Below are 56,842 nucleotides of genomic sequence, written 5' to 3' on the forward strand. Positions count from 1 at the left end.
TACATGACGGCGAACGACTCGCCTTCTTTATAAGAGGACCGCGGGGGCGGTTCCGGAGCCCCCGTGGGCCGGCCGCCCGGCTCTCCGGAGGGCCCGGTCTGTCCCGGCCGCGCGCTGCCGGTCGCCACGGAGCCGGTGGACCACTTGTCCTGGAGGTGGTCGAGCTCGCCGTTCATGGCGCTGTCGGCCCGTACCCCGGTCCAGTACAGGACGTAGACGACGAACAGGACGATCAGGGCGCCGACGGTGACGCACAGCTCACTGAACGTCCGGACGATCACGCGCGCGTTCACCTTCACGGCCGCTCCCGTCGTCGGCTGGGGGCCTGGACCGCCCGCAGCCGCCTACGGCTACGACGCGGGCTTCGCGTAGTGGAGATCCACTGTGCCCGAGTAGCCGGGAAGAGTCACCGCATCGTGCTGGTCGACTTTCCAGCCGAGCCCGTACGCGTTCACGTACTGCTTGTAGTTCTGGATCGAGGTCGTGGAGTCCAGCGCCTTGCGCAGCGCGTTCCGGTCGCCGACGGCGGTCACCTTGTACGGCGGGGAGTAGACGCGGCCCTGGAGGATGAGGGTGTTGCCCACACAGCGCACGGCGCTGGTGGAGATCAACCGCTGGTCCATGATCCGGATGCCCTTGGCGCCGCCCCGCCACAGGGCGTTGACGACGCCCTGGAGGTCCTGCTGGTGGATGACCAGGTCGTTGGGCTGCGGCTCCGGGACGCCGGGGATACGGGCGGTGGCGCCCTGCGGGGCGTCGGTGAGGGTGACGCTCAGCCCGCTGCCGGTGAGCGGCTTGGTGCCGGCGCTCTTCTCCAGGCCGGCGATGCGCTTGTCCTCGGCCTCGGTGCTGCCGTTGTCCCGCCGGGCCAGCGCGTCGACCTCGGCGCGTACGCCCGCCGCGCTGTCGTCGAGGCTCGCGTTCTTGTGGCTGCGCTCCTGGATGAGGTCGGAGAGCCGGAGCATGGAGTCGTCGGTGCGCAGGTCGGTGCCCTGGGCGGTGTTGAAGCTCATCCAGAAGATGAGGCCGGCCAGCGCGAAGACTCCCGCCGTGAGCAGCCGGACCGGCCGGAAACGCCGGGAGCCGGTGCTGGTGGAGTCGGCAGAATTGCTCAACGTACCCTTATCCTCTCCGACGCCGCGGAAGCACTACGCTAACGGACGGCCGGGGCACGGCAGCGACCCCCGCCGCCACCCGTCCCGACTGACAGTTTTGTATCCCCGCGCGGTCACGCAGCGCATCGACAGGAGAGTTCCTCGTGCCGAAGTCACGTATCCGCAAGAAGGACGACTTCACCCCGCCGCCGGCGGCGAAGCAGCAGAACGTCAAGCTCAACAGCGGGCGCCGATGGGTGGCCCCGCTGATGCTGGCGATGTTCGCCCTCGGGCTGGCATGGATCGTCGTCTTCTATGTGACGCGCGGAGATCTGCCGATCTCGGCCCTGCACAACTGGAACATCGTGATCGGTTTCGGCTTCATCGCCGCGGGGTTCGTGGTCTCCACGCAGTGGAAGTAGCTCGGCCGGGCGGTGCCTCCGAGCCCATGCCGGGCCGGCGCTGAGCCCTTGCCGGGCGGTGCCGCCGGGCGGTGCTGCCGGGCGGCCCTCTGAGTCCCGCCGAGCCTTGCTGGACTCTCTGCCCGGCCCCCGCTGGGCCACTTAGCCGTCGGCTCTGCCCTGAGCCTGTCGCCGAGTTATCCACACCTTCATCCACACTGGGGAAAAACTCAGAAGATCTGTGGATAACTTCCCAGGCGTTGACGCCGGTGTGACTGGTGGACCGCACTCCGTGCCCACGATCACACCGCCGTCTTCCTGGGCAAACACGGATCGGGGCCGACGCGAACAGCAGTTCCCCACAGCATGCACAAGATCCGTGATTCTCTGTGGACAACTCGGGGACAACACGCGGACAACCCGGGGATCAGGCCCCTGACCGGCGACTCTCCAGCACGCTGTCCCCCGCCGGAGGTCAGCCGTTGAGCTGTACGGTCCGCACCCACACCACGGCGACGATCACGAGCAGCGCCGCCACACAGGTGACCCGCTGCACGAGGGCGCGCTTGTCGCGGGGCGCGTGCACCAGGCCGTACGCCACCGCCGCGCCGACCACCAGGCCGCCGAGGTGCGCCTGCCAGGAGATGTTGGACCAGGTGAAGGTGATCAGCAGGTTCAGCACGAGCAGCACGATGACCGGCCGCATGTCGTACCTCAGGCGCCGCAGCACCACCGCCGTACCGCCCAGCAGCCCGAAGATGGCGCCGGACGCGCCGATCACCTGCTCGTTCTGGGCCGCGAGCAGATAGGCCAGCGCGCTGCCGCCCAGCCCCGACAGCAGATACAGCACCAGGAACCGGGCGCGGCCCAGGGCCGCCTCCAGCGGCGGGCCCAGCCACCACAGCGACAGCATGTTGAAGCCGATGTGGAAGATCTGCTGGTGCAGGAACGTCGAGGTCAGCAGCCGGTACCACTCGCCGGTGGCGATGCCGATCCAGCCGGAGCCGCTCGGGTCGAACGCCTTCCCGATCAAGGAGAGGTCGACGACGAGGCCGTCGCCCACGGAGAGCACCGCGATGAACATCGCGACATTGAGCCCCAGCAGGATCTTGGTCACCCGGCGCGGATCGGCGGCCACGGCGCCGCCCGCGACGGTGCGCGGCGCGTTCGCCCGCGGATCCTGCCCGGTGCCCGAGCCGCTGCCGACGCACTCGGGGCACTGGAAGCCGACCGAGGCGCTGACCATGCAGTCGGGGCAGATCGGCCGTTCGCAGCGCACACAGCGCACGCCCGTCTCCCGGTCCGGGTGCCGGTAGCAGCAGACCGCCTGGTCCTCCATCGTCTCCCCTTGCCCTCGCCCCTCGCCTCCGCCGGCCGGCCGGGCCACCGGCGGAATCCAGCGGCTTCCGGCCTCCGCGCACGTACGCAGGCCCCGCCCTCTTTACGGACGGGCGGGGCGCTGGGTTCCCGTACGGATTCGGCTACGGGCTCAGCCCTCGCGGCGCTCGACCACGACGGACTCGATCACGATGTCGCTGACCGGGCGGTCCGTACGCGGGTTGGTGTCCACGGCCGCGATGGCGTCGATGACCTTCTGGCTCGCCGGGTCGACGACCTCACCGAAGATGGTGTGCTTGCCGGTCAGCCACGTGGTCGGGGAGACCGTGAGGAAGAACTGCGAGCCGTTGGTGCCCGGGCCCGCGTTGGCCATGGCCAGCAGGTACGGCTTGTTGAACGAGAGGTCCGGGTGGAACTCGTCCCCGAACTTGTAGCCGGGGCCGCCGGTGCCGTTGCCCAGCGGGTCCCCGCCCTGGATCATGAACCCGCTGATGACACGGTGGAAGATCGTGCCGTCGTACAGCTTGTCCGTGGAGGTCTTGCCGGTCTCCGGGTTGGTCCACTCGCGAGATCCCTCGGCGAGCTCGACGAAGTTCTTGACCGTCTTGGGTGCGTGGTCCGGCAGCAGCCGGATCACGATGTCACCGTTGTTGGTCTTCAGGGTGGCGTAGAGCTGCTCAGCCACGATCTACCTTCCATAGACTTCACTGACGTTCCCCGATCCTCGCACGGACGCGCGCGGACGTCGCCCGACTGCCGCCGGTGGGCTTCTTCGGACAGCTTCACGTCGCTTATCGCTGCTTCTCGGCTCTTCTCGCCACTTCTCGCCACTTATCGCTGCTTCGCACGGCTTCTCACGACTGCTCGCCGCCTCTTCTCATCGCTTCTCGCCACTTCTCGCCGCTTCTCGCCGCTCATCGCTTCTCGCCACTTCTCGCCGCTTCTCGCCGCTGCTTCTCGCCGCTTCTCGTGACGAGTAGTCGCCGAACAGGCGCGCCCGGCCGCCAACCGTGGCATTGTCAGCCGAAGCTCCTTATGCCCCGGATGCCCGCCCGCACATGCCGTCAGGCCGCCGGACAGGCATGATCTTCAATCGCGGGGACAGGCGACAGACACTGCATGCATTGGGGACAAACGCCAAGCCCCCGGACACGCCACCGAGGAGGAGGAACCGTGACCCGCAAGGACAGCGTGCGAGCCGCGACCGGCACGGCCAAGGACAGCGTGCGGCACGCCGCGGAGGCGGTGGCGCCCTACGCCGGAACGGCCAAGGACACCGCCACACACTTTGCGCACGAGGCGCGCGTACGGCTCGCGCCCAAGGTATCGACCGCCGCACACCAGGCCCGCTCCACCGCCGGCGAGCAGTACCGCGCCCACCTCGCCCCCCGGATCGAGCACGCCCGCGAGGCGCTGCCGCCCAAGGTCGACCAGGCGGCTCTGCGGGCCCGCGCCGCCGCCGAGCCCGTACGGGACGAAGCCGTGGCCCGCGGCAGCGCGGCCCTCGCGGCGCTGCGCGGCCAGGTCTCGGCCGCCGAGATCGAAAAGCTCACCAAGAAGCGCACCCGCCGCGCCCGCACCGGAAAGTTCGCGAAGCGCCTCGTGGTGCTCGGGGTGCTGGCGGGCGGCGCCGTAGCCGTCTGGAAGTGGTGGGACAAGCAGGCCAACCCGGACTGGCTCGTGGAGCCCCCGGCCCCCACCGAGGTCTCCGACCGCACCCCGCTCACCGCGGTCGACGGCAGCGCGGGCGCCTCCCTCGACCCCGAGGTCCAGGCCAAGCAGGCCGAGGCGGAGGCCGACTCCAAGGACCGCGACGACAAGCGCTGACGGCCGTACGGGCGCTTACGCGCGTACGTGAGCGCATCCGGACCGCGGACCAGGAAGCCGGCCGACTCGGGCCAGCGCCCGCCGGCCCGTACACACCGCCGAACGCTGTGGGGCGGGACCCGAGGACCACTGAGGTCTTCGGGACCCGCCCCACAGGCGCGTCTCCGCTGCTCCCCCTGCGCGCAGAAACGCTGCGGGTCTGCTTCAACGCTGCGGGTCTGCTTCGCTAGCGCACCGCCGGCCGCTGCCTGTGGTGAAGAGCGACGGCGACGACGGCGCAGGCGAGCGCGATCAGCAGCAGGGCCGCGCTGAACGGGTTGACGTACTCGGGGATGACGACGGAGTAGTCCTGGCCGTTCGATGCCTCGCACACGAGCCGCAGCGGGATGAAGTCCCCTCTGCGTCCGACCAGGCTCGGCACTCCCTCGGGACGCCGCCGCTCACACTCCTCGGCCAGTTCCCGCCCTTCGGGGAAGAGGAGGTGGAGGCATCCCCACAGGTAGAGAGCGAGCGCCGCGGCGACCGCCGACAGGGACGCGTCCCGCCACAGGGCGAACGGGAGGAACCGTCGGCGGTCCTGCCGCGCGAGGCGTGAGCACAGGTACACGACGAGGCTCAGCAGCGCCCCCGACCCGGCCATCAGGATGGGGAGCAGCACTGCGAAGTCGTGCCCCTGCCAGGGGTCGGCTGTCGTGATCATGACCTGCCGGGCTCTCGAACGATGCGGGTGGAGGACAGCGCTTCCGGGTCGTTCGCGCGGATGCGGAGGCGGCTCAGCGCACCGGAGGCAGCCCAGCGTGCCGGATCAGTTGGGGCCGGACCAGTAGGAGTCCTGCCACTGCTTCGCATCAGGGGTGAACTCGACCTCGACCCGGTCGGCCGCGTCGGGCGGCAGCGAGAAGGCGTACTTGCCGACGGCCTCCTTACCGGGCAGCACGTAGCCGTCGAGGACCTTCTGGCGGCCGCTGCCGTCGATCACCAGCTCCGTGGAGGCCCCGTCGGCGTCGTTGACGCTGGGCAGCCCCGACGCGATCGGCAGCCGGTCCTTGCCGGTGTTGACGACGGTGATCGTCACCTCGATCGCCTTGTTCCCCTTCGCGTGGCCGAGCACGAAGTCGTCCGGGGCGTACGGCTTCGGCTTGGCCACCGTGACCTTCAGACCGTTCCCGAACGTATAGGCCTCGCCGAAGGACAGGTGCCTGGCCTTCTCCTCCCGCTCCTTCTTCTCCCGCTCCGCGGCCTCGTCCGCCTTCACCGCGGCGTCCCTCGAGCGACGGTCGTCGACCTCCGCCTTCACCGCCGCCACGGCGAACACCCCGGCCGCGACCGGGATCAGCAGACCGGCCGCGCCCAGGATCACGCCGGTCAGCGCCATTCCCTTGTTGGCCCCCGGCGCCCTGCCCGCGCGGCTCAGTCCGATGGAGCCGAAGATCACGGCCAGGAGCGCCGGAATCCAGGACATCCAGAACAGGATGATGGCCAGGCCGAGGGACACGCCGACGATGCCGAGCACCAGGGCGGCTATGCCCATCGCGTCGGGGGCCGACGGCGCCGGCACCGGGTACGGCGACCAGTGCGAGGTGGTCGGCCCGGGCGGCGGGGGACCCCAGGGGGCCTGGTCGGCGTGTTCCTGACCGGCAGGTTCCTGGCTGGTCTGCTCCTGGCTGGTCTGCTCCTGACCGGCCTGCTCTTGGCCGGCCTGCTCCTGGTTGGGAGTCTCTGGAGCGGCCTGATCTTGGCCGGGAGTCTCCGGGGTGGTCTGCTCCTGGCTGGGAGTCTCCGGGGTGGGAGCCTCCGGGGTGGTCTGCTCCTCGCCGGAGGGCTCCTGGGTTGCCGACCCTTGACCACCAGGTCTCTGGCCGCCGGATCTCTGGTCGCCAGGAGGCGCGGGAAAGGTCACTAAAAGTCCTTCATACAAGGTGAATTGACGGGTCAATGACATTACCAGTCACTTTTACCGTTTCCTGATTGTCGACCCTGGTGCGAGCCCGTCCCGACGAGGCCGGCCGAGGCCCGGCGAGGCTGGTGACGAAGGCCGTCAGGGGCGCTCACCCGCTTGAGGCCCGCGTCAGGGGGTACGCGCAAAACCGACCCCAAGTGACCGAACAGGGGCCCAACTTGCGCTCCGATGTCGTTCGGTGACGCGAACGTACGAGGCGGCCGCGCCTTTCCGGAATTCGACGGATCTCCGCCTCGTCGGCGCTCTACGGTACGGACGCACCGCGCGACCCTCCGCGGTCATCTGAGGAGGAATTCTGTGTCATCGCCCTGCGACCCCAAGCACGCTCCCGCCGGCGATGTGGGCGCGGCGCTCATGATGGTCGACTCCCAGCTCAAGACCGTGCACGGCGGCAAGACCGAGGTCGACCCCGAACAGCGGGCGCTGATGGACCAGTTCACCGCGTCCTTGGGCCCCCGGGAAGCCGATGCCGTGCTGGACGGCACGTGCACGCTCATCTACATGTTCATGAAGTGGCTGCGGATGGCCCACGAGGACCATGACCGGGACGTCATCGAGTACGTGGTGCCCAACCTCGTGGCCACGATGCGCATGATGCCCATCAGCGTCCGTCCCGAGGTCATCCCCACGATGACCGGGCTGGTCGTCGCCGCGGGCACCGGGCTGAGCCCCAATCTGTGGCGCATGCAGTACGGCTACTGGACCGAGGAGGAGATGACTCCGCTGGAAGTCACCGCTTTCCTCCTCGCGGAGCACATCAACCGCATCACCGAGGACCCCGACTTCGCCGTCCGCCTGATCGCGGAAGCGCTGCCGGGGCCGGACGAAGAGCCTCCGGCCCGCCGCGACGACACCGCCTCCTGAACGCCGGGTCCGGCTAGCGGTGTGCGAGGCCGTCGATCATCAGGGCGAGGGTGAAGTCGAACCGGTCGTGGCCCTCGCCCGCGGTCAGCTCGGCGGCGTGGCGGGTGGAGTGCGGGAAGGTCTCGGCGGGCAGGGCGGCGAACCGGCGTAGCAGTTCGTCGCGGTCGCGGACCCAGGCGATGTCGTCGTCGGCGGCGCGGCGGCGCGCGATCGACAGCTCCAGGCAGTAGGCGGCCACGTACAGCGTGAGGGCGTCGATGCCCCAGGCGGCGGCCTGCGGGGCGACGCCGCCGGCGAGCAGGATCGCCAGCATCCCCTCGCTGACGCGCACGGTCTCCAGGTCGGTGGGGGCCATGGCGAGGGCGGCGCGGGAGATTCCGGGGTATTTCAGGTACTGGTCGCGCATCTGGACGCACACGCCGCGGATCTGCTCCCGCCAGGCCGCGGGGTCGGGCTCGGGAAGTACGAGCCCGGCGCACAGCCGCCCGATGAGCAGTTCGTCGAGGTCGGCCTTGTTGACCACGTGGGCGTAGAGCGAGGCGGGGCCGGTGTCGAGCGCGCCGGCCAGCCGGCGCATGGTCAGCGCCTCGTAGCCCTCGGTGGCGACGACGCCCAGCGCGGTGTCGACGACCTGCTCCACGGTGATCGGGACCTTGCGGCGCCGCGGCTGGGAAGCGGTTTCGGCCTCGGGGTTCGGCGGCTGGTGGCGAGCCGCGCGTCGCTCTCTCGGGTTCACCCGTCCATCATAACTTGACACGAACGCTGTTCGTATATAGAACGGCGTTCATGACGAAGAACGCGAATCAAGCCACGGCGGACACGGACGTGACCGTGGTCGGAGCCGGACCGGTGGGCCTCATGCTCGCCGCGGAACTGGCGCTCTCCGGGGCGACGGTGCAGGTACTGGAGCGGCTGGCCGAGCCGGCCGTCGGGATGAAGGCGGGCGGGATCAACGTGCCGACGGCCGAGGCGCTCGACCGCCGCGGCCTGCTGCCCGCAGCCGAGGAGGTGCAGCGGGAGCTGCTGGCGCGGTTGGGGCCGTTCGCCCGCGTGCCCGGCAAGCAGCGGCCCGAGGACGACGGGCCCGACGGCGGCCGTCGGGCCGACCAGCGGCCCGGCGGCGAGCGGCAGCCCGGCGGCGAGCAGCGAGCGGCCGGCGACAAGCGATTCACCGGGCATTTCGCGGGGATCGTCCTCGACGCCGACCTCGTGGACTGGACCGACGCCGACCTCGCCGCGCACACCTCGGTCGACGGTGCGCGGATGGTTCCGCAGCGTGAGCTGGAGGCGCTGCTGGCAGACCATCTCGCGAAGCTCGGCGTGCCGGTGCACCGCGGCGTGGAGGTCACCGCGCTCGAAGACACCGGCGACGGCGTACTCGTCGGCACGACCGGCGTCGGCACGACCAGCGTCGGCACCGGTGCCGACGGCACGGTGCGTACCGGGTGGCTGGTCGGCTGCGACGGCGGGCGCAGCACCGTACGCCGCCTCGCGGGCATCGGCTTCCCCGGCACCGCCCCCGAACTCACCGGCTACATGGCGCTCACCGATATCGCCGACCCTTCGGTGCTCGCGGAAGGGTGGGGATGGTCGCCGCAGGGCGCGTACCGCTACGGCCCCCAGCCCGGGCGAGTGGTCACCGTGGAGTTCGTCGCCCCGCCCGCCGACCGGTCGGCTCCGGTCACCCTGGAGGAACTGCAAGCCAGCCTGCGCCGGGTCTCGGGCACCGACGTCACCCTGACCGCGCTGCGCGGCGAAGCGTCCCGCTGGAGCGACAACGCCCGCCAGGCCGCGGCCTACCGGTCCGGGCGGGTGCTGCTGGCCGGGGACGCCGCGCATGTGCACTCGCCGTTCGGCGGCCAGGGGCTCAACCTCGGGTTCGGCGACGCGATGAACCTCGGCTGGAAGCTCGGCGCCGTCGTCGCCGGATGGGCGCCGGAAGAGCTGCTCGACACGTACGACGCCGAGCGGCGTCCCCTCGGCGCCTGGGTGCTGGACTGGACGCGCGCCCAGATCGGGGTGTTGCGCGGGGACGCCAAGTCGGCCGCGCTGCGGGAGGTCGTCAACGATCTGCTGAACACCCGGGACGGCGCGACCCACGCGGTCAAGAAGATCTCCGGCGTCGCGCAGTGCGTCGACCTGCCCGGCGACCACCCGCTGATCGGCCGCTACGCCCCCGACCTGTGGCTGAGCGACGGCACCCGGCTGGCCGACCACGGCCACGACGGCGGATTCCTGCTGCTCGACCGCGCCCCGGACGGCCCCTTCGCCCGCCTCGCGGCGGCCTGGGGCGGGCGGGTGACCAGCGTGCGCGACGACGGGAATGCGCCGACGGGAGTGCTCGTACGCCCGGACGGGGTGGTCGCCTGGGCCACCGACTCCACCGGCCCCGAAACCGCCTCCGGCCTGGAAGCCGCGCTGAACCGGTGGGCGGGGGCTCCGTCCGCCTGACCTGGACAGGGGCACGCCCCACGGGGCGAATCACGTAGTACTCAGCCGCCCTTGAGTACGTGGTCTCAGGCGCGGCGCCCCGGCTTCCGCCTAGCGTTCCGCGCATGAGCGCCGCCCCTCTGACCAGAACCGCCACCCCGACCGCCACCGCCCCGCCGACGGAACGGGCCGGCACGGTCGCACTGGGCATGAGCCTCCTCGCCTGCGCCCTGTACGGCGTTCTGTGGGCGGCCCCCTGCTCGTGCTCGCGGCCCCCTGCTCGTGCCCATGGTCCCGCTCCTCGGGGTCGGCGCCGTCGTCTCGGGGGTGAGCGGACTGGGCCGCGTGCGACGCGGTGAGGCGACCGGGGCCCGTACGGCCCGCATCGGGATCGCGCTCGGCGCACTGTCGATCATGGCCTTCGTGGGCCTGATCCGCTGGGTCCTGTAGCTGCTGGGCCGGGACGTGCCGTAGGGGCCGGGCCGTCGCGTAGGACACCGGGCCGTCCCGTAAGGCACCGGGCAGCCGTCGTAGGGCACTGGGCGCGCCCTCACCGAAGCCGTGGTCGTGGTCGTGGTCGTGGTCATGGGGTCGTACGCGAGGCGGGACATGACTGGTAGCCCGCCGCCGCGCTACCGGTACGCACCGGATTCCGCGTCCCGGCGGCCATCGGGCGAGGGCGGTTTTTTCGTCGCCGGGAGCAGGTGGGGCCCCATGCGCGGGTCCTCCGCCGCCCCCGTCCGGCGCCGAGGTCCGCGCGTAGTCGGTCGTCCGCCGCACCGTAGCCGCTCGCATTCCGTCGCCCCGATGGGAGCGTGCCCCGGCTCCACCGAGGGTCGAGGCGGAGCCGATGCGGTTCCGTCACGCTCCTGACCGCCCCATCCCCGACCGAAGGGCGGTCTCCATGGCCGGTGCCACCAACGGGATCTCCGGCGCGGCAAGGCGGTCGTGGGTGATCTCCCCCAACGCCGCGCGCCCCCCGACGCTCCGCGCGGCCGTTCGGCCGGGCCTCCCCGACGCGCTCGGCGAGACTCCGGCCTCGCCGACAGGGCTCGCCGGGGCGGGGGGTGCCGGGCCGGACGAGTTCCGCGGCCTGACCGAGAGAGGCGGCCCGCGCGGGGAGCCCAACGGTTCCGTCGACGCGTATCCGGCCCTGCCGGAGAGCCGGATGGCGCGATGACCGCGGAACGCGTCGCGATTCCGACGACCGGGACACGCCAGCAGAAGGGCAGGACCATGCCGGACGCGTCGAACACCCCCCTCGGCCCGCAGGAGGTCTTCGCGACCCTGACGGGCTTCAAGCGGACCGCGCTGCTGCGCACCGCCCTCGAACTGCGGTTGTTCGACGCCATAGAGGCCATAGACGTCACGGACGTCGCGGACGCCACGGACGCCAACGGCGCAGCGGCCGCCCCGACGGCCCGGCAGATCGCCGAACGCCTGGGGAGCGACCCGCGCGCGACCGCCTTACTCCTCGACGCCCTGGCCTCCGGGGGCCTGCTGGCCGCCGACGGCGACGGCTACCGGCTCCTGCCCGGCTCCGCCCCGCTGCTGACCTCCGCCGGCCCCGGTTACGTGGGCGGCATCGCCAGGATCGCGGCGAGCTACGGCGAGTGGGACGTGTTCGGGCGGCTCACGGAGACCGTGCGCGGCGGGGCGCCGATCGCCGGAATCGACGCCGGTGACCCGGACTTCGCCTACTGGACCGACTTCGCGGAGCACACCACCCCGGCCACCGCGAAGGGGGCGGAGATGGTCGCCGACCTCCTCCAGCCGTGGCTCGACGGACCGGACGCCCCCGACGGCCCCGGCAGCCCCCGCGTCCTGGACGTCGGCTGCGGCTCGGGCGCCTTCGGGCTCGCGCTCGCCGCCCGCCATCCACGGGCGCGGGTGACCCTGCAGGACTGGCCCGCCGTGCTCCCGGCCGCCCAACGGAACGCGGAGGTCCGCGGCTTGGCGGACCGGGTCTCGCTGTCGCCCGGCGACGCCTTCGGGCCGGGGCTCCCCGAGGGCCCGTACGACGTCGTCGTCGCCGGCAACCTGCTCTTCCTGTTCGACCCCGAGCGGGCCGCGACGCTGATGCGTCGGCTGACGGCGGTGCTCGCCCCCGGCGGGAGGGTGGTCGTCGCATCGTTCATGACGGGCGACGGCGCCGACGGCTCGGAACACGCCCATCTGCTCAACCTGTTGATGCTCTCCTGGACCCGCGGCGGCGAACTGCTGTCACCGCGGGCGTACCAGGACATGGCCACGGGGGCCGGGCTCGCCGACGCCCGGACGCACCGGCGTGCGGGCGTACCGCTCCAGGCCGTCGTGGCGACGCGGCCCACGAAGGAGGAACGTCCGGCATGAACGGCACACGGTTCACCACGACTCACGAGATCACCGCGGCAGCCGCGCCCGAGCGCCTCTTCGACCTCGTCGCCGACGTACAGGGCGCGCCGCGTCACGCCCCGTCGCAGATGCACGCCGAGATCCTCCGGCACGGACCCGCCGGGGACGTCATCAAGCGGTGGGTCTTCGCCGGGCGCGGCATGCGCGCCTGGACCTTCCGCCGCGCGGTCGACCGGGCCGCCCTGCGCATCGTCTTCACCCACATCGACCCCGCGCCGCCGGTACGGGACCAGCGCGGCACCTGGACCTTTCGGGCCACCGGCGACGGCGGCGCACTGGTCCGTGTCCAGCACCTGATCGAGACGGTCGACGCGGCGGACGAAGTTCCGCTGCGGGCCGGCTTCGACCAGCAGGTGCCGGCCCAACTGGCCGGGTACAAGGCGGCCGGCGAGCTGGGGGCCGCCCTGACCCGGCGGTACGTCACCGGTGAGGAGACCGCCGTGGTGCCGGGGACGGTCGCCGACGTGCGGGCCCGGCTGCTCGGCACCGGTCTGTGGGCCGTGCACCATCCGGAGGCCACGGGCGTGACGGTGACCGACCTCGGCGAGGACGCCGCACTGCTCGAAGTCGCCGGAGCGGCGGCCCGGTACTTCTGGCTGCGGCCGAACGACACGGACATCGTCTACAAGTCCCTCGACCCGCCGGAGGGCCTGCACGCCCAGACCGGCCGCTGGCGGACGACGCAGCTCGCCCCGGACCGGGTCGAGGTCGTCCTGCGCCATACGGTCACCCTGCCGCTGGCCGGCGGCGCCGGGCCCGACCCGCGGGCGCTGCGGGAACCGATACGCGCCGAACTGCGCCAGTTGCTGGCCGCACTCGGCGGGTCGCCTGCCGCCGCCACCGGCGGCGGACGGACGTGAGCGGTCCCCCCTCTTCTCGTTCGCGTCCTCGTGCTCGGCTCCAGGGCCGACCGAGCGTCCCTGGAGCGGCTGCGGCCACAGTCGGGGGCGTGGTCGACACGATGGTTCTCGGCGGCACCGGCTACGTCGGACGGCATGTGTGCGGCGTCCTCGCCGGGCTCGGACACGACGTGCTGGCCGTCGCGCGCAACCCCGCGAAGGCCCCGCCGGGCCTCCCGTTCGCGGCCCTCGACCGACCCGACGCGCTGGAACGGCTCCTGACGGCCGTCCGGCCGCGGGTCGTCGTCAACGCCGCCGGCGGCGTATGGGAGGTCACCGACGAGCAGATGCTGGGCGCGAACGTGTCGTTCGTCGAGCGGCTGCTGACGGCGCTGGCCCGGCTGGAGCACCGCCCGCGCCTGGTGCACCTCGGCTCGGCGCACGAGTACGGCCCCGCGCCGCACGGCGTCAGCACCCACGAGAGCGTGCGCACGAGCCCGCTCACGGCCTACGGTCACGCCAAACTGCGCTCGACGCGCCTGGTCTGCGCCGCGTTCGACGACGGCGCGCTGGACGGCACGGTGCTGCGGCTCTCCAACGTGCTGGGCCCCGGTGCGCCGCGCGGCAGCCTGCTCGGCACGGTCGTACGGCGGCTGCGGGCAGCCGGGGCGACCGGCGATACGGCGCTGCTGCCGCTCGACGCGCCGTACGCGTACCGCGACTTCGTGGACGCCCGCGACGTGGCCTCGGCCGTGGCCCGGGCCATCGCCCGCCCGGCCGGCCGGCCGGTCAACATCGGCGGCGGCACGCCGGTGCCGGTCCGCCGGGTCATGGAACGGCTCATCGAGCTCAGCGGCACCCCCGCCGAGATCGTCGAGCGGACGGGCGGGCCGCGCGCCCGGGACAACGGGGACTGGCAGCGGCTCGACATCACCACCGCCGGGGATGTCCTCGGCTGGGCGCCGCGGTACTCGCTGACGCGGTCCCTCGACTGGGCTTGGTCGGCGGGAGAGACCGACTGAACCCCGAATTGGCTGAACCCCGGATCGACTGAGTCCCGGACCGGCTGCGTCCGCTGACCGGCTGAGCAGCTCCGGGCCGCCTGAATGCCTGACGGCCACAGCCCCGGGCCGTAGCCGCGCCCGGGCCGGTAACCGCGCTACGGACCGACCGCGCCCCGCACCGTACGCACGCCCGTCAGGCCACGGGCGCGAGATGCAACGGCACCCGCCGGGCCCGGCCGAGGCCGTGAGCGTACGGGCGGGGGGCGGCGGACTGTCCGCCGTCCCCCGCCCGCGTCGGCTTTCCCGTCGTCAACTCCGGATCGGCAGTACCCCTATGGCCGCCATCTCGCGCCGGGAACTGGCCGCGAAGATCTCGTGACCGGGGGCGTTCGGATGCGTCGGGTATTTGTCGGGCTTCTCGATGTAGAGGTCCAGGCCGTGCTCGGGGCCCCACACCTTCACCCCGTCCATGAAGTGCACGTTCTCGTCGCCGTGCCGGCGCAGCAGCTCGGCCGTCTTGGCGACTTCCTCGCGGTAATCGGCTGCCGTGGGAGCGCCGTTGGCCGGGAGGGTGTCCCAGAAGGGGGAATACACCGACGAGCCGAGCACGATCGGGGTGTCCGGTCGGCGTTCCCGGATGATCCGTACGAAGCCGATGAGGTTGGCGGGGAAGTCCACGAAACCGTCGCCGTCCATGAAGTGCGACATGCCGACCCGTAGCGAGATCAGGTCCGCCGGCAGGTCCCGGGCGAGCCGGGCGAACATCGGCTGGAGATGGCTGCCGTCCCCGGCGAACGACATCGACTGCAGGTCGAGCCCCTCGGCACGGGCTGCCAGCGCCAACCAGGTGCGGCTCGGCGACGCGGCCCCCCGCCCGTGGTCGATCGAGTCGCCGTAGTGGATCCACCGTGGGCGCCGGGCGGTGTCCGGGGCGAGCGAGGCGCCCTCCGCCACCCGGAACTCCCTGATCCGGAACTGGTGCAGGGTGGGCAGCCACAGCTCGACGAGCTTCTCGCCGGACGGCAGCCCGTCGGCGTACAGGGTGGCGTCGGCCTCGCACTCCAAGTCGACCGTGCGGACCAGAACGTCGTCGCAGACCACATCGAGCAGCGCGGGCTCGTCCGGCGGAGTCGGTTCGCCCGGTACGGCCTTCGCCCCGATCGCCTCGTACCGGCAGGAGATCCACGGGCTGTCGGTGCGCAGGCACACCCGGATGCCGGAGGTGTGCGCGAGCCGGCCCACCTTCCCGCGCGGAAAGTAGAGGTACGCCTCCTCGTAGGGGGCGCGCCACGGCGCCACCCACCCGTCCTTGTGCTGGAGGGACACGGCTCCCCGGTAGGTCAGGGCCGGGTCGGTCGGCTCGATGAGACGGCCCGCCCGTACGGGGGCGGTGTCGTGCGTGGGCATGTCGTTACTCCCTCTCCGTGGCGGCACGGCGGTACGGCGAAACGGCACGACCGGCGGCCGGGCCCGGGGGCTCGCCCCGGACCGGCGCACCGGATGTGCGGTCGGTGCGGTCGTTCGGCGCTTGGGTCAGCGGGTGGTCGTGAATTCGAGGAGCGAGTGGGGCGGGCGCAGCGCCGAGGACGATTCCAGGGCCAGGCCCGCGGTGGCGGCGAGCGCCGTGAGGTCCTCGGCGGAACGCGCCCGGCCGCCCGTGACGACGAGCAGCATCAGGTCCATCCCGGTGGTCGAGGGGCGCATGTCGTCGGGCTCCACGAGCGACTCCATCACCAGTACGCGGCCGGAGGCGCCGGCCGCCTCCGCGCAGCGGGACAGGATGCGGGCCGCGTCCGGATCGGGCCAGTCGTGGAGTACGCCCGACAGCAGGTACACCGTGCCGCCGGTCGGCAGCGCGTCGAAGAAGCTCTGCGCGCGGCTCTCGGCGCGGTCCGCGAGGCCCTCGGCGGCCAGTCTGCGCTCGGCGCCCTCGACCGGGTGCGGCCGGTCGACGACCGTTCCGCGCAACCCCGGGCGCGCCCGCAGGAGTTCGGCGAGCAGGGTGCCGTTGCCGCCGCCGACGTCCACCACGTGCTCGACGGTGCTCCAGTCGTAGCCCTCGATGAGTGCGGGGGCCTTGGCCGCGGCGCCGACGGCCATCTGGTCGTCGAAGGAGTCCGACAGTTCCACGTCCCGGTCCAGGTCGCCCCAGTCCTGGGCGCTGACCGGCTTGCCGATCCGTACCGCGTCGAGCAGGCCGACCAGCGCCAGGTCGGCTCGGCTGGACGCGGTGGTGACGTCCAGCCAGCTGCGCGGATCACCCGGCCCTTGCTCGCGCAACTCCCGCCCTATAGCGGTTAGTTCGAAACATCCGGGGTCCGTGGCACGGAGCACGCCGACGGCCGCGAGATGCCTCAGCACCCGGATCAGCCCGCCGGGGTCCGCCTCCGCTCGCTCGGCGATGGCGTCCACGTGGGTGGCGCCGGCCAGGATGTGGTCGGCTACGCGCAGTGTGGCGGCCACGCGGATCGCCATCGGGGTGGTCAGCTCGGCCATGTCCATCAGCCTGGATGCCCAGGGGGCGTCAGCCATGTCGCTTCCTTTCGGTGGGTGCTTCGGTGCTCGGGGCTCGGCGAGCCGGGGCTCGGTGCGGTTTCAGTGGGGCGGCCGTCGGCCGGGCGCGCCGAACCACCGCCGCAGCGTGGCCGTCAGGTCCTCGGCGACCCAGTCCGGCGCGTCCTCGGGGTCGCAGGCCCAGGCCACGTACCCGTCGGGCCGTACGAGAACGGCGTCGTAGCCGGGGTGGCCGGGGCACCGGCCCGTGTGCACATCGACCCGGTCCGCCCACGGGGCGGCCGCCGCGGCGGGCCGTGCGGGGTCGGGGGCCGCGGGGTCGGTCAGGTCGAGCAGTACGGGGCGGCCGTGGCGCATCAGGTCCGCCAGCCGCCGGGTCCCCTGAGCGGTCTCCAGCCGGAGGCTGGGCGCGAACCGCCCGGTGAGCGGGTCCGGTGCGGCGCCGCCCATGTCGTAGCGGACGTCGGCCGCGGACATCTTCTCGGAGAGGTAGCGGCTCACCTGCTCGAAGCCGATCAGTTCGGTGAACAGGTCGCGCAGCGCGTCGGTACGAGGGCCGGGAGCGAGCAGCGCGACCTGCGCGCGGGTGTGGGTCAGCACGGCGGCGGCCACCGGGTGGCGCTCGCTGTGGTAGGTGTCGAGCAGCCCCACCGGCGCCCAGCCGCGCATTTGCCCGGCCAGCTTCCAGCCGAGGTTCACCGCGTCCTGGAGGCCGATGTTCAGGCCCTGCCCGCCGACGGGGTAGTGGATGTGGGCCGCGTCGCCGGCCAGGAAGATCCGTCCCGCGCGGTACCGGTCGGCGAGCCGGGCGGCGTCCCCGTACCGCTGAGCGGTCTTGAGGTCGCTCATCGGGATCTCGCGGCCGAGGACCGCGGCCGTCCGTTCCCGCAGCTCGGCGAGGGTCACGGGCGCCTCGCGGTCGGGGTCGGGGCCTGCGAAGTCGATGACGACGACGCGGCTGTGGCCGCCCTCCGGGTGCGGGGAGATCACCGTGCAGCCGTGCTGGGTGCGGTGCCAGCCGGTGGGCACGTCCGTCAGGTCGTCGAGGCGCACTTCGGCGGCGAGGGTGGACAGGGAGGCGTCGGAGCCCTCGAAGCCGATGCCGGACTGCCGCCGCACCAGGCTCCGGGCGCCGTCGCAGCCGACCAGGTAGCGGGCCCGCAGCCGGGCGGGAGCCGAGCGGCCGTCGGTCCGTACGGTCACCCCGTCGGGATCCTGTGCCACGGCGGTGATCTCGCTGCCGCGGTACATGGCGACGCCGAGTTCGGCCGCGCGCTCGGAGAGCAGCCGCGTGGTGACGTACTGGGGGACGAAGACGACGGCCGGCACCTCGGGGTCGCCGTCGGGGGCGGCGGGCCGCAGCCCGGTGATGCCCGCGAAGTGGCCTTTGGGCAGCGGCCGTTTGCGGTGACTGTCGTTCCCCCCGCCTGCCCCGCCGTTGAGTTCCCGCTCGGCCGCCCGGAACCGCGGCAGCAGCCCCCGGTGGTCCAGCACGGGGACCGTGCGGCCGTGCAGCGCCTGCGCCCGGTTGTCGTTCGCCGGCTCGGGCAGCCGCTCGATCAGCACGGTGTCGATGCCTTGCAGTCGCAGTTCGCAGGCGAGCATCAGACCGACCGGTCCGGCGCCCGCCACCACCACATCCGTATCCACGTCGACCTCCTGGCCACTCGCTGTCGGGGCGGTCAGGATGGTGGGGCGTGTTCGATGTCGACTGGACTCCGGCTCAAGGACGGGTCCCCAGGCTGCGGGCATGAGACTGGACATAGGTGTGTCGTTGCCGACCGCGGGAGAAGGCATCCCGGACGTGGCCGAGGCCGCCCGCGCGGCGGAGGAGGCCGGATTCGACTCGGTGTGGGTGGGCGACCATCTGACCGACGGCCGGCCCATTGTGGAGAGCACCGTCGCGCTCTCGGCGGCGGCCGCGGTGACCGGGCGGGTGCGGCTCGGCTTCGGTGTGTTGCAGCTCGCGCTGCGGCAGCCGGCCTGGGCCGCGAAGCAGATCGGTTCTCTCCAGTACCTGTCCCGAGGCCGGCTGGTCCTCGGCGTCGGGGTGGGCGGCGCCGCCCCGGAGGAGTGGGCGGCGGCCGGGGTCCCGATGACGGAGCGCGGGGCCAGGACCGACCGGGCGCTGGCCGCTCTGCCCGGCCTGCTGGCGGGGACGGGGGAGCCCCGGCTGGCTCCCGCCGTGGAGATGCCGCCGGTCTGGGTCGGCGGCGGTTCCGAGGCCGCGCTGCGGCGTGCCTGCCGCCACGGGGACGGCTGGCTGGCCGCGGCGGCTCCGCCGCATGAACTGGCCGACACGGCCGGCCGGCTCGGAACGTACGCGCGGGAGGCCGGCCGGCCCGTGCCCCGGACCGGCTGTGTCGTGATCGCGGCGGCAGGCGGTTCGGCCGAGGGCCTCGCCGGATTCCTCACCGCGCGGCTGGGGCTGGACCCCGAGCGCGCGGCCGCGACAGCGGTGGCGGGCGGGCCGGACGAACTCGCCGAGCGGCTCGCCCGCTATCCGGAGGCAGGCGTCGAACAGTTGGTGCTGGTCCCCTTCGGGCCCGACTGGCACGCGCAGTGCGAACTGCTCGCCCAGGCCCGAAGGGCGCTCGTCGGCTGAAGCGGGGACGTCAGATGGGCGGAGGCATCAGCTGGGCCCGGACGACATCGGCTGAACCGACGCCGTCGGCTGGACCGAGGGCGTCGGCTGGACCGGGGCGTCGGCTCAGCGGAGCCGTCAGCTGACCCGAGGGTCGAGCGACGGCTCCTCCGCGGCCTGGGACGGGACGGAGTCCGCGGCGGTGCCGGAAGGCTTCCGGTACCGCTGCTCGCGGATGACGAGCGCCACCAGGCCGGCCACCAGCGAGACGACGCCCGCCACGATGAACACCACATTGGTGGCGTCGATGAAGACGCCGACCGCCGCGCGGTGTTGGTCCCCGGTCAGTTTCGACAGCGCTCCGGTGTCCAGGTTGCCGTTGACGTTGGCAGCCCCGGCGGTGCTGCTGAGGTGGGCGTCGAGGTAGCGCGCCACGATCGTGCTGTAGAGGGCGAACCCGGCCGTGGCGCCGAGCTGCTGGCAGAAGCGCAGCGAACTGGTGGCGACGCCGAGGTCCTCCTTGGCCACCGAACTCTGCATGTACTGGAGACCCAGGCCGAGCGACTGCCCCATGCCGATGCCCAGGATGAAGCAGCCCGCGCCGATCAGCCAGTAGCTGGTGTCGGGGCCGAGCCAGCCGAAGAGGATGAGCACCACGGCCTGGAAGACTCCGGCGGCGACGAGCAGGTACTTGAACTTGCCGAGCAGCGTGACGATGCCCTTGGCCACCGGGATGGAGGCCAGGATGCCGAACGCCATGCACAGCACCAGCAGTCCGGAGCGGCCGGTGCTCAGCCCGCGTCCGATCTGCAGATAGCCGCTGACGTACAGCAGACCGCCGGCCACGCCGACGCCGGCGATCAGCGACATCGGCATCATCGCCCGGAACACCGAGTTGCGCATCAGCGCCAGCGACACCAGCGGTTCGGGAGCGGTGAGGCTGCGCCATACGAAGGCCGCGGCCAGCAGGACCGCGCCGGCCGCCAGCGAGACGATCGTCGTGGAGCCCCACGCGTACCGGGCGCCGCCCCACTCCGCCACGAGCAGCGCGCAGGCGCCGAAGCCGCCGAGGAGGGCGGCTCCCAGGAAGTCCACCTTCCGCCGCACCGGGTTGGTCGGCATCTTCAGCGCGAAGACGATGATGAGGAAGGCGGCGACGAGGAGCGGCAGGTTGAGGAGGAAGACCCAGCGCCAGTTCATGGCGTCGGCGATGAGGCCGCCCAGCGTCGGGCCCAGGGCCAGGCCGAGGCCGAACATCACCGAGGCCCCGATGCCGACCGCGTTCGACGGCTTGATGGGCCCGTCCGGCGCCTCGTCCTCCTGATCGTTGAAGAGGATGCCGGTGACCACCAGCGTGATCGCGGTGAGTCCGCCGGCGCCCAGCCCCTGGACGGTACGGAACACGATCAGCTCGGTCATGTTCTGCGCGAGGCCGCAGAGCAACGAGCCGACCGTGAAGACGCCGAGCCCGAAGATCATCAGCGGCTTGGCCCCGTATTCGTCGGCGAGCTTGCCGTACAGCGGCACGACGATGCAGTCCGCCAGGGCGTAACAGGAGGTCAGCCAGGGGAGTTTGCTGATCCCGTGGACGGGGTCGAGGTCATCCACCATCTTCCACGACACCGCGGAAACGATGTTGATGTCGAGGATCGACAGCAGCAGGACGGTGATGCACGCGGCGGCCACCAGTTTGACCTTGGGCGTGCTCATGAGCAGGACAGGGCCGTCGTACACGGGTGCGTACATGCCCTTGGCGGTATCAGTCATGGTCTTACGCTAGGGCTATTTTTACACCGAGACAAGTTTTACGGCAGACGTAACTGTGCCCTTGGGGAAAATACTTGCTAGGATTCGGGCATGACGGAGCAGCTGGGCCTTCGGGAGCGCAAGAAGCTGAAGACAACGGAGCACATCGCGAACACCGCGCTGGAGCTTTTCTTGGAGCGCGGGTTCGACCAGGTCTCGGTCGCCGATGTCGCGGCCGCCGCCGAGGTGTCCAAGAAGACCGTCTTCAACTACTTCCCCGCCAAGGAAGACCTCGTCCTGTTTCCGATCCGCGACCACAAGGGCGAGCCCGCCAGGGTGGTCCGTACGCGGCAGCAGGGCGACTCTCCCGTGGCCGCCCTGCGCCGTCACTTCCTGACCGGGCTCCAGGAGCGCGACCCGATCACCGGGCTCGCCGACTACGACGAGTTCCTGGCCTTCCAGGGCATGGTCATGTCCACCCCCAGCCTGAAGCTGCGTCTCCTGGAGCAGTGGACCGACAGCGAGGCCGTCCTCGCCGAGGCGCTCGCCGAGAGCCTCGGCGAACCGGCGACCGCCATCGTGCCGAACGCGCTGGCCAGCCAGATCATCTCGGTGCAGCGCACCCTGATCGTCCGCAACGTCGAACGCATGCTGTCCGGCGACGCCCCCGAGGCCATATACGACCAGTGCGCCGCCGAGGCCGAAGCGGCCTTCGACCTGCTGGAGAAGAGCCTCTGGTGACGAGGGGCCGGACAGCGGCCTGAGTCCGGACAGCGACGCGGGAAGCCGACCCGTTACGCGGAACTGGGCTGGCCGGGCGCCCCCTTGCGGGGCCGCCAGGAAGGTGATGGGGAGCCCGTCGCCGGACAACGGCTCCACCGCCGCTCGCCCTCCCCTTGAGCCCGTATCGGTATCAACGGGCTGGTGCCCCTCCCGGCGCCGGTCGTCTCATGGCGTGATGGAGAACAGGGCGCCGCGCGTCCCCGGGGCCCGTCGCCTATCGGCCGCCATAGGCCGTCATCGGTCGGCATCGGTCGGCACCGGTCGGCACCGGGAGTACGGCCCGCGCTTCCCTCCAGGCGCGCCGGCCCTCTTTCCGGCTCGCCGCCGACCGCGACCGGACGCGCCGACGGCCACGGGCCGGCGTCGGCGTCGGCGTCTCCACGCTCCGCACACCGGGCCCACGGGACCGGAGCGCTCCGCTCTTCGTCACCACAGCCAGGGAGTCAGCCTTGCCCATCGGAATCGTCGGTCTCGGCGCCTTCAACCCGCCGCATGTCATCGACAACGCGCAGATCACCACGTGGACCGGAGCCACCGAGGAGTGGATAGCCGAGCGCACGGGCATCCACCACAGGCGCTATGCCGCGCCCGGAGTGACCACCTCCGAACTCGCGGCGCAGGCCGTCCAGAACCTGTTCGCGGGCTCTCCCCGCGCCCTTGAGGAGGTGGCGCTCACCGTCCTGGCCACGTCCACGCCCGACCAGCCGCAGCCCTCCACCGCCGTGCGCATGCACAACCTGCTGCGCGTACGGACCACCACTCCGGCCTTCGACGTCAATGCCGTCTGCGCGGGCTTCGTCTACGCGCTGAGCGTCGCCGACGCGATGCTGCTCCGCGATACGGGCAGCGGAACGGCGCTCGTCGTCGGCGCCGACATGTACTCGACGATCATGGACCGGTCGGACCGCAGGACCGTATCCCTCTTCGGCGACGGGGCCGCCGCCGTGCTGCTCGGCGACGTACCGGACGGCTACGGCATCCACGCGACCAGCCTGCTCGCCGACGGCGGAACCGAGGACCTCGTCGAGGTCGCGGCGGGCGGCACCCGCGAGCGGGCCGACGACGCCGCGCGGGCGGCGGGGCGCCACTACTTCCGGATGCGGGGCCGCCCGGTGCGCGACTTCGCCCTGCACAGCATCCCGAAGGCCATCGACGACGTCCTCGGCGCACACGGCTGCACGGCCGACGACATCGATCGCTTCATCGTCCACCAGGGCAACAGCAGGCTGGTGGAGGCCGTGGCCGCGCGGTTGGGCGTCGACATGGCGCGGGTGCCGCTCACCGCGCCGCACCTCGGAAACACCGGCGCGGCGGCCCTTCCGATGACCCTGTGCCACTCCCACCGCGAGCGCCCGCTGCGCCGCGGCGAGCGGATCGTCTTCGCCGCGGTAGGCGGCGGGATGACCGCGGGAGCCGCGCTGCTCACCTGGTACTGACGCCGACGGGCGCGGCCCCCGGAGACCGCCGGACCCAGGTCCGTACCGCCTCCGGGGACCGCGCCCCGACCCCGGCCCCGTCCCCCGGGCGCCGTGCCCCGCTCCGCCCGCCGGCCCCGGGCCGGGCGGCTAATCCTTGAGGGCGACCGCGATCGTGTCGTTCCCGCGCGCCAGGCGCTCGGCCCGGTCGAACCGGAAACCGGCCTTCTCCGCCCACGTGCGGAACTCCGCCGCCGTGTACTCCGAACCCCCTTCGCTCAGCAGCGCCACGTTCAGGCTGCCGATGAGGCTGCGCAGATCGGGGGCGTCGTCGTCGAGCATCTGGTCGTAGACGACCAGGGCGCCGCCCGCGGGCAGCGTGTGGAAGGCCCGGTCCACCAGCTCCTGGCACTGCTCGGACGACCAGTCGTGCAGCACGTGCCCGAGGACGACGACGTCGGCCGAGGGCATCTCGTCGGCGAAGAAGTCGCCGGGGTGGAAGGTCACCTCGCCCGCGGTGCCCCGCTCGGCCATCAACTCGTCGAACAGCGGCTCCGCCTGGGCCAGGTCCATGACGTGGCCGGTCAGATGCGGGTGCGACAGCACCAGTTCGGCCGCCACATTGCCTCGGGCGCCGCCCACGTCGACGAACGAGCGGTACGGCGACCAGTCGAACCGCGCGGACAACTGCGGAGCCACGACGGCGTTGTTGGCGTCCATGTTGCTGAAGAACCCGCGAGCCGCCGCTGGGTCGGAGTAGAGCCGTTCCATGGCGTCGAGCCCCATCGCCGCCTTGGGCCGGCCGTCGCGCAGCGCCTCGGTGAGCCGGCCCCAAGTGTGGTAGTGCCGCTGCGCCGCGGCCTTCACCCGCCCGCCGAGGAACAGCGGGCCGCCCGGTACGAGCGCCTCCCGTGCCACCTCGCTGTTGGCGTACCGCTGCCCGGCGCGTACGAGCAGCCCGAGCGCGGCGAGCGCGTTGAGGAAGTCCTCGGCCAGCCGCGGGTGCAGTTCGCGCCGCGCGCAGATCTCCGCGGCGCCGAGCGGTCCCTCGGCGAGCAGCTCGAAGACGCCGGTCTCCACCGCGCTGTGCAGGATCCGCGCCTCCGCGTAGGCGGTGTTCAACCGGGTGATCCCGGTGGCATCGGTCACCATGGCTCTTCCTTTCGTCGTCGGCCGATTCGCCGTCGGCCAGTTCGTCGGTGGGCGGTTCGCCGTCGGCCCTTCCCTCGCCGGCCGGGTCGGCGCCGGACACCTGACGCCGCGCAGCCTGGACGCCCCCGGTTGAGCTGTTCTGGAGCGCCGCTGAAGAAAGCGCGGCCGACGCGGACGAGACCGGGAATCGACGAGGGTTCGAGTACGCCGCGCGACTCTCCCGCCAACGGTCCGGTGACGTGAGGAGTCGACGGTGGAGATCAGGAGCGGGGTGTACGTGCGCTCTGTCGGCAGCTGCCTGCCGCCGCGCGCCAGCACCCGACAAGCGGTGGACGAGGGCCTGTACGAGGCCGACGACCTGGAGCAGATGGGGCTGACCGGCACTCTGGTGGCCGGCGACGTCTCCCCGGCGCACATGGCCACCGCCGCCGCGGCGACGGCGCTGGAACGGGCCGGGGTCACCTCGGCGGAGCTGGACTGCGTGATCCACTCCAGCGTCTTCCAGCCCGGCCCCGACGGCTGGTCCCTGCCCGGGTACACACTGCGCGAACTCGGCGGCGGCAAGGCATCCGTGATCGAACTGCGCACCGGCTGCTCGGGCATGCTGAGCGCGATGGAGCTGGCCGTCGGACAGCTGACGGGCGCCCAGGGCCACACCTCGGTCCTGCTCACCGCCGCCGATCACATGGGCGTCTGGCTAAAGCGCTGGCCGTCCGACGTCTACCTCCCCGGCGACGCGGGCAGCGCGCTGCTCCTCAGCTCGGTGGGCGGCTTCGCCAGGGTCCGTTCCATCAACTCCGGCACCGTGCCGCAGTTGGAGCGGATGAACCGGGGCGACGAGCCGCTCCACCCGCCGGGCCCGCGCGGCCTCGTCGATCTGCGGGCCCGGCACGCGTCGGTCACCGAGCACATGGCGGAGCGGGAGGCGGCCAACCTGATGGCCGGCCTCAACACCGAACTGGCCGAACTTTCCATCGCCGAGGCCGGCATCAAGACGTCCGACATCAGCCGGGTCGTCTACCACAATATGGCCGGGTTCATCGTCGAGTTCTTCCTGTCCCAGATCGGGGCCACCCTGGAGCAGTCGGCCTGGGAGTTCGGCCGGACCGTGGGCCATATGGGCTGCAGCGACCAGGCCGTGGCGCTGGAGCACCTGCTCCTGACCGACGGCCTGGCGCCCGGCGACCACGTCATGCTCTGCGGGGCGTCGGCCGGGTTCGCGACGGTCTGCGCCGTACTCGAAATCCTGGACGTGCCCTCCTGGCCCGCCCCCGCCCCCGCCCCCACCCCCGTCGCCGCATGACCATCGCGCGGGGCTTCACCGTCCCGGCCCACGCCCGTACGCACGCAGGGGCCCCGGACCAGGAACTGGCCGCGTGGCTCGCGGCACAGCGGCGCGCCCACCGCTTCGACGTCCGCCGGATCGGCTTCGACGACCTGGCCGGCTGGCACTTCGAGGAGGACGGCGGAGACCTGGCCCACGAGAGCGGACGGTTCTTCCGGGTCGAGGGCCTGCGGGTGACCACCGACCATCCGGCGCACGGCTCCTGGACGCAGCCCATCATCAACCAGCCCGAGATCGGCCTGCTCGGCATCGTCGTCACGTACTTCGACGGGGTGCCGTACTGCCTGCTCCAGGCGAAGATGGAACCGGGCAACGTCAACACGGTCCAGCTGTCACCGACCGCGCAGGCCACCCGCAGCAACTACACGCGGGTGCACGGCGGCCGGGCGACGCCGTATCTGGAGTACTTCACCGGGCCGCGGCGCGGCCGGGTGCTGGTCGACTCCATCCAGTCCGAACAGGGCTCGTGGTTCCTGTGCAAGAGCAACCGGAACATCGTGGTCGAGGTGGCCGAGGACGTACCGCTACTGGACAACTTCCGCTGGGTGTCCATCGACCAGCTGCACGGCCTGCTCCGGCAGGACAACACCGTGAACATGGACACCCGCACCGTACTGTCCTGCCTCCCCTTCGCCCCCGCCGGCCGCGGCCCGCGCGCGGAGGGGGACGGCGGCGACGCCTACCGCCGGGCGCTGCTGAGCTCGCTGACCCGGGACCCGTGGTCGCTCCACACGGCGGACGACATCCTCGGCTGGCTCGCCGAGACCAAGGCCCGAAGGCTGTTCGTACGCCGTCACACGCCCCTGGGCCTGGTCGGGGGCTGGCACCGGTCGGCCGACGCGATCAGCCATGCCGAGGGCCGGTACTTCCAGGTCATCGCCGTGGACGTGACCGCGGGCAGCCGGGAGGTCAGCCACTGGACGCAGCCGATGTTCGCGCCGACGGGCCGGGGCCGGGTGGCCTTCGTCGTACGTCCCGTCAAGGGCGTCCTCCATGTCCTCATGCACGCCCGGCTGTCGGCCGGGTACCGGGACGGGGTGGAACTCGCCCCGACCGTCCAGTGCACGCCCGGCAACCTCGCGGGCCTGCCCGATGCGGCACGGCCGCGCTTCCTGGACTTCGTGCGCGAGGCCGACCCGCGGCGGATCAGATACGACGCCGTGCAGTCGGAGGAGGGAGGCCGTTTCCACCGGGCCGAGACCCGTCACCAGATCATCGACGGCGGCGACGACTTCCCGCTCGACGTACCCGAGGAGTACCGGTGGATGACCGTACGGCAGCTCACGGGGCTGCTGCGGCACAGCAACTACCTGAACATCGAGGCGCGCAGCCTGCTCGCGGCGCTGCACACCACCTGGTGACCGGCACGACCGCGGGCCCCCTGCGGCTGGGGGTGCTGGGCTGCGCCGACATCGCCCGGCGCCGCATGCTGCCGTCGCTGGCGCACCAGCCGCTCGTACGTCTCGTCGCCGTCGCCAGCCGGGACGGCGGCAAGGCGGAGCGGTACGCCGCCGAGTTCGGCTGCGCGGCGGTGACCGGCTACGACGCGCTGCTCGCGCGGGACGACATCGACGCGGTCTACCTGCCGCTGCCGTCCGCTCTGCACGTCGGCTGGTCCGTGCGGGCTCTGGAGGCGGGCAAGCACGTGCTGTGCGAGAAGCCGTTCGCCCCCGACGCGGCACAGGCCCGGACCGCGGTGCGCGTCGCGCGGAAGCGCGGGCTGCTGCTGATGGAGAGCTTCATGTTCCTCCACCACGGGCAGCACGCGGCGGTCCGCCGCCTGGTCGCCGACGGAGCGATCGGCGAGCTCCGCTCGTTCACCGCGGAGTTCGGCGTGCCGCGGCTCGCGTCCGGCGACCTGTGGGACGTCGGCGCCTACCCGGTACGCGCCGCACGCCTGTTCCTCGGCGACGAACTCACCGTGCTGGGCGCCCAGTCGGGCGACACCCATGGCGCGGCGCTGCTGTGCTCCCCGGGGGGCGTCACGGCCCAGCTCGCCTACGGGAGGGGGCACGCCTACCGGAATCACTACGCGCTGTGGGGCAGCGAGGGTCGGATCTCCCTGCACCGGGCCTACAGCACGCCCGACGACTACGTGCCCGTGGTACGCCTCGAACGGGGCGGCGCCCACGAGCCGCTGACCCTGCCCGCCGACCGGCAGTTCACCAACGTGGCCGGGGAGTTCGCGCGGGCGGTCATCGAGAGAGCCGACTTCGAGCCGTACGCCGCCTCGATCCTGCGCCAGGCGGAGCTCGTCGAGGCGATCGGCGCGAGCGCCTCACGCCCGCTCGACCAGACGCACGATGTCGGCCGGACTCGGTAACGCGGCCACCTCGTCCCGCAGCCGGCGGGCCGTGTCGATGTACGAGCGGTCGTCGCGGATGGCGGCGCAGGCGGCGGTCACCGTCTCCACCGACGCCTCGGTCCAGGGCACCTGGACCCCGGCGCCGGCCGCGTGCAGCAGCCGGGCCGAGTCCCACACCTCGGCGATGACCGGGACGCTCACCTGCGCCACCCCCTCGGCGAGGCAGGTCAGCGTGGTGCCGTGCCCGCCATGGTGCACCGCGACGTCGCAGGCGGGCAGGATCGCCGACAACGGGAACCGGCCCGCCGCGAGCACCCCCTCCGGCAGCGGGTCGAGCGTCCGGGCCAGCTCGTCGGAGACGGCGACCACGACCTCGTAACCGAGCTTCGGCAGCTCCCGGCCCAGCGCCTGCAGCAGCGTGAGCCCGCCGGGAATCGTGTTCTCGTTGGGCAGCGGCACCCGCGTGCCGAAGGTCAGGCACAGCCTCGGCCGCTTCCGCTCCTCGAACACCCAGGACGGCACCTGCTCGATGCGGCCGTTGTACGGCACGTACCGCATCCGCGTCGCACCCGGCTTCGACCGCGGCCGCATGCTGGGCGGGCAGACGTCGAGCGACAGCATGGGGTCGGGGAATTCGGTGCGTCCCAGCGCGCACAGCTCCGGCGCCAGCTCCCCGACCGCCGCCCGCGTGATCGTGTCGGGCGCGGCGAGCCTGATGGACTGCTCGATCCACGGCACGCCGCGCGCGGCAGCCACCATCGGCCCGGTGAGGCTGTACGTCTCGGTGAGGACCAGGTCCGGCCGCCACCGGTCGGCGAGGGCCAGCGCCTCGTCCATCATCCGCAGCACCAGCCGACCGTAGCCCCGGCCGATGTGCCGCAGCAGCGGCTCCTCCTCGCGCGGCATCGTCGTACGGTCGCCGTCCCGGTCGAAGGAGAGGACCTCCGGCATCTCGACGCCGGAGCAGACCGGCGCGAACGGCAGCCCCGCGTCGGTCACGGTCGGCCCCATGTTCTCGGAGGCGGCCACCAGCACGTCGTGGCCGGCGGCGCGCAGCGCCCATGACAGCGGTACGAGGGGCATCACGAACCCCTCGGAACAGCCTGCGATGACGAGGATTCTCATGCCGCCAGCCAAACCCGCCCGGCTCGATGGAAGGTCGAGCCGCGGTCCACGCCGCCGGCCGCCGGCGCCGGGCCCGGAACTCGCTCGCACACCGAGCGGCACTGGACCTCGCGTCGAGGGGCCGCGCGGACGCTCGGTGCCCTCAGCCGCATCCGGAGGGAGCACACGATGGAGTACCGAAAGCTCGGCGCCGGCGCCCTGGAGGTCTCGGCCGTCGGGCTCGGCTGCCTGGCCATGACCGGCGCGTACGGGCCGGCCGACGAGGCCGAGTGCGTGGCGCTGATCCGGCGGGGGCTGCGCCGGGGGCTGACCCTGATCGACACCGCCGACTTCTACGGCGCCGGCCGGAACGAGGAACTGGTCGGCCGGGCCGTCGCGGGCCACCGGGACCAGGCGGTCCTGGCGACGCGCGGAGGGCTGCGCGCCGAGCGCCCCGACGGGCCCCCGAAGATCGTCGACGGCCGGCCGCGGTACCTCCGCACCGCGTGCGAGGCGTCGCTGCGACGCCTCGGCGTCGACCACGTCGACCTGTACTACCTGGGCCGCGTCGACCCGAAAGTGCCGGTCGAGGAGAGCGTGGGCGCCCTCGGCGAACTGGTGGCCGAGGGCAAGATCCGGCACATCGGCCTGTCCGAGGCGACCGCGGACGAACTCCGCGGCGGGCACGCCGCCCACCCCGTGACCGCGCTGCAGAGCGAGTACTCGCTGTGGGAGCGGCATGTGGAGGCGGAGATCCTGCCCGCAGCCCGCGAACTGGGCATCGGATTCGTCGCGCACACCCCCCTAGGCAAGGGCCTCCTCACCCGCGCGCTGGCCGAACCGGATCAACTGCGCCCCGGCGACATCCGGCTGAACCACCCGCGCTTCCAGGGTGAGAGCTTCCGGCACAACGTCCAGCTCGCCGCCGAGCTGGACGCGGTGGTCGCCGACACCGGCCTCGGCGCCGCCCAGCTCGCCCTGGGCTGGCTCCTGGCCCGCGGCAACGACATCGTCCCCATCCCGGGTACCCGCAGCGGCGCCCACCTGGCGGCCAACCTGAGCGCGGCGGACGTACGGCTCTCCGCCGAGCTCGTGGAACGGTTGAGCACGCTGGTTCCGCCGGAGCGCGTGACGGGACCGCGGACTCCGGTCCGCCGCTGAGCGCTCCGCCGCGTACCTCCTGTGCGCTCGTACGTCCAAAACGCCGCCCGCACGTCCTCCGTTCCCCCGACACCCCTGGCAGGGCTGACGCATGACCACGATGAAGGCGCTCGTACTGTCCGGCGGGTCCGGCACCCGGCTCCGCCCCATCACGTACACATCGGCCAAGCAGCTGGTGCCGGTGGCCAACAAACCCGTGCTCTTCTACGGTCTGGAGGCGATCGCCGAGGCCGGCATCGTCGAGGTGGGGATCGTGGTGGGGGAGACCGGCGAGGAGATCCGCGCGGCCGTAGACGACGGCTCCCGGTTCGGCCTCAAGGTCACCTACATCCAGCAGCACGCCCCGCTGGGCCTGGCGCACGCGGTGCTCATCGCCCGCGACTTCCTCGGCGACGACGACTTCGTGATGTATCTGGGCGACAACTTCGTCGTCGGCGGCATCGCGCCCCTCGTCGACGGCTTCCGCGCCGAACGCCCGGAAGCCCGCATCCTGCTCACGAAGGTGCCCAACCCCTCCTGCTTCGGTGTCGCGGAACTCGGCGCCGATGGGCAGGTGGTGGCCCTGGAGGAGAAGCCGCAGCGGCCCAAGAGCGATCTGGCACTGGTCGGCGTGTTCCTGTTCACCCCGGCGGTCCACGAGGCGGTACGCGCGATCAGCCCCTCCGACCGGGGTGAGCTGGAGATCAGCGACGCCGTGCAGTGGATGATCGACAGGCGGCGCGATGTGCGCTGCACCATCATCTCCGGCTACTGGAAGGACACCGGCAACGTCACCGACATGCTGGAAGTCAACCGGTCCGTGCTGGAACGCGTCGAAGCGGCGGTGGACGGCACGGTGGACGAGGAGACCGAGATCATCGGGCGGGTACGGATCGAGGCCGGGGCACGGGTGCACGGCTCGCGGATCGTCGGCCCCGCCGTCATCGGCGCCGGCACAGTGATCACGGACGCGTACATCGGGCCCTTCACCGCGGTGGCCGAGGACTGCCGGATCACGGACAGCGAGATCGAGTACTCGATCGTCCTGGCCGGCGCCTCGCTCACCGGGGTGCGCCGCGTGGAGGCGTCCCTCATCGGCCGCCACGTCACGGTCACCCCCGCCCCCCGCAAGCCCGCCGCGCACCGCCTGATACTCGGCGACCACAGCAAGGTGCAGATCTCCTCATGACCACCAAGATCCTGGTGACCGGCGGCGCGGGCTTCATCGGCTCCCACTACGTACGGACCCTGCTGGGCGACGAGGGACCCGGCGACGTGGCGATCACGGTGCTGGACCGGCTCACCTACGCCGGCAACCCCGCCAACCTCGACGAGGTCCGCGGGCGCCCCGGCTTCGCCTTCGTACGCGGAGACATCTGCGACGCCTCCCTGGCGGCCGATCTGATGGCCGAGCACGACCAGGTGGTGCACTTCGCCGCCGAAACGCACGTGGACCGCTCCATCGACGGCGGCGCCCGGTTCGTACGCACCAACGCCGTCGGCACCCACACCCTCGTCGACGCCGCGCACCGGGCCCGTATCCAGACCTTCGTGCACATCTCGACGGACGAGGTCTACGGCTCGATCGACAGCGGCTCCTGGCCGGAGACCCATCCGCTGGCGCCCAACTCGCCGTACTCGGCGGCCAAAGCCGCCGGCGACCTGATCGCGCTCTCCTACCACCGCACCCACGGCCTGGACGTGCGGGTGACGCGCTGCTCCAACAACTACGGCCACCACCACTTCCCGGAGAAGCTGATCCCGCTGTTCATCACCAACCTGCTGGACGGCCGTCAGGTGCCGCTGTACGGCGACGGAAGCCATGTGCGCGACTGGCTGCACATCGACGACCACGTCCGCGGCATAGAACTGGTCCGCACCAAGGGCCGCGCGGGCGAGGTGTACAACATCGGCGGCGGCGCCGAACTGTCCAACAAGGAACTGACCGGCCTGCTCCTGGACGCCTGCGGCGCCACGTGGGACAGCGTCAGGCAGGTCACCGACCGCAAGGGCCACGACCGCCGCTACTCGGTCGACTGCACCAAGATCCGTACCGCGCTCGGCTACGCCCCCGAGGTGGACTTCGCCACCGGGCTCGCCGAGACCGTCCGGTGGTATCGCGACAACCGGACCTGGTGGCAGCCCCTCAGAGAGCGGGCTGCCCGCTGACCGGCGCTCGCTGCGCGCGCCGCGGTCTCAGGAGGTCAGGGCGATCGCTTCCGGAGCGGCCGGGGAGAAGAGGCTCTCCAGGCCGTCGTCGGTGAGCAGTTGCCGCTGCAAGTGCTGGTACGGGGCGGACGGTTCCAGACCGAGCTCGTCCAGCAGGATCCGTCGGAGGTCCCGGTACGCCTCCAGCGCCTCGCCACGCCGGTCGGCCCGCGCCAACGCCTTGATCAGCTCGCCGTGGAACCACTCGTTGAGCGGGTGCATGGACACCAGTTCACGCAGCTCGGGTATGAAGCGGGAGTCACGGCCGAGCTTGCTCTCGGCGAGGATGCGCAGCTTCAGAGCCTCGATCCGCAGCTCCTCCAGATACACGATGTGCGCCTCGATGCACCGCCCGGCCCTGCTGATGTCGGCCAGCGGCGCACCGCGCCAGAGCCGCAGCGCCCCGGCCAGCAGTTCCGACGCCTCCTCGTAGCGCCCCTCGGTCAGCAGGCCGTGTCCGCGCCTGGTGTCCCGCTCGAAGACATGGAGGTCGAGCTGGTCGTCCTGCAGGAGCCGGATTCCGTATCCGGGGGGCCGCGTCAGGATCATCTGGTCGGCGCCCGGCATCTGACCGAGTAACTGGTTGAAGTTCTTGCGCAGTTGATAGATGTATGTCTGCAGGGTGGTGACCGCGCTGCGCGGCGGCTCGTCGCCCCAGATCTCGTCGATCAGGGAATCGCGGTCGACGACCCGGTTGGTTCTGAGCAGCAGCAGGGCCAGCGTCCAGCGCACTTTCTGCGCCGTGGGCGTACAGAGCTGGCCGTCATGTATCACTTCCAGTGGTCCAAGGATGTTGAACCTCATGTGATGCCCCCATGTTTTGGTGTGACGTGGCTTGGCTTTTGCTGTCTCGTGCTCCTGATCGAGTTGCGTGGGACGTGCGAGCTTGTGCGGGGAGGCCGGGCGCGATCGCGGCCCGGTGGAAGAGGGGGTGCGGCGTACGGCCGGCCGGTGCGGGATCATCGGGCCGCGCACGGCTCGGATCGCGGCGATCGCCCGGGCAGAGGCGACGGATCGATCGGGGACCGACCAGCCGACTTGTCTGTCTCGACCTGTCTTTCTTGGACTGCCCGTCCTGGACTGTCCGTCTTCGCCTGTTGCCCGCGCCGGGAGTGCCATACGCGGGCGATGGCCGAGTCCGCGACTGCGGCATGTGCGGTCTGGGCCGCCGGACTCTCGCGGGCCGCGCTCCGCCGCATACGGGCGAACCGGCCCCGGACCCGGTCCGGCTGTCGGCTAGGACATCTTCGGATCGCGGCCCGCGCCGCCGACGCGGTCGCGTTCCCGCGTCCCCGACCTGGAGGTCGGGCTCTGCGATGCGCTGATCACTGCCAAGGCTGTACTGGTTCTGGAGCGGATCTCGCTCATGTATCCCCCGAATTAGTGAGTCCGACTAGATCGTCACTCTCCCTTCGAACCGTTAATGTAAGAATCAAGCAAACGCCAAGAGTAGGTCAAATACCCGTTGGTAATTTGAGATCAGGCTCGACAGTACAGAAAACCCCACGCGGGCCTCGCGCGCCGGAACGAAGCCGATGCTCCGGCAATTCCGGAATTCAAGATTCACATGAGCCGGTCGGCCGACCACAAGTCGCCCACAGCTCTTCCGCTGAGCTTCACCGAACCCGGGCGACGGAATGGGCGCTCGTTAACGAGGCGCCCGCAATTGACGTAGCACCAGCAAATTGCGGCCGTGCCCGAAGGGTGATCGCCACCCGACACGGCCACCGCCAGAAGCCGCCGGCCCGCCCGTAGACCGGCCCGCGCACGACGTACGGCTCCCCAGGGACCACCCCTTTCGCGCCACCGCCCCCAGCCGCTCCCCGCTCGTCCATCCGGCGCACACCCCGTCCGGAATGGCCCGCGGCGAGAACCCGGCGACCAAACCCTCAAGCCCCGGTCGAAATCTGGTCGAACTCCGCTCGCCGCGCCCCCCTCGCCGCAGACACGACCACCCATGGACGACGGCTCGAACCGCTCTCGAACGGCGAGCCTCATCGTCGTCCCGGCAGGCAGAAGGACGCGATGGCGCGGTCGCACCGGGGCGGCCGGTCACCACTGCCTGAATTGACGCAGCGCCCCACGCGAATTCAAAAGAAGCGATTCCGGAACACACCGCTGACAGACGGAGCGCTACCCGGACCGTCACCATGTGCGAGCGAACCCATTACCGCTCCCGATGGCCCGCAATACAATTCCTCCCCGTTCACGAGAGGACACCGGTACAGCGCCCCCGGGGAGAGAGCTCTTGAGAAGAGTCGAAGACCTGTGCCGCACGCACTTCAGGAGCATGCAAATCACCGGTTGAAGCCGTAGTCGACCTGACGTGTGCGCCACCGGAAATTTCTCGCCCATGGAAACCGACGGCCCCGGCCACATCCCCAAGGTCCTCAAGTGAGCCCAGGCGGGGCACTGGGCTGGAGAGCGGGGCGTGACCAACCTTCTCGACCGTCGAGCGTCGGCTACAGCGCACACCCGCCAGCGATGGGACCGCTCAGGCGACCCCAACTTCCCGCTGCCACGAACCTGGTGGCAAACCTGGGATCAGGGGACGCCTCAGGCAGGCGCCGTCGCCCGGGCAAAGGTCATCTGCCGGTCGGCTTCATCGCGGACATGCCGAACCGGCGCACGTCCTACTGGACGCCCTTACCTGAGGTGGCACCCCTGGCCGGCCGCTTCCCGCGGGCGTACCAGGACATGGCCACGGGGGCGGCCGGTCCCGCCGGCAGCGCCGCCAAGCCTCAGTCGCCCGCGATGCGGTGATCCCGTCGCCGGCGCCTGATGGAGGCCGCGTAGGTGATCACCGACAACACGACGATCACGACGGTGGCCCAGAGCAACAGGGTGTCGGTGTCCGTCACCCGGGTCAGCGCGTAGGCGAGGCACGCGAGCACCGCGCAGACCCCCAGGCCCTTGAGGGAGTTCATGGCTCTCCTTGGTTTTTCTCTACAGGTGCTGCCGCGGTCATTTCCACGCGGAGACGCGGGTCACGTACGACTTCACGATGGACGAGACGAGCCAATGCGTCCGCACCACCGTGTAGACCAACTCGGGGATCAGCAGGGCCTCGACGAGCATCGCCTTCCAGCCCAGGTTCCGCACGCGGAGGGCCGGATAGACGACCCAGAAGGCGAGCAGCAGCAGGAGGAAAACCGGGTAGTGGGCGAAGCCGCGCTGTAGGGACCGTACGAGCTGGGTCGAGCCCCACCCCAGGATGTAGGCGGACCCGAAGAGTCCCACGATCATGGTGCTGATCGAGTGCCAGGTGAACTTGGTCCAGCCGCGGCGGCGCAGCGTGTCCACCGTGCCGCGGCTCCACCGCTCACGCTGCTGGATCAGCTCGCGCAGGGTGGGCATGAGGTCGGTGTAGGCGATGCACAGTTGGTTGGCCGTGATCTTCCAGCCGGATTCCTTGAGCGCCAGCGTGGTCTCGTAGTCCTCGACCAGGTTGCGGTGGTCCTCCCAGAAGACCTGCCCCCGCCAGTCGAGGAGCCCTTGGAGCGCCTCGCTCCGATAGAAGGAGCCGGCCCCCGACATGGTGTGCACGTCCTGGCGGTAGCGGGTGTTGGCGGCCCTGCCGTACTCGATGATCTGCATGCCGAGCAGGTACCGCTGCCACGGGTTGCGCCACAGGCCGGTGCGGCCGAGGCAGGCGGCGCTGACGCCGCCCAGCTCCGGGTCGGAGGCGAGGACGTTGCGGGCGCGTTCGATGAACCTCGGGTGCAGTTCGGTGTCGGCGTCCATGACCAGGACGTGCCGCACCTTGCTGGTCAGCCGCCCCCCGACGGACTCCCTGAGCCACTGCAGACCGTAGTTGAGAGCACCGGCTTTTTTGTGCGGGTTGTTCGGCACATTCAGCACCACCGTGTTCGGCGTGGACTCATCGTCCGCGAACTGCCGGGCGAACTCATCGGTGCGGTCGGTCGAGTTATTGACCACCACGACGATCAGGTCGGGGCGTCGGCTCTGGCCGGCCAGGGACTCCAGTGAGGTTAAGACTCCGACTTCCTCGTTACGCGCCGGAACGAGGATGACGGTGTCATAGACGGCCGTATCACCTTGCTCGTCGAACGAGACACGTCCTCTGCGGTGCCGGCTGCCGGCCGCTTCGACACGTTGAACTGGGGCACGGCCCTTACGGCGCCGACTGCCGACCGTTTCGACAGTCTGGACCGGGACACGGCCCTTCCCCTTGCGGCGCCGGCCGCGCGACGAACGCGCGGTTTTTGCCCGTGCGCCGCGCGCAGCTGTGCCCGACAAGGTTCTCCCCCACTCAACTCAAACTCACATGACCCACATCTTGTGCTGATCCTGTGAAAGCACAGCGAGAAGATAACCCAGGTATTTGAACGGCCTACTTTCTCTTTAAGGCAGACCGACTGCACCCCACAGGGGCATACATGGCAAATTGCGACATACCCACCAGAACAAACAGCACAATCCGCACATGTCGGCACAGCGAGAGTATATGAAGATGTGATCAAGGGCACCATGCGCCCCAGTTCCTGACCTGGTTGACGCTGAGATGTACCACCAAGAACACATAAAAGGGGTATACCAGTAGACTCTCAGAAGAATCGGACATAAATATATGCACCCTTGTTGCCTATATGCGCCCGTGGATCGTGGTTACGATGACGCGGAATGTGAGTCAGTCGTGAATGCGATGTGAAGGGCCAGCAGGTGGCACCGCTCCTCGCAGCACATCAAGGAGCTTCAATGGGTCGCCCTCGTCGCAGATCCCGCCGCCATCGGGGGAGCACGATCAAAATAATTCTTGTCATGGCCATAGTCATAGCCGCCGGTGCGGCGGCCTACGTGAAGTGGGGCCCTGGCGGAAACGGCGGATCAAGCGGAAGCGGCGATTCAGGGACCGGTGAACTGACGGTCCGATACCGCACGGACGGACCGACTGTCGTGGCAACGGCCAAGCCCTGGCTGGAAGTCATCAACAAATCCAAGAAGACCGTCCCGCTCAGCGATGTGACCCTTCGCTACTACTTCACCGCGGATGACTCCGCCTATGGCGTCAATTGTGTCCAGACGAGCAAGGGATGCGGCAACGTCACCCAGAAGCTGGGCACGCTGAGCGGTGGCGACTCCACCGCCACCCACTACGTCCAGGTCGGTTTCGGCGCGGGCGCCGGGGACTTGAAGCCCGGGGGGACCAGTGAGGGCATCGGCCTCCAGCTCTACCGCCTGGACCACAAGAAGCTGAACCAGGCGAACGACCGCTCGTTCAACGCCAAGGCGTCCCACTACGCACCGTCGAAGCTCGTCACCGCCTACCTCCGGGGCGCCCTGGCCTGGGGCGACGAACCGGACGGCGCCGCCGGCACGGACAAGACCCCGCCCTCGTCCCCGGCCGCACCGCCGACAGGCGTCATCTTCGACAACTTCCACTACGCCGGCCCCGACGACCCCGCGTTCGCCGCCAACGGCTGGCAGGCCCGCAGCGACAAGGGCGGCCCCGGCATCCACGACACCTGGTCGACCGACGGCGTCACCTTCCCCGCCGAGTCGAACGCCAAGGGCGGTCAGGTGCTCCAGCTCCGGGCCTCCACCGACGGCACGAAGAAGGGCACCAAGCAGTCCGAGATCCAGAGCGTCGAACCCGACTTCTTCACGGGCACCATCGCCGCCCGGGTCTACTTCAGCGACAAGCCCGTAGCGGGCCTGAACGGCGATCACCTCAACGAGTCCTTCTTCACGATCTCCCCCGCGGACAAGTCGAACAAGTACAGCGAGCTCGACTACGAGTACATGCCGCACGGCGGATGGGGAGCGCCCGGACCCCGCCTCGACACCACGAGCTGGCGCAGCGGCGGCGGCAAGCCGGGAGACCGCACCACCCAGACCCAGCCGGAGCACCTCACGGGTTGGCACACCATGATGATCACCGCCAAGAGCGGAACGGTCACCTACTCCGTGGACGGGCGCAAGCTGTTCAGCCACCAGGGCAAGTACTTCCCGCGGGAACGCATGGGCGTCCACTTCAGCTCCTGGTTCATCGACCTGCCGTTCAAGGGCCGGCGAACCTGGGACATGCGCGTCAACTGGCTCTACTACCAAGCCGACCGAACCGTCTCCCTCACCGAGGTCAACAAGGCCGTCGACGGCTTCTACGCCGCGGGCACGAACCATGTGAACACCGTGCGTAAGTCTTGAGCGGGTGTGCTGGGGGGAGGCCTCCAGGCAGCCCTGCCGACCGGGGCAACGGGGCCTTCACGCCGGCCGGTGACAGCCCCTGTGCCAGTCCCGGTCCCGGCCCCGGCCCCGGTGCCGCGTTCAATCGGTCGGACCGAGTCCGCGCGGTGATCGTGTGCGCTTCGCCCGCCTCTCCCTGGAAAGAGTGGGCGGAATGCCTATATCTGCTGCCGGGAAACCGCCATAGCGTCGAATGCATGAACAACACCAAGAATTCCCCCAAGGGGGATGTGAGCCAGGAATCCATCGAGAACCGGGGCAAGTTCGGCGAGGTGAACGTCTTCCTCCCCGGTGCGGGCATCCCCGCCCCGGCACAGAACCTGTCGATCGAGGAGGAGCGGCAGCTGCGCAAGCGTGAACTTGCCGCTTCCTTCCGGCTGTTCGCCAGGTTCGGCTTCTCCGAGGGCGTGGCCGGTCACATGACCGCCCGCGACCCGGAGTGGGAAGACCACTTCTGGGTCAACCCGTTCGCGATGAGCTTCAGCCGGATCAAGGCGTCCGCCCTGATCCTCGTCAACGAGCAGGGCCAGGTCGTCGAGGGCAAGGGCGCGGTCAACCTGGCCGGCTTCTACATCCACTCGGCCGTGCACAAGGCCCGCCCCGACGTCGTCGCGGCCGCGCACACCCACTCGCTGTACGGCAAGACCCTCGCTTCGCTCGGCAAGAAGCTCCTGCCGATCACCCAGGACGCGGCGGCGTTCTACAACGACCACGGCCTGTACGCCGGTTACGGTGGTCCGGCCGGCTACCACGAGGAGGGCCTGCGCATCGCGCAGGCGGTCGGACCGGGCAAGGCCGCCGTGCTCCAGAACCACGGTCTGATCACCGTCGGCCACAGCGTCGGCGAGGCCGCCTGGTGGTTCATCACCATGGAGCGGTCCTGCCAGGCGCAGCTGACGGCGATGGCGGCCGGTCACCCCATCTGCATGGACGAGGAGACCGCCGAGTTCACCGCCAAGGAGGTCGGCGGCCACTACGCGGGCTGGCTGAACTTCCGCCCGCTGTGGGACCAGATCGTGGCCGAGCAGCCCGATCTGTGCGAGTGATCCGATCGCCTAGCCGCGCTCGGAGTGGACCCGCAGCAGCAGTTGCAGGTCCACTGAGCGCGGCGGCTCACGCCAGTCGGCCCCCAGGAGGTCGTCCAGGCCGGCGAGCCGCTGGTAGAGCGTGTTGACGTGGATATGGAGGGCCCGGGCGGCAGGGGTGGCCCGGCAGCCGTGGTCGAGATAGGCCTGAAGGGTTTCGACGAGGGGAAGCCCGCGTTGGCGCTGCTCGCGCAGGACAGGGCCGAGCAGCTGCTCGTACTGGGCCCGCAGCTCCCGGCGTCCGGTGTGGCTGAGCAGCACCCGGTAGAGGCCGAGCCGGTCGGCGGAGGCGGCCTGGCCTCGGCGCCCCAGGGTGAGCAGGGCGCCCAGGGTCAGCTCCGCGTCGTGGTGGCAGCGGGCGAGGTGTTCGGGGCCGGTGGCGGGACCGGAGACGCCGATGGTCGCGGCGGGAGTGCCGCGGCCTTCCCACTGTTCCAGGAGTTCCTCGGGGGTTGTGCCGGGCACCAGCGCGACCAGGCGCGTACCGCACGGTGCGAGGACGGTGCCCGGCGGAAGTCCGCATGCGGCGAACTCCCGCCGTGCCCGCTGGCGATCACCGTCCGGTTCGGCGACCAGTACGCAGTACGAGGCGGACGGGTCCAGACCCGCGTTGCGCATGCGCTGACGCGGGGTGAGGGGGCCGGAGGCGGGCCGCGTCAGCAGATCGAGCAGGAGTACGTCCTGGGGGACCCGGGTCGCGTCGGCCACGGCCGTCTCAGCGGTGACGGCGAGCGCGACGAACGGGGCGGCCCGCTCAAGCAGGGCCTGGTCCCCGCGGACGTCCCGGCTGCCGATGGCCACGAGGGAGCCGCGCACGGAGCCGGCCGCGGAGACGGCCCGGACACACGCGGCCCGTTCGACGAGCTCCGCGTCACCGGAGCCCACGCCGGATTCGACGCCGGAGTCCACGCCCGAATCGACGCCGGAATCGACGCCGGAATCGACGCCGGAATCGACGAACAGCACGTCACCGGAGGCCTCCTGGCCGATCTCCTGCACGAGCGCGTCGAGGCCGCCGCCGCGCAGCAGCACCTGGGTCAGCCGCTCGTGCCGGCGTACGGCCAGCTCCAGCTCGGCGTGGTCGAGCGCGGCGGCCGCGTGTGCCGCGAGGGCCGACAGCAGCCCCACCTCCCGGTCCGTGAACCGGTGCTCCCGCCGCCTGCTGACGAAGAGCGCGCCGAGCATCCGGCCGCGCCGGGCCAGCGGCACGCCGAGCAGGGCGTGGATGTCCTCCTCCATGGCCGCGGTGTCGGCGGCGGGGTGATGGCGGAAACCGTCCTCCGTCGCGTAACTGCGCAGGCCGACAGGGTGCCCCCCGGCGACGACGGTCCCGGTGAACCCGACCGCGGCGGGCAGCCGCAGCCCCTGCAGCCGACCGGTACGCGCGCCCTGGGCGGCCGCCATAACGAACCCGCCGTCGTGCGCGAGCCCCACATACGCCAGGTCGGCGTCCAGCAGCCGCCGCGCCCACCCGGTCACCGCGGGCAGCAGCTCATCCGTGCTCCGCGCGCCCGCGAGCCGCTCGGCGGCGTCGCTCAGCAAGGCCTGCTCAGCCGCCCGCCGACGTCCCTCGTCAAGAAGCACCTTGACCCGCAAGGCGGCCCCCGCCTCCCGTTCCACGTCCTCGGGCGTCGTGCCCGCGCCGAGCAACTCCTCGCGATACCGATCGAGGTCCGTCAACGACGCCCCGGCGAGCAGCAGCTCAACCCATGATCCACCCATGAATGCATGATAGATACAACACGAGATACGTGTGATGGCCCTTCATCGCCTCCGCGTCACACGAAACCGTCGGGCGGTCTCCGCGTCACTGACCCCGTTCTCGATGAACTCGGCCGCAGCCAGGCGCACTTGCTCTCTCCTGGCCCGCTCCTCAGCCGTCAGCCGTCAGCATCGGGATACTGCACACCTCTGGCATAGCGCACACGACCTCAGCCGTCAGCAAAACCAGAACCCCCACCATTGAAGATCTCCATACGCGGCGGTCGGCACCGGCCGGGCATGATGATCCCCGCCGCAGGATCGGCCCCCGCGGCTACGGTTCGTGATCAACAGCCCCCACTCCCCAAGCGGCGGTTTTCTTCAGGTGCTACACCCGCGTAGTCGCGACGGTGAGGCCTGCCAGCTGGGTCAGACGTAGGGAGGTGGACTCATCGGTCGGCGTCATCACGGTCATCCGGTGTCCCGTCGCCGAGACACTGGTGGAGACGAAGTTCAGCTGGAGCTGCCCGACAAGAGGGCTATCGAGGCGTTTTGTCTCATACTGCTGGGGCAGTACGTCGTGACGAGCCCACAGTCGGGCGAACTCCTTTGATCGTTCCCGAAGGTCGTCAACGATTCCGGCAGCGGCAGGGGTGCCGATGTCGGCGCGCAATCTCGCGACCATCCGGGCGGCAACCAGGTCGACGTCGACGTAGCGGCTGCGCCAGTCGGGGTCGGTGAAGAACTGCACCGCGCAGTTGCGTTCGCCGGGCGGGATGAGGTCCATGTCGGTGAACAGAAACCGGTAGGCACGGTTGTATGCCACCACATCGAACAGCGAGGTCTGCAGGCACGCAGGGAACGGGTCGAGCTTGTCCAGGACGGGCTGGAACGCCGCGCTGAGCCTCGGGTCGCATTCGGAGGGCTCGGCTTCCGGCGTACTTGATCCGGCGAGCCGGCGCAGGTGCCGCCTCTCAGTGTCGTCGAGTTGCAGGGCTCGGGCGACCGCCTGCAGGACATGAGTGCTGACGTTGATGGGCCGACCTTGTTCGAGCCAGGTGTACCAGGTGACGCCGACCCCCGCGAGGACGGCGACCTCTTCGCGCCGTAGTCCAGGTGTCCGCCGTCGCCCTGTGGACGGGAGACCTACCTGTTGCGGGGTTACTCGTTCGCGTCGGCTGCGGAGGAAGTCACCGACCTCGCGCCGGATCGCGGCGGGCCTGGTCTCTGTCATCTCTTCATCCTCCCGTGCGAAAACCCGATATCCAGGTGGTGGCAGTACCCCCATAAACGGACTCCTGGTTCCAGGATAAGCGGCGCTTAATGATCGACGGCATGACCACGTCTTCTGCACCACATGACAGTCCCTTCTCCCGTACAGGCGGACCTGGCAGATCGGACGGCCGCGCCGCGCCGCCGCCAGTGCAGGGTCTGCCCGCGCCTCCGACTCCGGGGCTGGGGACGGGTCGGCTGCTGACGACGCTGTCGGCATTGCTGCTGTCGGTGGTCAGTTTCGCGGCGGCGGGTATCGCTGTGCCCGACATCGGTGCTTCTCTGGGGGCCACGGCTGCCGAGCAGTCGTTGGTGGTGTCGGTGTACGCATTGGGGTTCGCCATTCCCATGGTCCTCGGGGGCAGGCTCGGGGACCTGTACGGGCGACGCCGGCTCTTCCTGCTCGGCATGGCCGGGTTCACCTCGTTCTCCCTGGTCGCAACCCTGGCCCCGAACATCACTGTGTTGATCGCCGCGCGGGCCCTCACCGGAATCTCTGCGGCGGCCATGGTTCCCCAGGTGCTGGCGACGATCACGGCGTCTACCCAGGGGTCCGAACGGGCCCGAGCTGTCGCGCTGTTCGGTGCGACCGCGGGCGGGGCCACGGCGATCGGTCAGGTCCTCGGCGGCGTGCTGCTGTCCGTCCCCCTGCTCGGCGCTCCCTGGCGGATGATCTTCGCGATGAGCGTGCTCATGGGCGTGATCGCCTTCGGTGCCGCGCTGCGCTGGCTGCCCGATACCAGTGCGCCCGGCCACCGGTCGCTCGACCTGATCGGGACGACACTGCTCGGGCTCGCCCTGCTGGCACTCATGATCCCGATCTCCCAGGGCGGCGCACTGGGCTGGCCGGTCTGGTGCTGGGCGCTGCTGGGGGCGACGCCGGTACTGTTCGCAGCGTTCTGGCGGCGGCAGGTTCGGCTGCACCGTAGTGACCGCGTTCCGCTCGTTCCGCCGCCCCTGTTCCGGCTCAGTTCCTACCGGATCGGGCTGGTGATGGCGTTGATGCTCCAGTCCGCGTTCGGTGGGTTCACGTTCCTCTACGCGATCTCCACGCAGACGGGGCTCGGATGGTCTCCCATGCATGCGGCCCTCGTGCTGTTGCCGTTCTCCCTGTTCTTCCTCACCGTGTCGATCTGGTCGGGGAAACTTACGCCCCGTTTCGGGTTCCGAAGGCTCCTCGCCGTCGGCGGACTCATCCAGGCCGCACTCCTGAGCATCACAGCCGCCTCCGTGTTCCTCCAGGGGGCCGGCCTGAACTCGTGGACGTTCGCCGCCCTCCTCGTCGGAGTCGGTGTCGGCCAAGCCTTCATGTTCGGTCCGCTCGTCGGAGCGATGATCGCTGAGGTCTCTCCAGCATCTGCGGGAGCAGCATCCGGCGTGCTTCAAACCACACAGCAAGCCGCAATGGGCCTCGGTGTCGCCGTTGCCGGAGGTCTGCTCGGTGCGGCCCTGGCCGGTTCCACAGCCCCGACCGGTCAGGCCTACACGAGCGCCCTGGCGATCTGCATGCTCGTCCAGGCGGCATTCGCCATCATGTTCACCCTGTGCACGCTCGCCCTGCCCCGGCGCTGACAGCGCCGGACCGCGGCGCGGACGCCGGACGCTCATCCGCACCGACTCCGGCGGCGGCACCCACGAGTTCGTCGCCTGGCTCGCCCGGCGCGGGAGGTGGCTGTCGTACTCGGTCGGGATGACCATCACCGACGCCATCCACCAGGCCGTCCTGAAGGTCCCGTCCTCGGCCTGAATCCCGGTGAGCCGGTCCACGTAGACGATGGCGAAGGGCTCGAACATCGTCTCCTGGCGGCGCTGGTCGGCGGCGAAACCACATCCTTTGATCCAGCCTGGGGGCCAGTGTTCACCGTGGCCTTTCACGAGGTCACGGAACCGTTCAGCCGACGTGAGATCGTCGAAGGGCTCTGACTCCCGTCTGCCGATCCGGGCTCCACCTGCGCGCCGGCGGACGACGCAGGTGGACGCCCCGTCCTTGCGTTCCTTGATCTCGATGTAGGCCATGAGAAGGGCCGTATTCGAAGCAATGTGCCCACTTCGTGCCCACCAGGAGCAACAAAATAGCCCTTCTGACCTGCGTTTCCGCATGTCAGAAGGGCCAACCTTCTGTGGAGCCTAGGGGAGTCGAACCCGAAATTGTTACCTTCCTGACCTGCGGAAACGCCGGGGAATCGGACATCCGACCCCGATTCCGCCCTCCTGCATCCCCCTCCATCCGCCTCGATCAGGCTCCTGTGCTGACACGTCAGCACAGCCGTGAGGCTCGTAGCTGAAGGGAATCACAGCTACGAATCAAGCCGATGCGTACCTTGCTGGACAAGGGATTAGTGACTTTGGTTCGCAGCTTGCGCCAGCGAAGTAGCGCGCCAACGTCGTCCACCGCTTCTGTCGACGTCAGCACCGGCCAGAATCCGTCGGGGGCCAATCCGATCGAGGCCCGCTTCGGGTCCCTGCGACAGTTCGCCCTCCCCAACTCCAACCATCCGAACCACACCGCCCAGGCCAGAGCGCTGCGCGCCTACCTGCGCTGGCGAAACCAGCACACCCGCGCCCCGACGTCCTCACCGCCCAACGACGCGAACGCGCCCGCACCCGAAGCGGGAAAGACGTCCGCTGGGGCGGCAGACCTCTCCCCACTGACAGGCGCTCATGGACTACACGAAGTCGCAGCTCGCCTAATCACAGCAGGTCACCATGCCAACTCACGCCCCGCATGACGGCGGCCTCCGTAAGCTCCCCGTAGGCGGTCACTTGCCGCGCAATTTATGGCCACGGGTTTCGGATCTGACAAGATTTTCGTGATGGCTGGTCGGTTTAGTGCTGGGTGACGCGTTGGGCCAGCAACGCGAGCCGGGCTCGGCCGTAGGTCTGCCGCTTCAGCATCTTGAGCCGGTTCACGTTGCCTTCGACCTTCCCCGAGTTCCACTCCAGGCTCAGCCCGGCGCGGACCGCGTCCTGGTCCTGGCGGAGCCCTCGGGCGAGCGTCTCCAGCTCGGGCAGGTCGCTGCCCTCGCACCGGGTCAGCCAGGCGTCCAGGTGGGTAATGCCCCAGCGGTTCTGCATCATCGTAGCGAAGCCGCCGATCAGGCTATGAGCCGTCTCCATCTCGGGCGAGCGGGTGCACACCTCTTTGACCAGCAGGTTGTCCTCCTCGGCGCAGCCGTCAGGGTGGGAGAGCAGCGCCTTGATGACGGCGGTGGCTTTGGGGGCGGCGACCGCGGCGAACGTCATCGGGGGTTCGCGGCGGAGCCGGTGGACAAACCGGCGGACGGTGCGGGAGCTGACGTGCACACCCTGGGCGGCGAGCTCGGCGTGCAGGATGTCGGCGCGGGTGCAGCCCTCGTTGAAGCGCATGACCAGGTATTCGGCGTGGCGGTCCAGGTTCTGCGGGCGCTCGCCACGCGCGGCGGCCAGGAAGTCGTCGATGGTGTCGGCGCGCATGAACTTGCGGACCGTCTTGGGGTCAAGCCGCAGTTCGGCGGCGATCCGGGTGACGCCGGCGCCGCGAGCCATCAGCGCGTGCACGGCCGCGTGGCGTTCCCGGTGCCGCAGCACGATCAGCGTGTCCGGCCGTGCGAGCAGGGCGTCCGGCTCCGGCTCTTCCGGCATCGGGCCGGCATCCGGCAGCGGGGGCGTCCACCTGGACCGGAGCCGGCGGGTGATCGCATCGACCGCGTCGGCGAGGTTCTTCCATAAATGCCAGCGATCTGCGACCTGGACGGCACCCGGGGCGCCTCGGGTGGCGCCGTCGGCGGTAAGCGCCTGCCCGGTCCCGGCAGATGATCTCGGCCCCGGGGTGCGCGGTGAGCCAGGCGGCCAGGGTGTCGCCGGTCCGGTCGGACAGGAGGTCGACGACGTCGCCGCTCTCCATATCGATCAGGATCGTGCCGTAGACGTAGCGTCTCCGCAGGGCGAAGTCGTCCACCCCCAGGACCCGGGGGCCGCACGCGGGTGTGGCGGTCTGCAGCGCCAACAGCAGGTTCACCATGGTGGTGCGGCTGAGCATCGTGCCCAGGACAGCCATCAGTCGGGATCCGGCCCGGCCGGCCAGAGCGAGAGCCACCGCGCGCACGACCTCCAGCAGTCCTGTGGTGAGGCGGCTATAACGCAAGGTCAGACCGTCGATCTGCTCGGCGAAGCTGTGTCGAGAGCAGGCCGCGTTGTCACAGAACAGGCGCCGGGCCGACAGGTCGATGGCCACCGGCTGGCCACTGATCGCCGTATCGGCCGGATGGCGCTGGTAACGGCTGTGCACGCGAGCGGAGGGAGTGTGGCAATCCGGGCACGGGGCTGCGGCATCGTCCCTGGTCCTGGCCTCGATCCTGATCACGCCGTCGACCAGGTCGACGCGCTGCACCTCCACCAAGGCCAAGTGCGGGAGGAGCAAACGGAGAAGTTCAACGTCCATCACCCCATGCTGGACCGGCAGTTCATGGTCATGTCGGTCACGAAAATCTTGTCAGATCCGCACTACGAGGCCGTTGACACCCGCACCGGCCCATGGTCGGTGCGGGGCGTGAGTTGTATCTACCAGTGAGTGTTTTCAGCGTTGCCTCACCCTGGTGAGGCAACGCTGAAAACACTCAGTGTTCCAGTCGACTCTGAACGGCTTGCTCAACTATCTCTGCGGCTTCCAAGGGGTCTTCATGCTCCCAAAAGCGGAGGACCTTCCAGCCATGCCCCTCAAGGGCTGCCGTCGTCTCCCCGTCTCGTGCCTGACTTCCCGCGATCTTCTCTTGCCAGAATTCAGCTCGCTTCGCGGACGGCCGATAGTGCTCCGGGCAACCGTGCCAGTAGCAACCGTCGACAAAGACGGCGACCTTGGCCTTGGTGAACACAACATCAGCGGTTCGCCGCAAGTCAGCGACCGGCCGAACGGAGACCCTGTAGCGCATCCCCTTGCGGTGCAGGGCTGATCGGAGTAGCCGTTCCGGCTTGGTGTCCCGTCCCTTGTTCCCCGCCATGACCGCGCAGGAAGCGGGAGACGAGGCCCACGAGCCGGGAGGCACGGCCTCTGTGGTGACATGACCAGCGGAACGCGCCATCGACCACGCACGCTCCAAGTTCGCGGCGCGCGTGCCCTCGTCAACCTCCCCGACGTACTGTTCCCGAGTCTCGCCCGCTTGCGACCACCTCAGGTAGGCGCGGATGCGTCGGGTGCTGCGGTAGAGACGTAGCGCCACGGAGGCGCCCGCGCAACGACGCGGGGTCGGCGAGGTCAGCAGGCACCCAATCCACTCGGTCGTCAGCGCCGGGCGGCCTGGTACGTCCCACCAGGCGCAGCACCACTCCAGGGTGCTTCAGGAACTCCCTGACGGTCCAGCTTCCCACGAATCCGGTACCCCCCGTCAGCACGACGCGTGCCGGGTTCACGGGCGCTTCCCCCAGCCTGCGGGGGCACCGTCGAAGGTCAGCCCGGCTTGGACGTCGGGTGTGGCGACGGCGGGCAGGACGTAGCGCCACAGGGCTGTGATGCGCCGGGGGAGATCGTCGCGCTCCGAGATGATCTCGGACATCACCTGGGTGCCTGTGTACGCCCCCACCAGCGCCAAGGCGAAGTCCTGCTCGTCGACCTCCGGGCGGAGTTCACCCTTCTCGCGGGCCACGAGGAGCTCCTTCTCAAACAGTTCGGCCCACCACCGGTAGATCGAGCCGTCGTGGCGAGCTGGGCCGCCCGGGTCCACCGCCAGTCGCACTCCCGCACGGAGCATCCTGTTGTGGCGCAACTCGACAGCCAGCATGAACGTCAGGTCCACGAGCTGCTGGAGCCCTTGGGGTTCCTCTGGCAGATCCAGGTCGGATGCCTGCTCCAGCATTACGGCGCGGGCGAGTTCCTCCTTCGACTTGAAATGGAAGTACATCGCACCGTGGGTCAACCCTGCCTCGGCCAGGATCCGAGTGACTCCCGCTCCCGAGTAGCCAGCTTCGTCGAAGACTTTAGCCGCAGCGCAGATCAATGCTCTTCGAGTGCGGAACGCGCGCTCCTGCGTACTCCGAGTCACGACCAAGATCACCAAGCCCTCTCGACAAGAAACAGATCGATCTCTATGTTATTTGAGGAACGGATATCGCTCAACTACCGCAGTGATGTGAGCTCATACAGAGGAGAACGGTTCTCGTGCACGCACGCGACAATCTCAGCAAATGCATCGATACGCCCATCGGTGGCCGGGTGCCGCAACACTACGTACACAAGGCGAACGCGTCGGAGGTCTACCTCAGAAGCTGGAGCGGGGAAGGCGGCGACCGATTCCGAATAGCTGCGGAGTGGCCAGATACGCACCCCTTCTACCAGGTGGGGAGCACTCTCGACCCCCTGCTCCTCTCCGAGACGATCCGTCAGACCTTACCTCTGCTGTGCCACGCCGCCTACGGCGTGCCGCTCGGGCACCAGCTCATTTGGGAACGGTTCTCCTACCAGCTCCTTCACCTTGCCGACACCACGGCGAGCCACCGGCGAGACGTCGAGCTGCAAGTGCAGTGCTACGACATCTCCTACCGCGGCAGCCGCCCTGCTGCGCTGTCGATGTGGACGACCGTCACGTGGGGCGGCGTCCCAGTCGCCCAGGCCAAGACGCGGTTCGCCGTGATGGCCAAGGAGGTGTACCAGCGACTGCGGGGCAGCTACGTGGACTTCCCGCTGGCGATGTCACACGCGGTGCCCATGCCCGGCCCCGTCCTCACGCATCCCGGACGCTTCCACCGCGTGTGGGAGCGGGACGTGCTCCTGACGCCCTCCGCCGCAGGGAGCGCACAGTGGCTGCGCGTCACCACCGACCACCCCATCTTCTTCGATCACCCAATGGACCACGTACCGGGGATGCTCCTGCTGGAAGCCGCTCACCAGGCCGCGATTGGGTCGAGGAGCACCCCGAACCCGGCCGGGACAAGTGCGGCAGGGGCCGAAGTCACCTCGTTGTCATACGCTTTCGAGCGATACGTAGAGCTGGGCCCGCCTTGTGCCCTGTTCACCCGGGAACTGCCCGCAGACGCATCCGGACACCAGCGGCTGGCTGTCAGGGCAGCGCAGAACGACCTGGTGGCACTCACCGCCGAGCTCACCACCACAGCGCCCGCGTCCCGCGCGACACCGTCTGTCGACCGCGCCCCCTGTGGAGCGGCAGGGACGTCACGAGGCGACGCCCTGTCATGACACAACGGTTTGGGGGAACAGGCGAGCCACTGAACCAACACTCATCCGCAGCGCGCCTTTCCGATATCAGCCTGCGCCACCTGAGCGCTTTCCTCGCCGTCGCCGACATGCTGAGCTTCACGGACGCGGCGAATCGGCTCTCCAGCAACCAGCCCGCGCTGACCCGCTCTGTCCAGCGTATCGAAGAGCACATGGGTCTGCGCCTGTTCCACCGCACGACCCGGCAGGTCTCGATCACCCCGGCTGGCGAGAAGCTCCGCGACGAGCTCCAGGTTCTCCTTCCCTTGTTCGAGAAAGCCCTGCGGCCCGAGAGCGTGGTTTCGGAATTGCGCCTCGGGTTCTCTTGGCTGTTGCCCGACAACTGGGTGCACGACGCGATCAACAGATTCGAAGTGGAGACCCGGGTAGGCGTGGAGCTCAAGCGCCGGGACGACGTCGGCGCGGGGATCGCGCAGTCGACGCTGGACGTGGCGATTCTGCGTGGGTACACGCACCGCAGAGGGATGCGTGCGACCAGAGTGGGCAGCGAGCAGTACGTCGCCGTGGTACCCCACCGTCATCCGCTGGCGGCGCGCAGCGGAGTGGACTGGAGCGAACTCGCCGAGCACCCGCTGATCGTCAGCGAGGCGGTGGGACCGGTCACGGAACAGGACTGGGGGGCGGGGCCGCTCCGGATTGCACTGCGGTGCCACAACTTCGACGAGTGCATCGAGTCCGCGGCCGCAGGGAAGGGCCTGGGCGTGGTGCCGGAGCTGGCGCTGCGGCGGACGATCCACCCATCGGTCGATTTCGTTCCGCTCCGGGGCGGGCCCCAGATCCCCATTTCATTGATCCAGCCCGTCCAGGGAAGCCACCCGCTGGTCGGCCGATTCGTTCAGATCGCCCAAGATGTCCTGGCGCCCGGCCACCGCCCGGACTTCACCGCAGGGCGGCTGCGGCACACCGGGACAACTGCCCGCTGAGCCCTGACACCAATCTGTGGGGGCGCCGGCGCTCCGGTCGGAGCCCCCACAGGCGCGTTTCCTGCAGTACCCGCTACGGCAGCCCAGGTCCGGTGGGACGGCTGGCTGTGGTGCCCGGGTCCAGCGCGGCCATGTTCACCGCGTGCTCAGGCCGCTCACCCACCAGCACACGCAGCACTGCCGACACCGCCTCCCGGCCAGCCCGTCCCTGCGCCTCGCGGGTGCTGGCGCCCAGATGGGGGGTCGTAAGCACGTTGGGTAAGTCCAGCAGGGGGTTGCCTACGGCAGGCTCGATCTCGAAGACGTCCAGTGCCGCCCCGGCCAGACGCTCCTCCTTGAGTGCGACGGCCAGGGCGGTCTCGTCGACGATCCCACCACGTGCCGTGTTGACGAGCAACATCGACGGTTTGGCCAGGCGGAGTTCCCTTTCGCCGATAATCCCGGTCGTGACCGAGTTCTTCGGAAGGTGGACGGTGACGACATCACTGCGCCCCATCAGTTCGTCGAGAGCGGTCAATGCCGCGCCCACGGACTGCGCGTGACTCTGCGGCACATAGGGGTCGTACGCAATGACCTCGACCTTGAAGGCCGCCAGCCGCTGGGCCACCAGGGTGCCCACATGGCCGAGCCCAACTATTCCCACGGTGCGCCCCGCCAGTTCGATCCCCTGGTGCCGGGTTCGCTCCCAGCGCCCTGCGCGCAGGGCGGATCCGGCGGGCACCACATGCCTCATCAAGGCCAGGATGAGCCCGATCGTCAGCTCGGCCACGCTGAGAACGTTGGACAAGGGCGCGTTGGCGACGAGGACGCCGTGCCTGGTGGCGGCCACCACGTCAACGTTGTCGAGTCCGACGCCCGCCCGAGCTACGACCCGCAGCCGGGGTGCGGCGGCAAGAGCAGCCTCGTCCACCCGCGTGCCACTACGGATGAGCAGAGCGTCAGCTTCGCGGAGCGCCGCGTGCAGCGCGACCGTGTCGCGGCCGTCGCACATCCTGACCTCGCAAAGGTGCAGGTCTTTCAAGGTTTCGGGATCCAGCGGATCGGCCACGACAACAACGGGCTTGCGCACAGGTTGTTTCCTTTCGTAAGGGCGAGAGGTCGTATGACCGAGGTGGACGGCCTCGGAGATCCGCCGTTCAGGGGCAAGCCCGGCGCGACGGGCGGCGTCACGCGGGGGCGGGAGCAAGCGTGCGAGGCAGAGCCTCGGACTCCCAGATGGCGTCGAGCGCACGGGCGAATCCCACGATCTCGTCGTCGCTGTGATGGGGCGTGGGAGTCACCCGAAGTCGCTCGGATCCCATTGCCACACTTGGGGAGTTGATTGGCTGCACGTAGTAGCCGTGCTGGTCCAGCAGCCTCCGCGCCACGTGCTGGCACTTGACCGCGTCCCCAACCAGGACGGGCACGATGTGGGCCGCCTCCGAGACGACCGGGATGCCGTGGTCACGCAGCATGCCCTGCAACAGGGCCGACTTCTGAGCCAACTGGGTGCGTTCGCGCTCCGAGCGCTTGAGGTGACGCACCGCCGCCAGTGCCCCGGCCGCCACGGCGGGCGGTAGCGATGTGGTGAAGATGAAGGCGGCGGCGAAGCTGCGGATGGCATCCACTACGGGCGCCGGGCCCGCCACGTATCCGCCGGCGGTTCCGAACGCCTTGGCCAAGGTCCCCTGTACGACGTCGAACCGGTCGGCAATGCCGTACTCGGCGGCCTTTCCGGCACCGCGCGGACCGTACATGCCTACAGCGTGCACCTCGTCGAGGTAGGTGAACGCGCCGTACTGCTTGCCGAGTTCGGCTACCCGCCTCAGCGGGGCAACGTCGCTCTCCATGGAGTAGACGCTCTCCAAGGCAATGACTTTGGGGATCGCGGGGTCCGTGCTGGCCAGCAGTTCCTCAAGGTGATCGACGTCGTTGTGCCGGAAGACGTGCTTCTCGGCACCGCTGTGTCGGATGCCGGCGATCATCGAGGCGTGGTTGAGCTCGTCCGAGAACACGACGCAACCCGGCAGCTTGCTGCCGAGGACCGTGAGCGCAGCGTCATTCGCCGCGTAGCCGGAGGGGAAGATCAGCGCCGACTCCATGCCGTGCAGATCGGCAAGTTCACGCTCCAGCTGCACGTGGTAGTGGCTGTTGCCCGAGATGTTGCGGGAACCGCCGCTGCCCGCGCCCGCCTCGTCCACGGCCTTCTTCATCGCCGCGAGCACCTGGGGATGCTGACCCATTCCCAGGTAGTCGTTGCTGCACCAGACGCTGATTCTCCGGCTGTTCCCGGGGCCGAACTTCAGCGCGGTAGGGAACGCCCCCGCCCGCCGTTCAATCTCCAGGAAAGTACGGTAGCTGCCCTGTTGCTTTAGGGCATCTATCTGTGCCGAGAAGAAGTCTACGTAGCTGAACATGAAACCTCCCGTGAACGCATTCCGTCGGTGATCATTTGTTGCGCCGCGGCGAATCTAGAGGGGTTCGACGCCACAGGGAAATACTGAATCTGCGGCCTCATGGGGTATCCACATAACAAGAGGCCACAGAGGTCTCGGCGCCAGTTATTCAAGAACCGCATAGACGATGGGGGTTCCCATTTCTCTTTCGTTCCACGGGCTTCTAAAGTCTCTCGACATGAGTTCCCAGGATCACTTGAAGCCGCGCTCGGCGACCTTGGACGACATCGCGGAGCTCGTACGTCTGCGCACATTGCTGCTCAGCTCGGGGACTGCGGTCTACGCGGCGCGCAACGAGGCGGAGGACGAGGCGTGGAAGCGGGACTATCGCGCATGGCTCGGCCGGGTTCTCACGGAGGCCGCCGACTGGGTGCACGTCGCCGTGATCGGCGAGGCGGGGGGCCTCTGCGCCTGTGCCATCGCCGTGGTGGACCAGCGCGCCCCCACCGTGCACTGCCCCAGTGGGCGCTCGGGCTGGGTGCAGACCGTGGTCGTCGATCCGGCTCTTCGGCAGCAGGGCCTGGGGGGTCTCGTCATGGACCACGTGCTCGGCTGGCTGCGCCGGGTGGGCGCCGACGCGGTAGCCCTCCAGACGACGGCCGTCGGCACTCCGCTCTACCGGAAGCTGGGGTTCCAGCCGTCTGGCGAGGAGCTCCTTTCGCGCCCCCTTGGAGATGACCAGAAATGAGAGTCCTGATCATAGGTCTCGGCTATGCCGGAACCCGATTCCTCAACGCGTTTTCACGTACTGCCGCGGAGTCAGAATTTGCCTACGTTGGCCGCAGCCCGAAGGAGAGCCCGCTCCCTTACTTCGATTCCACGACCCGCGCTCTGGCGGAATTCCAGCCCGATGTGGTGGTCGTGACGGTTCCGGACATCGCGCATGCCGAGGCGATTTCGACTCTGGACGGATACCGGGGATTCGTCCTGGCCGAGAAGCCCCTGGCGCTTCCCGGGGAAGATCTGGGGGAAATCGAATCCCACCTGAGTGGGGCCTCTGAGTTCTGCATGGACCTGGTGGAGCGGTACTCCGACGCCACCCGGGTCCTGCGCGCCCATGTCCTGGAACGGGACCTGCGGCTGGTAAGGGCGCACTTCACCTGGGGCAAGGACCGCATCAACGACCACCGCCCGACCAGCGGCGTGCAAAGCGAGGTTATCCACCCGCTGGACCTGGTCCAGTGGATCGCCGGCCGCGGAAGCGACCTGACGCTGGACTCCGTCCTGGGCACCCGGTCCGACTTCTCCGTGTCGGGGGACGACGTACTCGACAGCGTCGCGCTGTCCGCGTGGCTGGACGGCGGCAGGGTCACTGGTTACAGCAGTTTCGTAAACATCACGCGCTCGCGTGAGATCGACTTCGTCTTCCGTGACCCGGAAGGGGAGTTGTACTACGCCAGCGCCGTGTATGACACACCCGCATGGGACGCCGACCGGCTACGCGTGTGGCGCCGGACGTCCGCTGGTGACGAGGTGGTCCGCGAGGTGGACACCCGACAGGAGCCTGTATCTGACGAGGCGCGCACCATCGTGAAGCTGGGCCGCATGACCGAGGACGTCACGGACTTCGTCCTGCGGGGCCGCCAGCCCTCCTCGCCGTTCCCCGGGCTGGCCGACGCGCTCGCCCTCCAGCGCCTACTGAACACGATGGACGCGCAAGTGCGCTCCACGGCGCCGGTTGCCTACTTCCCGGACGGGCGCTCGGTGCTCCAGGAGGCCGACTTGGAGCGCCTGGGCTGACGGGGCCCTGCCACCCCTCCGTCACCCCTTCCATCACCCTCACCACCCCATGCAGAGAGACACAGGGAGACACCATGTGTGGAATAGCAGGCTGGGTCAGCTTTTCCCAAGACGTACGCCAGGACCAGCGCACCCTTGAGGCCCTCACCCAGACCATGGCCTGCCGCGGCCCCGACGCCGGGGGCATGTGGACGGACCGGCACGCCGCGCTCGGTCACCGCCGACTGTCCATCATCGATCTGGACGGCGGCAAGCAGCCCATGGTCGCCGAGAACGACGGCCGCGAGCTGGCCTGCCTCACGTACAGCGGCGAGGTCTACAACTTCAAGGAGCTGCGCGCGGAACTGACCTCTCGGGGCCACTCATTCCGCACGCGCAGCGACACTGAGGTGGTCGTGCGGGGCTACCTCGAATGGGGCGAGGGCATCGTCGACCGGCTCAACGGCATGTTCGCCTTCGCTCTGTGGGACCTGCGTACGCAGACGCTGCTGCTGGTGCGCGACCGTATGGGCGTCAAGCCGCTCTACTACTTCCCCACCTCCGACGGAGTGCTGTTCGGGTCAGAACCCAAGGCCATCCTCGCCCACCCCTCGGTCCCCCGCCGGGTCGGCCAGGACGGTCTGCGCGAGATCCTGGAGATGGTGAAGACTCCCGAGCAGGGGATCTTCAGCGGCATGTACGAGGTGCGCCCCGGTCAGCTGGTGCGGGTCGACCGGTCGGGCCTGACCAAGCGTACGTACTGGGCGCTTGAGGCCCGCGAGCACACCGACGACCTGGACACGACCGTGGATACCGTCCGCGGCCTGCTGGAGGACATCGTCGAGCGCCAGACCGTCTCGGACGTACCTCTGTGCTCCCTGCTGTCGGGCGGCTTGGACTCCTCCGTGATCACCGCGCTGGCCTCGCGCACTCTCGCGGGGCGGGGCGAGGGGCCGGTGCGCTCCTTTTCGGTCGATTTCGAGGAGCACGGGGCCGAGTTCATCGTCGACCCAGTACGCGGTTCCTCGGACACCCCGTTCGTGCACGACCTGGTGAAGCACGTGGGCGCCGACCACAGCGAGATCATCATGAACAGCAGTGAGCTGGCGGACCCTGCATTGCGGGCCAAGGTCCTCCAGGCGCTCGACCTGCCGCCCGCGTATTGGGGCGACATGTGGCCCTCCCTGTACCGCCTCTTCCAGTCGGTCCGGGAACGTTCCACTGTCGCGCTCTCCGGCGAGTCGGCCGACGAGGTGTTCGGAGGCTACCGGTGGTTCTTCGACAACGAGGCCATCGGGGCAGACACGTTCCCCTGGCTCACCTCAGCGACCGGGAAATACTTCGACGGCAAGTCGCTCTTCGACCCCGGTCTCATCCAGAAACTGGACATGCCGGGCTTCCTTCGAGACAGCTATGCCCAGGCGATCTCGGAGACTCCCGAGTTGGCCGGCGAGGACGCCGTAAACCGCCGTATGCGGCAGATGAGTTACGTGAACCTCACCCGCTTCGTGCAAACCCTTCTCGACCGCAAGGACCGGATGAGCATGGCGGTTGGACTCGAAGTGCGCGTCCCGTTCTGCGATCACCGCCTCGTCGAGTACGTCTTCAACACGCCTTGGGAGATGAAGTCGTTTGACGGACGGGAGAAGAGCCTGCTGCGCGCCGCCACCAAGGATCTCCTGCCTGAGTCGATCGTCCAGCGGGTGAAGAGCCCCTACCCGACCACTCAGGACCCGGCGTACGAACTGGGCCTGCGCGTCTCGCTCCACGAGGTGCTCGCCGACTCGTCGTCCCCGGTGCTCCCTCTGCTAGACAACGCCGCGACCAAGGCCCTGCTGGACCGGCCCGT

Annotated in this window: 51 protein-coding genes and 3 pseudogenes (2 of these 54 running past the window's edge); 29 read left to right on the top strand and 25 right to left on the bottom strand. The window is 70.0% G+C overall.

Features of this window, described 5'->3' with window-relative positions:
• Positions 1-293, bottom strand: the 5' end (the start) of a protein-coding gene (locus AB0I22_RS01275; protein WP_363128702.1) for a class E sortase. It extends 442 nt beyond the left edge of the window; the window shows 293 of its 735 coding nt (coding positions 1-293); its start codon is at positions 291-293; its stop codon lies beyond the left edge, outside the window.
• A 57-nt stretch (positions 294-350) separates the two neighbouring features.
• Complete coding sequence (locus tag AB0I22_RS01280; RefSeq protein ID WP_363128512.1) at positions 351-1,115, bottom strand: DUF881 domain-containing protein; 765 nt, start codon at positions 1,113-1,115, stop codon at positions 351-353.
• A 143-nt stretch (positions 1,116-1,258) separates the two neighbouring features.
• Here AB0I22_RS01280 and crgA point away from each other — a divergent pair, with 143 nt between their 5' ends.
• Positions 1,259-1,516: a cell division protein CrgA gene (gene crgA / locus AB0I22_RS01285; RefSeq protein ID WP_363128513.1), complete on the top strand. Its 258-nt coding sequence runs from the start codon at positions 1,259-1,261 to the stop codon at positions 1,514-1,516.
• 454 nt (positions 1,517-1,970) lie between these two features.
• Here crgA and AB0I22_RS01290 read toward each other — a convergent pair whose 3' ends face one another.
• Complete coding sequence (locus tag AB0I22_RS01290; protein ID WP_363128514.1) at positions 1,971-2,834, bottom strand: rhomboid family intramembrane serine protease; 864 nt, start codon at positions 2,832-2,834, stop codon at positions 1,971-1,973.
• Positions 2,835-2,984: 150 nt separating this feature from the next.
• Positions 2,985-3,518 (bottom strand): peptidylprolyl isomerase, encoded by a 534-nt coding sequence (locus tag AB0I22_RS01295; protein ID WP_363128515.1) that lies wholly within the window; start codon positions 3,516-3,518, stop codon positions 2,985-2,987.
• A 488-nt stretch (positions 3,519-4,006) separates the two neighbouring features.
• On the opposite strand from AB0I22_RS01295, the gene AB0I22_RS01300 reads away from it, so the two are divergent.
• Positions 4,007-4,660, top strand: a complete 654-nt coding sequence (locus AB0I22_RS01300; protein WP_363128516.1) for a DUF5324 family protein — start codon at positions 4,007-4,009, stop codon at positions 4,658-4,660.
• 226 nt (positions 4,661-4,886) lie between these two features.
• Here AB0I22_RS01300 and AB0I22_RS01305 read toward each other — a convergent pair whose 3' ends face one another.
• Both AB0I22_RS01305 and AB0I22_RS01310 read right to left on the bottom strand, forming a co-directional pair.
• A complete protein-coding gene (locus tag AB0I22_RS01305) occupies positions 4,887-5,360 on the bottom strand; it encodes a hypothetical protein (RefSeq protein WP_363128517.1) in 474 nt (157 codons plus the stop codon).
• Positions 5,361-5,465: 105 nt separating this feature from the next.
• The gene (locus AB0I22_RS01310) at positions 5,466-6,560 is read right to left on the bottom strand and encodes a hypothetical protein (protein WP_363128518.1); all 1,095 of its coding nucleotides are present in this window, start codon (positions 6,558-6,560) and stop codon (positions 5,466-5,468) included.
• Between the two features lie 357 nt (positions 6,561-6,917).
• Here AB0I22_RS01310 and AB0I22_RS01315 point away from each other — a divergent pair, with 357 nt between their 5' ends.
• Positions 6,918-7,484: a hypothetical protein gene (locus AB0I22_RS01315; protein WP_363128519.1), complete on the top strand. Its 567-nt coding sequence runs from the start codon at positions 6,918-6,920 to the stop codon at positions 7,482-7,484.
• 13 nt (positions 7,485-7,497) lie between these two features.
• Here the strand turns inward: AB0I22_RS01315 and AB0I22_RS01320 are convergent, their stop codons facing one another.
• Positions 7,498-8,220, bottom strand: coding sequence for a TetR/AcrR family transcriptional regulator (locus AB0I22_RS01320; RefSeq protein ID WP_363128520.1), 723 nt, complete (start codon positions 8,218-8,220; stop codon positions 7,498-7,500).
• 50 nt (positions 8,221-8,270) lie between these two features.
• On the opposite strand from AB0I22_RS01320, the gene AB0I22_RS01325 reads away from it, so the two are divergent.
• The 6 genes from AB0I22_RS01325 (at position 8,271) to AB0I22_RS01350 (ending at position 14,169) form a co-directional block, all read left to right on the top strand.
• Positions 8,271-9,935 (top strand): FAD-dependent oxidoreductase, encoded by a 1,665-nt coding sequence (locus AB0I22_RS01325; RefSeq protein WP_363128521.1) that lies wholly within the window; start codon positions 8,271-8,273, stop codon positions 9,933-9,935.
• Positions 9,936-10,202: 267 nt separating this feature from the next.
• Positions 10,203-10,364 carry a hypothetical protein gene (locus AB0I22_RS01330; protein WP_363128522.1) on the top strand — a complete coding sequence of 54 codons (162 nt, stop codon included), beginning with the start codon at positions 10,203-10,205 and terminating at the stop codon, positions 10,362-10,364.
• Between the two features lie 454 nt (positions 10,365-10,818).
• Positions 10,819-11,094, top strand: coding sequence for a hypothetical protein (locus AB0I22_RS01335; protein ID WP_363128523.1), 276 nt, complete (start codon positions 10,819-10,821; stop codon positions 11,092-11,094).
• A complete protein-coding gene (locus tag AB0I22_RS01340; protein WP_363128524.1) occupies positions 11,091-12,266 on the top strand; it encodes a methyltransferase in 1,176 nt (391 codons plus the stop codon). Before AB0I22_RS01335 ends, AB0I22_RS01340 begins: the two co-directional genes overlap by 4 nt.
• Entirely contained in the window at positions 12,263-13,168 is a 906-nt protein-coding gene (locus AB0I22_RS01345; protein WP_363128525.1) for an SRPBCC family protein, read from the top strand. The genes AB0I22_RS01340 and AB0I22_RS01345 overlap by 4 nt, the downstream gene beginning before the upstream one ends.
• Positions 13,169-13,257: 89 nt before the next feature.
• Positions 13,258-14,169, top strand: a complete 912-nt coding sequence (locus tag AB0I22_RS01350; protein WP_363128526.1) for an NAD(P)-dependent oxidoreductase — start codon at positions 13,258-13,260, stop codon at positions 14,167-14,169.
• A 291-nt stretch (positions 14,170-14,460) separates the two neighbouring features.
• Here AB0I22_RS01350 and AB0I22_RS01355 read toward each other — a convergent pair whose 3' ends face one another.
• The 3 genes from AB0I22_RS01355 to AB0I22_RS01365 all read right to left on the bottom strand — a co-directional run bounded on the left by AB0I22_RS01355 (position 14,461) and on the right by AB0I22_RS01365 (position 18,315).
• Positions 14,461-15,558 carry a GDSL-type esterase/lipase family protein gene (locus AB0I22_RS01355; RefSeq protein ID WP_363128527.1) on the bottom strand — a complete coding sequence of 366 codons (1,098 nt, stop codon included), beginning with the start codon at positions 15,556-15,558 and terminating at the stop codon, positions 14,461-14,463.
• Between the two features lie 126 nt (positions 15,559-15,684).
• The gene (locus AB0I22_RS01360) at positions 15,685-16,683 is read right to left on the bottom strand and encodes a methyltransferase (RefSeq protein ID WP_363128528.1); all 999 of its coding nucleotides are present in this window, start codon (positions 16,681-16,683) and stop codon (positions 15,685-15,687) included.
• Between the two features lie 63 nt (positions 16,684-16,746).
• On the bottom strand, positions 16,747-18,315 hold the full coding sequence (locus tag AB0I22_RS01365; protein ID WP_363128529.1) for an FAD-dependent monooxygenase: 1,569 nt from the start codon (positions 18,313-18,315) through the stop codon (positions 16,747-16,749).
• A gap of 100 nt (positions 18,316-18,415) precedes the next feature.
• Here AB0I22_RS01365 and AB0I22_RS01370 point away from each other — a divergent pair, with 100 nt between their 5' ends.
• The gene (locus AB0I22_RS01370) at positions 18,416-19,270 is read left to right on the top strand and encodes an LLM class flavin-dependent oxidoreductase (RefSeq protein WP_363128530.1); all 855 of its coding nucleotides are present in this window, start codon (positions 18,416-18,418) and stop codon (positions 19,268-19,270) included.
• Positions 19,271-19,387: 117 nt separating this feature from the next.
• On the opposite strand, the gene AB0I22_RS01375 is transcribed toward AB0I22_RS01370, so the two are convergent.
• Positions 19,388-21,016, bottom strand: coding sequence for an MFS transporter (locus AB0I22_RS01375; RefSeq protein WP_363128531.1), 1,629 nt, complete (start codon positions 21,014-21,016; stop codon positions 19,388-19,390).
• Positions 21,017-21,106: 90 nt separating this feature from the next.
• Between AB0I22_RS01375 and AB0I22_RS01380 the strand changes: the two genes are divergently transcribed.
• The gene (locus tag AB0I22_RS01380; RefSeq protein ID WP_363128532.1) at positions 21,107-21,736 is read left to right on the top strand and encodes a TetR family transcriptional regulator; all 630 of its coding nucleotides are present in this window, start codon (positions 21,107-21,109) and stop codon (positions 21,734-21,736) included.
• Between the two features lie 491 nt (positions 21,737-22,227).
• The gene (locus AB0I22_RS01385) at positions 22,228-23,214 is read left to right on the top strand and encodes a ketoacyl-ACP synthase III (protein ID WP_363128533.1); all 987 of its coding nucleotides are present in this window, start codon (positions 22,228-22,230) and stop codon (positions 23,212-23,214) included.
• Between the two features lie 129 nt (positions 23,215-23,343).
• Here AB0I22_RS01385 and AB0I22_RS01390 read toward each other — a convergent pair whose 3' ends face one another.
• Positions 23,344-24,345, bottom strand: a complete 1,002-nt coding sequence (locus AB0I22_RS01390; protein WP_363128534.1) for a methyltransferase — start codon at positions 24,343-24,345, stop codon at positions 23,344-23,346.
• Here AB0I22_RS01390 and AB0I22_RS01395 point away from each other — a divergent pair.
• From AB0I22_RS01395 to AB0I22_RS01410, 4 genes are all read left to right on the top strand, one after another.
• A complete protein-coding gene (locus tag AB0I22_RS01395; RefSeq protein ID WP_363128535.1) occupies positions 24,344-24,478 on the top strand; it encodes a hypothetical protein in 135 nt (44 codons plus the stop codon). The two genes, AB0I22_RS01390 and AB0I22_RS01395, sit on opposite strands and share 2 nt — an antisense overlap.
• Positions 24,479-24,598: 120 nt before the next feature.
• Positions 24,599-25,648 carry a ketoacyl-ACP synthase III family protein gene (locus AB0I22_RS01400; protein WP_363128536.1) on the top strand — a complete coding sequence of 350 codons (1,050 nt, stop codon included), beginning with the start codon at positions 24,599-24,601 and terminating at the stop codon, positions 25,646-25,648.
• Complete coding sequence (locus AB0I22_RS01405; protein WP_363128538.1) at positions 25,645-27,051, top strand: NDP-hexose 2,3-dehydratase family protein; 1,407 nt, start codon at positions 25,645-25,647, stop codon at positions 27,049-27,051. Before AB0I22_RS01400 ends, AB0I22_RS01405 begins: the two co-directional genes overlap by 4 nt.
• Positions 27,048-28,013 carry a Gfo/Idh/MocA family oxidoreductase gene (locus tag AB0I22_RS01410; RefSeq protein WP_363128539.1) on the top strand — a complete coding sequence of 322 codons (966 nt, stop codon included), beginning with the start codon at positions 27,048-27,050 and terminating at the stop codon, positions 28,011-28,013. The genes AB0I22_RS01405 and AB0I22_RS01410 overlap by 4 nt, the downstream gene beginning before the upstream one ends.
• Here the strand turns inward: AB0I22_RS01410 and AB0I22_RS01415 are convergent.
• Positions 27,969-29,120 carry a nucleotide disphospho-sugar-binding domain-containing protein gene (locus AB0I22_RS01415; RefSeq protein WP_363128540.1) on the bottom strand — a complete coding sequence of 384 codons (1,152 nt, stop codon included), beginning with the start codon at positions 29,118-29,120 and terminating at the stop codon, positions 27,969-27,971. The two genes, AB0I22_RS01410 and AB0I22_RS01415, sit on opposite strands and share 45 nt — an antisense overlap.
• A 168-nt stretch (positions 29,121-29,288) precedes the next feature.
• On the opposite strand from AB0I22_RS01415, the gene AB0I22_RS01420 reads away from it, so the two are divergent.
• The 3 genes from AB0I22_RS01420 to rfbB all read left to right on the top strand — a co-directional run bounded on the left by AB0I22_RS01420 (position 29,289) and on the right by rfbB (position 32,408).
• On the top strand, positions 29,289-30,260 hold the full coding sequence (locus AB0I22_RS01420) for an aldo/keto reductase (RefSeq protein ID WP_363128541.1): 972 nt from the start codon (positions 29,289-29,291) through the stop codon (positions 30,258-30,260).
• 100 nt (positions 30,261-30,360) lie between these two features.
• Complete coding sequence (locus AB0I22_RS01425) at positions 30,361-31,428, top strand: glucose-1-phosphate thymidylyltransferase (protein WP_363128703.1); 1,068 nt, start codon at positions 30,361-30,363, stop codon at positions 31,426-31,428.
• Complete coding sequence (rfbB, locus tag AB0I22_RS01430) at positions 31,425-32,408, top strand: dTDP-glucose 4,6-dehydratase (protein WP_363128542.1); 984 nt, start codon at positions 31,425-31,427, stop codon at positions 32,406-32,408. Before AB0I22_RS01425 ends, rfbB begins: the two co-directional genes overlap by 4 nt.
• Positions 32,409-32,435: 27 nt before the next feature.
• On the opposite strand, the gene AB0I22_RS01435 is transcribed toward rfbB, so the two are convergent.
• From AB0I22_RS01435 to AB0I22_RS01445, 3 genes are all read right to left on the bottom strand, one after another.
• On the bottom strand, positions 32,436-33,251 hold the full coding sequence (locus tag AB0I22_RS01435) for an AfsR/SARP family transcriptional regulator (RefSeq protein ID WP_363128543.1): 816 nt from the start codon (positions 33,249-33,251) through the stop codon (positions 32,436-32,438).
• A gap of 1,937 nt (positions 33,252-35,188) precedes the next feature.
• On the bottom strand, positions 35,189-35,374 hold the full coding sequence (locus AB0I22_RS01440) for a hypothetical protein (protein ID WP_363128544.1): 186 nt from the start codon (positions 35,372-35,374) through the stop codon (positions 35,189-35,191).
• Positions 35,375-35,411: 37 nt separating this feature from the next.
• Positions 35,412-36,707 (bottom strand): glycosyltransferase family 2 protein, encoded by a 1,296-nt coding sequence (locus tag AB0I22_RS01445; protein WP_363128545.1) that lies wholly within the window; start codon positions 36,705-36,707, stop codon positions 35,412-35,414.
• 657 nt (positions 36,708-37,364) lie between these two features.
• On the opposite strand from AB0I22_RS01445, the gene AB0I22_RS01450 reads away from it, so the two are divergent.
• Together AB0I22_RS01450 and AB0I22_RS01455 are read left to right on the top strand one after the other, a co-directional pair.
• On the top strand, positions 37,365-38,615 hold the full coding sequence (locus AB0I22_RS01450) for a cellulose binding domain-containing protein (RefSeq protein ID WP_363128546.1): 1,251 nt from the start codon (positions 37,365-37,367) through the stop codon (positions 38,613-38,615).
• 236 nt (positions 38,616-38,851) lie between these two features.
• On the top strand, positions 38,852-39,700 hold the full coding sequence (locus AB0I22_RS01455; RefSeq protein WP_363128547.1) for a class II aldolase/adducin family protein: 849 nt from the start codon (positions 38,852-38,854) through the stop codon (positions 39,698-39,700).
• 9 nt (positions 39,701-39,709) lie between these two features.
• Here the strand turns inward: AB0I22_RS01455 and AB0I22_RS01460 are convergent, their stop codons facing one another.
• On the bottom strand, positions 39,710-41,461 hold the full coding sequence (locus tag AB0I22_RS01460) for a helix-turn-helix domain-containing protein (RefSeq protein ID WP_363128548.1): 1,752 nt from the start codon (positions 41,459-41,461) through the stop codon (positions 39,710-39,712).
• 367 nt (positions 41,462-41,828) lie between these two features.
• Positions 41,829-42,674, bottom strand: a complete 846-nt coding sequence (locus AB0I22_RS01465; protein WP_363128549.1) for a helix-turn-helix transcriptional regulator — start codon at positions 42,672-42,674, stop codon at positions 41,829-41,831.
• A gap of 101 nt (positions 42,675-42,775) precedes the next feature.
• Between AB0I22_RS01465 and AB0I22_RS01470 the strand changes: the two genes are divergently transcribed.
• The 3 genes and pseudogenes from AB0I22_RS01470 to AB0I22_RS01480 all read left to right on the top strand — a co-directional run.
• Complete coding sequence (locus tag AB0I22_RS01470; protein ID WP_363128550.1) at positions 42,776-44,284, top strand: MFS transporter; 1,509 nt, start codon at positions 42,776-42,778, stop codon at positions 44,282-44,284.
• A 13-nt stretch (positions 44,285-44,297) separates the two neighbouring features.
• Positions 44,298-44,456 (top strand): annotated as a pseudogene (locus tag AB0I22_RS01475) (IS1380 family transposase); the annotation flags it as partial.
• Positions 44,457-45,138: 682 nt separating this feature from the next.
• Positions 45,139-45,350 (top strand): annotated as a pseudogene (locus AB0I22_RS01480) (IS630 family transposase); the annotation flags it as partial.
• 188 nt (positions 45,351-45,538) lie between these two features.
• On the opposite strand, the gene AB0I22_RS01485 reads toward AB0I22_RS01480, so the two are convergent.
• From AB0I22_RS01485 to AB0I22_RS01505, 5 genes and pseudogenes are all read right to left on the bottom strand, one after another.
• Positions 45,539-46,333, bottom strand: a complete 795-nt coding sequence (locus AB0I22_RS01485; protein ID WP_363128551.1) for a transposase — start codon at positions 46,331-46,333, stop codon at positions 45,539-45,541.
• Between the two features lie 610 nt (positions 46,334-46,943).
• Positions 46,944-47,132: pseudogene (locus AB0I22_RS01490) on the bottom strand (ISL3 family transposase); the annotation flags it as partial.
• A 175-nt stretch (positions 47,133-47,307) separates the two neighbouring features.
• The gene (locus AB0I22_RS01495) at positions 47,308-47,769 is read right to left on the bottom strand and encodes a very short patch repair endonuclease (RefSeq protein WP_363128552.1); all 462 of its coding nucleotides are present in this window, start codon (positions 47,767-47,769) and stop codon (positions 47,308-47,310) included.
• A gap of 40 nt (positions 47,770-47,809) precedes the next feature.
• Entirely contained in the window at positions 47,810-48,187 is a 378-nt protein-coding gene (locus AB0I22_RS01500; RefSeq protein ID WP_363128553.1) for an NAD-dependent epimerase/dehydratase family protein, read from the bottom strand.
• The gene (locus AB0I22_RS01505; protein ID WP_363128554.1) at positions 48,094-48,738 is read right to left on the bottom strand and encodes a ScbR family autoregulator-binding transcription factor; all 645 of its coding nucleotides are present in this window, start codon (positions 48,736-48,738) and stop codon (positions 48,094-48,096) included. Before AB0I22_RS01505 ends, AB0I22_RS01500 begins: the two co-directional genes overlap by 94 nt.
• A gap of 104 nt (positions 48,739-48,842) precedes the next feature.
• Between AB0I22_RS01505 and AB0I22_RS01510 the strand changes: the two genes are divergently transcribed.
• The gene (locus tag AB0I22_RS01510; protein ID WP_363128555.1) at positions 48,843-49,877 is read left to right on the top strand and encodes a ScbA/BarX family gamma-butyrolactone biosynthesis protein; all 1,035 of its coding nucleotides are present in this window, start codon (positions 48,843-48,845) and stop codon (positions 49,875-49,877) included.
• Entirely contained in the window at positions 49,874-50,839 is a 966-nt protein-coding gene (locus tag AB0I22_RS01515; protein WP_363128556.1) for a LysR family transcriptional regulator, read from the top strand. Before AB0I22_RS01510 ends, AB0I22_RS01515 begins: the two co-directional genes overlap by 4 nt.
• Before the next feature lie 73 nt (positions 50,840-50,912).
• On the opposite strand, the gene AB0I22_RS01520 is transcribed toward AB0I22_RS01515, so the two are convergent.
• Positions 50,913-51,908 (bottom strand): hydroxyacid dehydrogenase, encoded by a 996-nt coding sequence (locus tag AB0I22_RS01520; RefSeq protein ID WP_363128557.1) that lies wholly within the window; start codon positions 51,906-51,908, stop codon positions 50,913-50,915.
• Positions 51,909-52,005: 97 nt separating this feature from the next.
• A complete protein-coding gene (gene hemA / locus AB0I22_RS01525; protein ID WP_363128558.1) occupies positions 52,006-53,235 on the bottom strand; it encodes a 5-aminolevulinate synthase in 1,230 nt (409 codons plus the stop codon).
• Positions 53,236-53,452: 217 nt separating this feature from the next.
• On the opposite strand from hemA, the gene AB0I22_RS01530 reads away from it, so the two are divergent.
• The 3 genes from AB0I22_RS01530 to asnB form a co-directional block, all read left to right on the top strand.
• Positions 53,453-53,962 carry a GNAT family N-acetyltransferase gene (locus AB0I22_RS01530; RefSeq protein ID WP_363128559.1) on the top strand — a complete coding sequence of 170 codons (510 nt, stop codon included), beginning with the start codon at positions 53,453-53,455 and terminating at the stop codon, positions 53,960-53,962.
• Complete coding sequence (locus tag AB0I22_RS01535; RefSeq protein WP_363128560.1) at positions 53,959-55,014, top strand: Gfo/Idh/MocA family oxidoreductase; 1,056 nt, start codon at positions 53,959-53,961, stop codon at positions 55,012-55,014. Before AB0I22_RS01530 ends, AB0I22_RS01535 begins: the two co-directional genes overlap by 4 nt.
• A 74-nt stretch (positions 55,015-55,088) precedes the next feature.
• Positions 55,089-56,842, top strand: partial view of an asparagine synthase (glutamine-hydrolyzing) gene (gene asnB, locus AB0I22_RS01540; protein ID WP_363128561.1) — the 5' portion only. 97 nt of this gene lie beyond the right edge of the window; 1,754 of the gene's 1,851 nt are visible here — the first part of the coding sequence; the start codon lies at positions 55,089-55,091; the stop codon falls past the right edge of the window.

This window comes from Streptomyces sp. NPDC050610, from assembly GCF_040654875.1.
Taxonomy (GTDB): Bacteria; Actinomycetota; Actinomycetes; order Streptomycetales; family Streptomycetaceae; genus Streptomyces.

Coding starts and splice junctions, on each gene's coding strand:
- AB0I22_RS01290 (WP_363128514.1), bottom strand. CDS start 2,834: ATGGAGGACCAGGCGGTCTGCTGCTACCGGCACCCGGACCGGGAGACG.
- AB0I22_RS01305 (WP_363128517.1), bottom strand. CDS start 5,360: ATGATCACGACAGCCGACCCCTGGCAGGGGCACGACTTCGCAGTGCTG.
- AB0I22_RS01325 (WP_363128521.1), top strand. CDS start 8,271: ATGACGAAGAACGCGAATCAAGCCACGGCGGACACGGACGTGACCGTG.
- AB0I22_RS01330 (WP_363128522.1), top strand. CDS start 10,203: ATGGTCCCGCTCCTCGGGGTCGGCGCCGTCGTCTCGGGGGTGAGCGGA.
- AB0I22_RS01335 (WP_363128523.1), top strand. CDS start 10,819: ATGGCCGGTGCCACCAACGGGATCTCCGGCGCGGCAAGGCGGTCGTGG.
- AB0I22_RS01340 (WP_363128524.1), top strand. CDS start 11,091: ATGACCGCGGAACGCGTCGCGATTCCGACGACCGGGACACGCCAGCAG.
- AB0I22_RS01345 (WP_363128525.1), top strand. CDS start 12,263: ATGAACGGCACACGGTTCACCACGACTCACGAGATCACCGCGGCAGCC.
- AB0I22_RS01355 (WP_363128527.1), bottom strand. CDS start 15,558: ATGCCCACGCACGACACCGCCCCCGTACGGGCGGGCCGTCTCATCGAG.
- AB0I22_RS01360 (WP_363128528.1), bottom strand. CDS start 16,683: ATGGCTGACGCCCCCTGGGCATCCAGGCTGATGGACATGGCCGAGCTG.
- AB0I22_RS01370 (WP_363128530.1), top strand. CDS start 18,416: ATGAGACTGGACATAGGTGTGTCGTTGCCGACCGCGGGAGAAGGCATC.
- AB0I22_RS01375 (WP_363128531.1), bottom strand. CDS start 21,016: ATGACTGATACCGCCAAGGGCATGTACGCACCCGTGTACGACGGCCCT.
- AB0I22_RS01380 (WP_363128532.1), top strand. CDS start 21,107: ATGACGGAGCAGCTGGGCCTTCGGGAGCGCAAGAAGCTGAAGACAACG.
- AB0I22_RS01395 (WP_363128535.1), top strand. CDS start 24,344: ATGGCTCTTCCTTTCGTCGTCGGCCGATTCGCCGTCGGCCAGTTCGTC.
- AB0I22_RS01390 (WP_363128534.1), bottom strand. CDS start 24,345: ATGGTGACCGATGCCACCGGGATCACCCGGTTGAACACCGCCTACGCG.
- AB0I22_RS01405 (WP_363128538.1), top strand. CDS start 25,645: ATGACCATCGCGCGGGGCTTCACCGTCCCGGCCCACGCCCGTACGCAC.
- AB0I22_RS01415 (WP_363128540.1), bottom strand. CDS start 29,120: ATGAGAATCCTCGTCATCGCAGGCTGTTCCGAGGGGTTCGTGATGCCC.
- AB0I22_RS01420 (WP_363128541.1), top strand. CDS start 29,289: ATGGAGTACCGAAAGCTCGGCGCCGGCGCCCTGGAGGTCTCGGCCGTC.
- AB0I22_RS01425 (WP_363128703.1), top strand. CDS start 30,361: ATGAAGGCGCTCGTACTGTCCGGCGGGTCCGGCACCCGGCTCCGCCCC.
- rfbB (WP_363128542.1), top strand. CDS start 31,425: ATGACCACCAAGATCCTGGTGACCGGCGGCGCGGGCTTCATCGGCTCC.
- AB0I22_RS01435 (WP_363128543.1), bottom strand. CDS start 33,251: ATGAGGTTCAACATCCTTGGACCACTGGAAGTGATACATGACGGCCAG.
- AB0I22_RS01440 (WP_363128544.1), bottom strand. CDS start 35,374: ATGAACTCCCTCAAGGGCCTGGGGGTCTGCGCGGTGCTCGCGTGCCTC.
- AB0I22_RS01455 (WP_363128547.1), top strand. CDS start 38,852: ATGAACAACACCAAGAATTCCCCCAAGGGGGATGTGAGCCAGGAATCC.
- AB0I22_RS01460 (WP_363128548.1), bottom strand. CDS start 41,461: ATGGGTGGATCATGGGTTGAGCTGCTGCTCGCCGGGGCGTCGTTGACG.
- AB0I22_RS01465 (WP_363128549.1), bottom strand. CDS start 42,674: ATGACAGAGACCAGGCCCGCCGCGATCCGGCGCGAGGTCGGTGACTTC.
- AB0I22_RS01470 (WP_363128550.1), top strand. CDS start 42,776: ATGACCACGTCTTCTGCACCACATGACAGTCCCTTCTCCCGTACAGGC.
- AB0I22_RS01485 (WP_363128551.1), bottom strand. CDS start 46,333: ATGCCGGAAGAGCCGGAGCCGGACGCCCTGCTCGCACGGCCGGACACG.
- AB0I22_RS01495 (WP_363128552.1), bottom strand. CDS start 47,769: ATGGCGCGTTCCGCTGGTCATGTCACCACAGAGGCCGTGCCTCCCGGC.
- AB0I22_RS01515 (WP_363128556.1), top strand. CDS start 49,874: ATGACACAACGGTTTGGGGGAACAGGCGAGCCACTGAACCAACACTCA.
- hemA (WP_363128558.1), bottom strand. CDS start 53,235: ATGTTCAGCTACGTAGACTTCTTCTCGGCACAGATAGATGCCCTAAAG.
- AB0I22_RS01530 (WP_363128559.1), top strand. CDS start 53,453: ATGAGTTCCCAGGATCACTTGAAGCCGCGCTCGGCGACCTTGGACGAC.
- AB0I22_RS01535 (WP_363128560.1), top strand. CDS start 53,959: ATGAGAGTCCTGATCATAGGTCTCGGCTATGCCGGAACCCGATTCCTC.